General features: G+C 66.1%; 44 protein-coding genes, 1 tRNA gene and 3 pseudogenes (1 of these 48 running past the window's edge). 36 read left to right on the plus strand and 12 right to left on the minus strand.

Annotated features, from left to right (window positions below; genetic code table 11):
• Positions 1–1,324, minus strand: a 1,324-nt coding sequence (locus ACOQPP_RS00005) for a tyrosine-type recombinase/integrase (RefSeq protein ID WP_420635566.1), incomplete at its 3' end; no start/stop codon positions are given.
• An 848-nt stretch (positions 1,325–2,172) separates the two neighbouring features.
• Between ACOQPP_RS00005 and ACOQPP_RS00010 the strand changes: the two genes are divergently transcribed.
• From ACOQPP_RS00010 to ACOQPP_RS00035, 6 genes are all read left to right on the plus strand, one after another.
• On the plus strand, positions 2,173–3,726 hold the full coding sequence (locus ACOQPP_RS00010; protein ID WP_419167023.1) for an Ig-like domain-containing protein: 1,554 nt from the start codon (positions 2,173–2,175) through the stop codon (positions 3,724–3,726).
• The gene (locus tag ACOQPP_RS00015) at positions 3,723–5,831 is read left to right on the plus strand and encodes a leucine-rich repeat domain-containing protein (protein ID WP_419167024.1); all 2,109 of its coding nucleotides are present in this window, start codon (positions 3,723–3,725) and stop codon (positions 5,829–5,831) included. Before ACOQPP_RS00010 ends, ACOQPP_RS00015 begins: the two co-directional genes overlap by 4 nt.
• Positions 5,832–5,842: 11 nt before the next feature.
• Positions 5,843–6,433: a hypothetical protein gene (locus ACOQPP_RS00020; protein WP_420635567.1), complete on the plus strand. Its 591-nt coding sequence runs from the start codon at positions 5,843–5,845 to the stop codon at positions 6,431–6,433.
• Between the two features lie 83 nt (positions 6,434–6,516).
• Entirely contained in the window at positions 6,517–7,089 is a 573-nt protein-coding gene (locus ACOQPP_RS00025) for a hypothetical protein (protein WP_419167026.1), read from the plus strand.
• A 327-nt stretch (positions 7,090–7,416) separates the two neighbouring features.
• Positions 7,417–8,925, plus strand: coding sequence for a fibronectin type III domain-containing protein (locus ACOQPP_RS00030; protein WP_420635568.1), 1,509 nt, complete (start codon positions 7,417–7,419; stop codon positions 8,923–8,925).
• Between the two features lie 87 nt (positions 8,926–9,012).
• Positions 9,013–9,603, plus strand: coding sequence for a hypothetical protein (locus ACOQPP_RS00035; protein ID WP_420635569.1), 591 nt, complete (start codon positions 9,013–9,015; stop codon positions 9,601–9,603).
• Here ACOQPP_RS00035 and ACOQPP_RS00040 read toward each other — a convergent pair.
• Positions 9,570–10,184: a hypothetical protein gene (locus tag ACOQPP_RS00040; protein ID WP_420635570.1), complete on the minus strand. Its 615-nt coding sequence runs from the start codon at positions 10,182–10,184 to the stop codon at positions 9,570–9,572. The genes ACOQPP_RS00035 and ACOQPP_RS00040 overlap by 34 nt on opposite strands.
• A 672-nt stretch (positions 10,185–10,856) precedes the next feature.
• Positions 10,857–10,991, minus strand: coding sequence for a hypothetical protein (locus ACOQPP_RS00045; protein ID WP_419167030.1), 135 nt, complete (start codon positions 10,989–10,991; stop codon positions 10,857–10,859).
• A gap of 130 nt (positions 10,992–11,121) precedes the next feature.
• On the opposite strand from ACOQPP_RS00045, the gene ACOQPP_RS00050 reads away from it, so the two are divergent.
• From ACOQPP_RS00050 to ACOQPP_RS00075, 6 genes are all read left to right on the plus strand, one after another.
• Positions 11,122–15,804 (plus strand): Ig-like domain-containing protein, encoded by a 4,683-nt coding sequence (locus ACOQPP_RS00050; protein ID WP_420635571.1) that lies wholly within the window; start codon positions 11,122–11,124, stop codon positions 15,802–15,804.
• 783 nt (positions 15,805–16,587) lie between these two features.
• Positions 16,588–17,874 carry a group II intron reverse transcriptase/maturase gene (gene ltrA, locus ACOQPP_RS00055; RefSeq protein WP_420635572.1) on the plus strand — a complete coding sequence of 429 codons (1,287 nt, stop codon included), beginning with the start codon at positions 16,588–16,590 and terminating at the stop codon, positions 17,872–17,874.
• 219 nt (positions 17,875–18,093) lie between these two features.
• Positions 18,094–18,270 (plus strand): hypothetical protein, encoded by a 177-nt coding sequence (locus ACOQPP_RS00060; protein WP_419167035.1) that lies wholly within the window; start codon positions 18,094–18,096, stop codon positions 18,268–18,270.
• A 336-nt stretch (positions 18,271–18,606) separates the two neighbouring features.
• The gene (locus ACOQPP_RS00065) at positions 18,607–19,332 is read left to right on the plus strand and encodes a hypothetical protein (RefSeq protein WP_419167036.1); all 726 of its coding nucleotides are present in this window, start codon (positions 18,607–18,609) and stop codon (positions 19,330–19,332) included.
• Between the two features lie 189 nt (positions 19,333–19,521).
• A complete protein-coding gene (locus tag ACOQPP_RS00070; RefSeq protein WP_420635573.1) occupies positions 19,522–21,261 on the plus strand; it encodes a carboxypeptidase regulatory-like domain-containing protein in 1,740 nt (579 codons plus the stop codon).
• A 39-nt stretch (positions 21,262–21,300) separates the two neighbouring features.
• A tRNA-Gly gene (locus tag ACOQPP_RS00075) sits at positions 21,301–21,374 on the plus strand.
• Positions 21,375–21,763: 389 nt separating this feature from the next.
• Here ACOQPP_RS00075 and ACOQPP_RS00080 read toward each other — a convergent pair.
• Positions 21,764–22,138, minus strand: coding sequence for an ATP-binding cassette domain-containing protein (locus ACOQPP_RS00080; protein WP_419167038.1), 375 nt, complete (start codon positions 22,136–22,138; stop codon positions 21,764–21,766).
• A gap of 92 nt (positions 22,139–22,230) precedes the next feature.
• On the opposite strand from ACOQPP_RS00080, the gene ACOQPP_RS00085 reads away from it, so the two are divergent.
• The 12 genes and pseudogenes from ACOQPP_RS00085 to ACOQPP_RS00140 all read left to right on the plus strand — a co-directional run bounded on the left by ACOQPP_RS00085 (position 22,231) and on the right by ACOQPP_RS00140 (position 34,340).
• Positions 22,231–23,436: a 2,3-bisphosphoglycerate-independent phosphoglycerate mutase gene (locus tag ACOQPP_RS00085; RefSeq protein ID WP_419167039.1), complete on the plus strand. Its 1,206-nt coding sequence runs from the start codon at positions 22,231–22,233 to the stop codon at positions 23,434–23,436.
• Positions 23,437–23,591: 155 nt separating this feature from the next.
• The gene (locus ACOQPP_RS00090) at positions 23,592–24,362 is read left to right on the plus strand and encodes a helix-turn-helix domain-containing protein (RefSeq protein ID WP_419167040.1); all 771 of its coding nucleotides are present in this window, start codon (positions 23,592–23,594) and stop codon (positions 24,360–24,362) included.
• 69 nt (positions 24,363–24,431) lie between these two features.
• Positions 24,432–24,803, plus strand: a complete 372-nt coding sequence (locus ACOQPP_RS00095; RefSeq protein WP_419167041.1) for a hypothetical protein — start codon at positions 24,432–24,434, stop codon at positions 24,801–24,803.
• Between the two features lie 110 nt (positions 24,804–24,913).
• Complete coding sequence (locus ACOQPP_RS00100) at positions 24,914–26,431, plus strand: IS1380 family transposase (protein WP_420635961.1); 1,518 nt, start codon at positions 24,914–24,916, stop codon at positions 26,429–26,431.
• A gap of 968 nt (positions 26,432–27,399) precedes the next feature.
• Entirely contained in the window at positions 27,400–28,716 is a 1,317-nt protein-coding gene (locus tag ACOQPP_RS00105) for a hypothetical protein (RefSeq protein ID WP_420635574.1), read from the plus strand.
• A gap of 157 nt (positions 28,717–28,873) precedes the next feature.
• Positions 28,874–29,956: a hypothetical protein gene (locus tag ACOQPP_RS00110; RefSeq protein WP_419167044.1), complete on the plus strand. Its 1,083-nt coding sequence runs from the start codon at positions 28,874–28,876 to the stop codon at positions 29,954–29,956.
• Positions 29,957–29,973: 17 nt separating this feature from the next.
• Positions 29,974–30,528, plus strand: coding sequence for a carboxypeptidase-like regulatory domain-containing protein (locus ACOQPP_RS00115; RefSeq protein ID WP_419167045.1), 555 nt, complete (start codon positions 29,974–29,976; stop codon positions 30,526–30,528).
• A gap of 737 nt (positions 30,529–31,265) precedes the next feature.
• Positions 31,266–31,550: a hypothetical protein gene (locus ACOQPP_RS00120; protein ID WP_419167046.1), complete on the plus strand. Its 285-nt coding sequence runs from the start codon at positions 31,266–31,268 to the stop codon at positions 31,548–31,550.
• A gap of 164 nt (positions 31,551–31,714) precedes the next feature.
• Positions 31,715–32,035, plus strand: coding sequence for a hypothetical protein (locus tag ACOQPP_RS00125; protein WP_419167047.1), 321 nt, complete (start codon positions 31,715–31,717; stop codon positions 32,033–32,035).
• Positions 32,036–32,284: 249 nt separating this feature from the next.
• Positions 32,285–32,464: pseudogene (locus ACOQPP_RS00130) on the plus strand (carboxypeptidase regulatory-like domain-containing protein); the annotation flags it as partial.
• A 99-nt stretch (positions 32,465–32,563) separates the two neighbouring features.
• Positions 32,564–33,782 (plus strand): annotated as a pseudogene (locus ACOQPP_RS00135) (IS256 family transposase).
• A gap of 51 nt (positions 33,783–33,833) precedes the next feature.
• Entirely contained in the window at positions 33,834–34,340 is a 507-nt protein-coding gene (locus ACOQPP_RS00140; protein ID WP_419167048.1) for a hypothetical protein, read from the plus strand.
• 13 nt (positions 34,341–34,353) lie between these two features.
• On the opposite strand, the gene ACOQPP_RS00145 is transcribed toward ACOQPP_RS00140, so the two are convergent.
• From ACOQPP_RS00145 to ACOQPP_RS00155, 3 genes and pseudogenes are all read right to left on the minus strand, one after another.
• Positions 34,354–34,536, minus strand: a complete 183-nt coding sequence (locus ACOQPP_RS00145; protein ID WP_419167049.1) for a hypothetical protein — start codon at positions 34,534–34,536, stop codon at positions 34,354–34,356.
• A pseudogene (locus ACOQPP_RS00150) lies at positions 34,533–34,685 on the minus strand (integrase core domain-containing protein); the annotation flags it as partial. The gene ACOQPP_RS00145 and the pseudogene ACOQPP_RS00150, both read right to left, overlap by 4 nt.
• A gap of 114 nt (positions 34,686–34,799) precedes the next feature.
• On the minus strand, positions 34,800–35,405 hold the full coding sequence (locus ACOQPP_RS00155) for a hypothetical protein (protein ID WP_419167050.1): 606 nt from the start codon (positions 35,403–35,405) through the stop codon (positions 34,800–34,802).
• 330 nt (positions 35,406–35,735) lie between these two features.
• Here ACOQPP_RS00155 and ACOQPP_RS00160 point away from each other — a divergent pair, with 330 nt between their 5' ends.
• The 11 genes from ACOQPP_RS00160 (at position 35,736) to ACOQPP_RS00210 (ending at position 50,077) form a co-directional block, all read left to right on the plus strand.
• Positions 35,736–36,338, plus strand: coding sequence for a TlpA family protein disulfide reductase (locus tag ACOQPP_RS00160; RefSeq protein ID WP_419167175.1), 603 nt, complete (start codon positions 35,736–35,738; stop codon positions 36,336–36,338).
• A gap of 58 nt (positions 36,339–36,396) precedes the next feature.
• Positions 36,397–36,672, plus strand: coding sequence for a hypothetical protein (locus ACOQPP_RS00165; protein ID WP_419167051.1), 276 nt, complete (start codon positions 36,397–36,399; stop codon positions 36,670–36,672).
• Between the two features lie 509 nt (positions 36,673–37,181).
• Positions 37,182–38,480, plus strand: coding sequence for a hypothetical protein (locus ACOQPP_RS00170; protein ID WP_419167052.1), 1,299 nt, complete (start codon positions 37,182–37,184; stop codon positions 38,478–38,480).
• A 17-nt stretch (positions 38,481–38,497) separates the two neighbouring features.
• Positions 38,498–41,305 (plus strand): TonB-dependent receptor, encoded by a 2,808-nt coding sequence (locus ACOQPP_RS00175; protein ID WP_419167053.1) that lies wholly within the window; start codon positions 38,498–38,500, stop codon positions 41,303–41,305.
• A 3-nt stretch (positions 41,306–41,308) separates the two neighbouring features.
• Positions 41,309–42,976 carry a DUF6850 family outer membrane beta-barrel protein gene (locus ACOQPP_RS00180; RefSeq protein ID WP_419167054.1) on the plus strand — a complete coding sequence of 556 codons (1,668 nt, stop codon included), beginning with the start codon at positions 41,309–41,311 and terminating at the stop codon, positions 42,974–42,976.
• A 1,183-nt stretch (positions 42,977–44,159) separates the two neighbouring features.
• Positions 44,160–44,483 carry a hypothetical protein gene (locus tag ACOQPP_RS00185; RefSeq protein ID WP_419167055.1) on the plus strand — a complete coding sequence of 108 codons (324 nt, stop codon included), beginning with the start codon at positions 44,160–44,162 and terminating at the stop codon, positions 44,481–44,483.
• A 629-nt stretch (positions 44,484–45,112) separates the two neighbouring features.
• The gene (locus ACOQPP_RS00190) at positions 45,113–45,985 is read left to right on the plus strand and encodes a hypothetical protein (RefSeq protein ID WP_420635575.1); all 873 of its coding nucleotides are present in this window, start codon (positions 45,113–45,115) and stop codon (positions 45,983–45,985) included.
• Between the two features lie 93 nt (positions 45,986–46,078).
• Positions 46,079–46,357, plus strand: a complete 279-nt coding sequence (locus ACOQPP_RS00195; protein ID WP_420635576.1) for a transposase — start codon at positions 46,079–46,081, stop codon at positions 46,355–46,357.
• A gap of 2 nt (positions 46,358–46,359) precedes the next feature.
• Positions 46,360–47,223 carry an IS3 family transposase gene (locus ACOQPP_RS00200; RefSeq protein ID WP_420635577.1) on the plus strand — a complete coding sequence of 288 codons (864 nt, stop codon included), beginning with the start codon at positions 46,360–46,362 and terminating at the stop codon, positions 47,221–47,223.
• Between the two features lie 321 nt (positions 47,224–47,544).
• Positions 47,545–48,810: a carboxypeptidase-like regulatory domain-containing protein gene (locus ACOQPP_RS00205; protein ID WP_420635962.1), complete on the plus strand. Its 1,266-nt coding sequence runs from the start codon at positions 47,545–47,547 to the stop codon at positions 48,808–48,810.
• Between the two features lie 382 nt (positions 48,811–49,192).
• The gene (locus tag ACOQPP_RS00210; RefSeq protein WP_420635578.1) at positions 49,193–50,077 is read left to right on the plus strand and encodes a 6-bladed beta-propeller; all 885 of its coding nucleotides are present in this window, start codon (positions 49,193–49,195) and stop codon (positions 50,075–50,077) included.
• Positions 50,078–50,820: 743 nt separating this feature from the next.
• Here ACOQPP_RS00210 and ACOQPP_RS00215 read toward each other — a convergent pair.
• Positions 50,821–52,143 carry a flotillin family protein gene (locus tag ACOQPP_RS00215; RefSeq protein WP_420635579.1) on the minus strand — a complete coding sequence of 441 codons (1,323 nt, stop codon included), beginning with the start codon at positions 52,141–52,143 and terminating at the stop codon, positions 50,821–50,823.
• A 1-nt stretch (position 52,144) separates the two neighbouring features.
• Positions 52,145–52,312, minus strand: a complete 168-nt coding sequence (locus ACOQPP_RS00220; protein WP_419167059.1) for a hypothetical protein — start codon at positions 52,310–52,312, stop codon at positions 52,145–52,147.
• Between the two features lie 298 nt (positions 52,313–52,610).
• Here ACOQPP_RS00220 and ACOQPP_RS00225 point away from each other — a divergent pair, with 298 nt between their 5' ends.
• Complete coding sequence (locus ACOQPP_RS00225; RefSeq protein WP_420635580.1) at positions 52,611–53,762, plus strand: hypothetical protein; 1,152 nt, start codon at positions 52,611–52,613, stop codon at positions 53,760–53,762.
• Positions 53,763–53,796: 34 nt separating this feature from the next.
• Here ACOQPP_RS00225 and ACOQPP_RS00230 read toward each other — a convergent pair whose 3' ends face one another.
• The 3 genes from ACOQPP_RS00230 to ACOQPP_RS00240 all read right to left on the minus strand — a co-directional run.
• Positions 53,797–54,372 carry an NfeD family protein gene (locus ACOQPP_RS00230; RefSeq protein ID WP_420635581.1) on the minus strand — a complete coding sequence of 192 codons (576 nt, stop codon included), beginning with the start codon at positions 54,370–54,372 and terminating at the stop codon, positions 53,797–53,799.
• A 726-nt stretch (positions 54,373–55,098) separates the two neighbouring features.
• Positions 55,099–57,039, minus strand: coding sequence for a M15 family metallopeptidase (locus tag ACOQPP_RS00235; RefSeq protein WP_420635582.1), 1,941 nt, complete (start codon positions 57,037–57,039; stop codon positions 55,099–55,101).
• A gap of 109 nt (positions 57,040–57,148) precedes the next feature.
• On the minus strand, positions 57,149–57,671 hold the 3' portion of the coding sequence (locus ACOQPP_RS00240) for an ISL3 family transposase (protein WP_420635583.1). 698 nt of this gene lie beyond the right edge of the window; the window shows 523 of its 1,221 coding nt (coding positions 699–1,221); the start codon falls outside the window, past its right edge; its stop codon occupies positions 57,149–57,151.

Consider the following 57,671-nt stretch of genomic DNA (forward strand, 5'->3'; position numbering starts at 1 on the left):
TGCCGCGACAGCACAGCACCGGGGGCAAGCCGAGGCTGGGCAGAATATCGAAGATGGGCCAGCATTCACCATCGGGCGCGGATACTGTTGTGAGCGTTGACGTTATGGATTCCGCTGGTGCGATTCCCGCCAATCTGTTCCCGCCGATTGGGTTCAGGCCCGCCGCGGCCTGCGGCGGCTCCGGATTGCCTGCCTGAGTTGCGCCTCGTCTGGCTGCTGGTAGCAGCGCAGCACGGTCTTGGCCGCCTTCCAGCCTCCGAGTTCGCAGAGCACCTTGAGCGGCAGGTCCATCAGGTCGCTGGCAAACTTCCGTCTCAGCGAGTGCCAGCCCCTTCCGCGCTTCGGTTCGAGTCCCGCGAGCCGCTCCGCCTGCTTCCACCAGAAGCGGGCTTGCGGGAAGCCCAGGCACGCCGAGGGATTCATGGTCGCGGGCAGCACCGGCGCGTCCCCGCAGGCCGGGTTGCGCCTCCCCGCCTCTCGAACGACTTCGAAGACTTCGATTGGCTTCGGGGGTCAAGGGCGTCCGGTGCTCGTAGCCAGTCTTCTCGTGCTCGGCGCGCCACCGCACCGTTTCGCCCTCAAGGTCGATGTCAGCCCACCTGAGGTTGCGAATCGCGCCGATCCGGTGCCCTGTCTCGTGCGCGAGCACGAGGGCGACGTGAAACCGCCAATCGACCTGCCGCGAGACCTGGAGAAGGGCTTGGTATTCCTCCTCCGTGAGAACGACCCGGGTGGGGTTCTTCTCGATGGGCTTCCTGAGACCCTTCAGCGGGTTCCTGTCGAGGAGCAGGCGGCCCTCTTCGTCCCTCGACCTCGCGGCCCAGTTCAGCACGGCCATCAGGAACGTCAGGTCCCATTCGATCATCCGGTTGCCCACGGGCTTGCCACTGGGACCGACCGTGCCCGCCCGGCGCTCCCGGATGAACCGGTCCCAGTCCCGCTGTGACAAGGTTTCCGGCCTTCGGTCTCTGCCGAAGAACTTGAGGAACATCGCCATCGCGACCCTGTCCCGCGCCCGGGACGGACGCCTCTTGGTGGGCGTCACCTCTTCGCCGTAGATGTCAAAAAGCCGTTCCAGGGTGAGCGGCTCCGGCTCGGCTTCCGCCTTGCCGTTGGGCGCGTCGATGAACCCGGCGGCGAACTGATCCGCCTGGCTCTTCGCGCGCGCCCAGTCGCGGTGCTTGAGGGACCGGGTGAGCCTGCGCCCGTTCTCCCGCCACTCGATCTGGAAGATGTCGGTCTTTGGGTCGGGAAAGATCCTGACCCGGTTCCGGCCCCATTCGCCGGCGCCGTAGGAGCGCCGGCCTCGTTTCGTGCGTGCCATCGTTCGATACCTCCGATTGATGGACTGCACGATCTGCGCGTTTGAAACCTCGCGCCGGGCGGGCGCGTCGTCCAGAGTTGGCGGCCCGGTCCGCTTTCGCGCCGGGTGCGACTCGGGCCGTTCGTTTCTGCGGGTCTCCGTGGAGGCAGATGTGTTTTTGCATTACAAAAACCTCTGGCCGGGGGCTTCCCCCGGACCCCCGAACGACATCCGCGCGGCACAAGGAGGCCGCCCGGCATGGTCTGTCCCCGGAAGCGCGTCCGGAGCCGGGACTGCGTGGCTGCCGCCCGCGACCTCCGCGTCCCGTCCTTGCGCGGCGATGCCGAACAGCCCGGCGGCCAGGCTGGTCGGCGAACGGGTTCTCCGCCGCCTGAAAGCGGCGCTCGACACCCTTCCGGGACCCCGCCTCCGGGGACCGTCCGTAGAGTGTTCTTCGCGCCGCTGCTGCGGCGGCGATCTCCGGGGGTCAGGAGGGGGCACGGCCCCCCGCCAGCCTCCGCAGGGGACGCACGGAGTGTGGCCACGGGGGGTATGCTGGCTCCCCCTCATTAGAGGCGTCCGACAAGCCCGTCCGCCGCAGCCGCGGACGCTCCGGGGAAGGCCGTTCAGCCTGTGTCGCGAGGCACGGTCCGCCGGGCTTCATGGCGGCTTGGAGACCGCGGTACTCGTCAAGGATGCCCCTCGGCAGGTCATCCGCAGGTTTGGGGCCCCGTCATGGCGGCCTCGTTGGCTAAGCACAACTACGGCATAGACATAATAGGACTACAGTCATAGTCATGGCCTGCACCTGAGAGGTTAGAATTGTCGGTGGAGACGACGTGGGCGGCAATCCCAGCAGGGGCGGACTCATGGAACGTTTGGCCTGGGGTACACCTGTCGGGCGCGGCCTCCTCGTGGCGGCGTCGCTGTCGGCGACTCTTTGGGCGTACGCCTGCGGCGACGGGGCCACGGAACCCCCGACCCCGCCCCCCGACCCTCCGCGGCCGGCGACCGTGGCGGTGACGCCCGCGACCGCCCAGCTCGGCGCCTTGGGCGCCACCGTGCAGCTCACCGCCGAAGTGCGCGACCAGAACGGACAGGCGATGGCGGGTGCTGCAATGACCTGGTCGAGCGGCAGCGCCGCCGTGGCCACGGTCGGCGGATCCGGGCTGGTGACGGCGGCGGGCAACGGGACGGCGACGATCAGGGCGACGGCGGGCTCGGCAACGGGCACCGCGACGGTGACGGTGGCCCAGGAGGTAAGCGCGGTTGCGGTCTCTCCGGCGGCCGACACGCTGGTGACGGGCGACACGCTACGCCTGGCGGCCGAAGCGGCCGACGCGAACGGGCATCCCGTGCCGGAGGCGGAGTTCTCGTGGGCATCCAGCGACACGCTGGTCACCGTGGTGGACGACGCGGGTCTCCTGACCGGGGTCGGCGCGGGCGAGGTGGAGGTCACGGCCACTGCGGCGGGAGTCACGGGCCGCGCGGCACTCGCGGTGGTGGCTCCGGCGCCGACAACCGTAGCGGTTACCCCCGACACGCTGGCGTTGACGGCCCTGGGACAGACCGCGCAACTCACCGCCGAGGTGCGCGATCAGGCCGGGCGTGCGATGGGTGGCGTTCCGGTGTCCTGGTCGAGCGCCGACACGACCGTCGCAGCGGTGGACTCGGCCGGGTCGGTCACGGCGGCGGGCAGCGGCACGACGACGGTCACAGCGACGGCGGACTCAGCATCGGGCGAAGCCGTGGCGGCGGTGATGCAGGCGGCGGGTTCGGTCGTCGTGTCGCCACCGGCGGACACGGTCGCGCCGGGCGACACGCTCCGGCTGGCTGCGGAAGCGTTCGACGAGAACGGGCACCGGGTCGAGAGAGCGGAGTTCACCTGGTCGTCGAGCAATGCCTCGGTGGCGACCGTGGATGCGACGGGACTGGTCACGGGCGTCGCGGAGGGGACGGCCATGATCACGGCCACGACGGGAGACGCCTCGGGGACATCCGCGATCACCGTCGAGAACCCGGACCGGGCGGCGCTGGTGGCGCTCTACCACGCGACGGACGGACCGAACTGGGTCAACAACGAGAACTGGCTGACCGACGCGCCGCCCGGGGAATCGTACGGGGTGGATACGGATGCTTCCGGGCGGGTCGTACGGCTGGACCTGTCCGGGACATGGGCAAGGCCGGACACACCATGGCATCTCTGGCCCCATTCCGTCCGTGCTGGGCAACCTCACCTATCTGTCGCTCTGGATCAACGACCTCACCGGCCCGATCCCGCCCGAACTCGGCAACGACATCCTGCGGAAGCCCATCGTTGTCACCGACGTGAACGGCCGCGTCGTCGACGTGATCCCGCCGAGATGATCGCCCGGGCGGCACCAAGCATGCGACCACCAGCGTTACAGGATAACATTTCATGAGACTGCGCACGCTAATCCCTGCAATCCGAGCCCGCCTGTTCATCTGGATGGCCGCGGCGCTCGCTGCCGGTTGGTCGGCCTCGTGCGGCGACAAGGAACCGCCAACCGAACCGGAAGCGCCCAACCAGGCTCCGACGGCCGTGGGCGCCATCCCGGCGGTGACTCTGGCCGGCGGCGAGTCGGCGACCGTGAACGCCCAGTCCTATTTCACCGACCCGGACGGGGACGCGCTGGAGTACACGGCCACGACATCGAGCGCTGCGGTGGCCGCGGTTTCGGTGTCCGGGAGCACCATCACCGTCCGCGCGGTGGCAGAGGGAAGCGCGGCGATCACCATTACGGCGAGGGACCCGGGTGGTCTTGCGGCCTCACAGAACGTGGCGGTGACGGTGCAACGCTCCAACCGCGCCCCGCAGGCCGTGGGCACGATCCCCGCCCAGACCCTCCGGGCGGGCGAATCCACCGTCGTGAACCTGTCGTCCTACTTCGCCGACCCGGACGGCGACGCGCTCACCTACGACGCGTCGTCGAGCAACACGAGCGTGGTGACCGCGGACGCTTCCGGCAGCGCCCTGACGTTCTCCGGCATGGCCGAGGGGAATACGACGGTGACCGTCGCGGCGCGGGACCCCGGGGGCCTGTCGGCGATGCACAGCGTGAGCGTGACCGTGCGGGGCCGCAACCGGGCCCCGGAGGCCGTGGGCACTATCCCCGAGCAAACGGTGACGGCAGGTGAATCCACCATGGTGAACCTGTCGCGCTACTTCACCGACCCGGACGGCGACGCGCTCACCTACGACGCGTCGTCGAACAACACCAACGTGGTGACCACGAGCGTCTCCGGTGGTACACTGACGCTCTCCGGCGTGGCCGAGGGAAGGGCGAGGGTGACGGCCACCGCCACGGACGGCACGCTGTTGGCCCAGCAGCTCGTCCTCGCCTCGATCGAAGCCGCCGCCGCCGGCATCTGCGGCCGGACCGAACAGGTCGTGGCCGCCATCCTCTACGAGATCCGCAGTGTTTCCGACTGTGCGCTGGTCACCGACGATCATCTGGCGGCCATCGACGGCCGGCTCGACCTCACCAACGACGGAATCACCTCGCTCAAACCGGACGACTTCGCCGGGCTCTCTTCGCTGGAAGCGCTAACGGTCTCCGACAACAGCCTGGTTGTGCTCCCGGACGCTTTGTTCGCCGGACTTTCGTCGCTTGAGACGCTCCGGCTGTCCAACAATCGCCTGACCAGCCTGCCGAGGGCGGCGTTCTTCGAGCTTGCCGAACTGAGGGAACTCAATCTGACGAACAATCTGCTGACCAGCCTTGAGGAGGGGATGTTCGCCGGGTTGTCGAGGCTTGAGAGCCTGCATCTGAACGGGAATCGCTTGACCGGCCTCCCGGACCGCGTGTTTTCTGGGATGCCCCTGCTGAGAGCATTGCAACTGTCCCGCAATCAACTCCGCAGCCTTACCCGGGAGGCCTTTGCCGGGCTGCCCTTGCTGAGGCAGCTATGGCTCTACGAGAACGAGCTGGGCGTCGGCACTCTGCCGGATGGAGTCTTTTCCCAACTGACTTCACTGTGGGTTCTCGATCTAAACGACAATCGAATGCCCGACCTCTCGAGCGCGGCATTCTCCGGCCTCACTTCGTTGGGAAGCCTCGAGCTCGCCGACAACCTGTTGACCAGCCTGCCGGACGGCCTGTTTGCGGGGATGTCCCGGCTCTTTTCGGTGCACTTGCAGGATAATCCCACGGACCCCTTGCCGATAACCATATCCCTCGAACCGGCCGGAGAGGGACAGTTCAAGGCCAGGGCCCACGCAGGTGCGCCGTTCGACATCAACCTGCCCATAGGCGTCACGAACGGCGTGATGGACGGAGGGTCGACGGTTACGATTCCCATTGGAAGCGTGGAAAGCCGAGTTGTGACGGTGACGCGCGCGGCCGGCACGACGGGTCCCGTGACCGTGGATGTGGGAGAGCTTCCCGGCCTGCCCCCCGGACGATACGCCGACGACCGCGGCGCCTACCATCGGGGCTACGTGCTCTCCAGGTCGGGAGATCTGCCGCTGCAGGTGTTTCCGGCCGCGTCGGCCAACCAGAGGTAGCGGAGGAAGCAATGAAGTCATCACCTGCTGCTGCGGCGGCGTTCTCGACGGTTCTTCTGCTGCTTGTCACCTTCGATTCCGTCTTTGCCCAGAACGCGGGTGATCACGTCCGCGTGGTCATCGCCGGTGACACGGTGACGGGAGACGTCACCGACACAAGTGAGACGGGATTCACGGTGACTCTGTCGTCCGGCCTTTTGTCCGGGTTCACGCGAGAGCAGGAGGTCGAGTACGGGCAGGTCGAGAGCCTCGAAGTGAGAACCTGTTGCATGCGCGGCGCACGGTTGATCGCTGTCGGAGGCGGTCTGCTCCTGGGGTGGGGTCTAGGAGAGTTTACCAATGACAAGACCTGCTCGGAGGCCGTTATCCTCCTCCCGTTCCCCATTGTGTCCGAAACTTGCACCAGAACGGGCAATAACGAGCTGTGGGGAGGCCTCATCGGCGGAGCGGCCGGCCTGGCCGTGGCGCTGATGGTTCTCACCGACAGGTGGGAGGTCATCCCGCACGGGGATCTCGGCGGGGTATCGCTTGCTCCATTGGCGGGCCTGCGGCCCTGTTACGGAGGCACCACCATAATTCTGGGGACGCGGGTTCGCTTCTGAACCGGTCGCTCCCGTTTGCATCACGCCCCAGGGCAACGCCGAGCCTGTTCGCGTCGGTGAGTGCCACGGCCAGAAGGATGACCATGACATACCGGGATGCCGTCGGAACCGCCGCTGCAATCATCGCCAGCCTGTGCCTTTTCGCCTGTGGCTCACTGACAGCTCAGGACATTGGCAATCGTGTCCGTGTGACCATCGACGGAGACGTATTGACGGGGGACGTTGTCGAGACGAGGGACGCCGGGTTCACGCTGGAGCTTTCGCAGGAGGAACTCAAGGAAGTCTCCAACATGGAAGTCGACATGCTTGAGGTAAGGACCTGCTGTGTCGACTACGCCTGGGCCTATCCGACTTTGGGGGGAATACTGGTGGGAGGCCTAGTGGGGGCTTACGCGGCCGATGGCGTTGTCTGCAGGGAAACCACTCTGCTGTTGTTCAGCGACGACTCCTGTGAAATAACGGGCAACGCCTTCTGGTGGGGCATCCTCGGAGGGGGCGCGGCAGGCTTCGTCCTGGGACGAGTGTTATTCCAGGAGGAGTGGGAGACTATCCCGATCCCCGGCCGGAGCGATGCGACACTCAGTCCCCTGGTGCACATCGGACACGACCGCATTGGGAATGCCGCCATGATCCTGGGAGTGCGCACTCGTTTCTGAATCCCGGAAGCAGTGTTTGGCAGGGGTCGACACGTTTCGAAGTCATCGCGGACGGCTCGCCCGCGGGAGCGACGCCGCCCGCCATCGCCCCCGCCCCGCCGGGGCGGTGACTTCCTCTCCTTACGCCTATGCGGCCTCCGCCGCAGAGGCGGGCCCGGGCGCTCGCCGCCGCGGCGCTGCTGGCGCTCTCCAGCGCCCTCGCCGTGCCGGCGCAGGCCCAGACCTGCACGCTGGACACCGACGACGGCGACATCTGGTGCGGCGTGGTGACGGGTGGAGTCTGCAACGGTCGGCGGTCTTGTGGCAGGGTCCGGGTTCTATCAAACGTTGGACGTAGGCGACCTGTCCGACAAGACGTTCTCGGTGGGAACCAACGACTACACCATTGACGCCCTCTGGGTTCGGGAAGACGACGACGGCCCCGGGTGGTTGTACTTCGGTCTGGAAAGCGCACTCACCAGTGCCGACCGGGCAAAGCTGGTGCTGCATGTCGACAGCAGCGGCACGTTCGCGTTCACCGATGCGAAAGATACAAATCTGGATATTAGCTACTATTGGGAGGACGCCGGCCTCGACTGGTCCTCGGAGACGCCCGTGACGGTGCGGGTGCCCCTGCCGACGCTCAGCAGTGCGGAGGTCTCCGAAGACGGAAGCGAAATCGAACTCAAGTTCAGCGAGAAGCTCGGCCTTCCGGCGCAGCAATTGCCGACTGCAGCCGGCAACGCTTTCACGATCACCGTTGACGGCGAAGAGAAGCAGATTGATGCAGCCAGAGGGGCAGGGTCGGACAGCAAGAAGGTCTTCATCGACCCCACGGACGTAATCTACCGGGGCCAGGCCGTCGTCGTCCGCTACGACAAGTCGGTCGCCGGGAGCGACGCCATCGCCGACAACAACAACCTCGAGGTGGCCTCCTTCACCACCGGCGTGGGCCGCGTCCCGGCAGTCGTGAACAATTCCGAAGTCGATCCGCCCGCCGCACCCGTCCCGGCCAACCTGACCGCGACGCCCGGCGACGAGCGGGTGACGCTCGCGTGGGCCTTGCCGCCGCCGGACGCCGTGATTTCGCGCCACGAATACCGCTACAAGCGGAAGGCGGGAGACTACACCGGGTGGAAGGCGATTCCCGACAGCAGGCGGGGCGGGAGCAACGCCACGAGCTACACGGCGACCAAGCATGTCAACCTGATCGCCTACGTGTTCCGGGTGCGGGCGGTGAATGCCGGCGGCGCGAGCGGGCCGTCGAACGAGGCGGAGGCGACGCCGCTGCACCCGGACGCGCCGACGGCACTGACGGTGAGCGCGCCCTCGGGCACGGCGGGGCTGCTGGAGGCGAGCTGGACCACGCCGACCGGTTCCGGCTACCGGGTGCGGTACTGGCCGGCCGATGAAGACGGGAGCAAGTCGCGGTCCAGGCGGACGACGGACCAGCGCCTCTGGATCTGGCCCCTGGAGGCGAACACCGAGTACAAGGTTTCGGTGAAGGCGAATGGGGGCACGTGGTCGGCGCCGGCGACGGCGCGCACCGGGGAGAAGCAGTCGGGCCGGCCGGTGCTGAGCCTGCATCTGCTCGACGGGAGCGGCGACGAGATCGAGGAGGGCGCCATCACCGAGGGCGGGAGCATCCGCTACCGGATCAGGGCGACGAGCATCCGCAACTACCACGACTGGGGCAACCCCGCCATGCTGGGCAGATTCTGGCTCAACGCCCACGTGGAGAGAGACCGTCACTATCCGTCGCCGGGGCGTCAGTCGAGCCTGGACGGAACCACGAACGGGTCGCACATAAGTTGCGGGGACTTGCCGCTGATGCGCGAGGGCCTGTCGGACACGTAGCCCGACTTCAATCAGACGTCGGCGACCACGGGGTACTGGGACTTGGAGACGGAGCCGTTCCCCGTCGGTTACGCCGAGCACGGGCCGGTGACGCTGTCGATTCAGCGCACAAGCTGCAGCGTCGGCAGCCTATCCGGGACCGCTCACCCGGCGGACGACCGCGACCCGAATATCGGCAGCCCGAGTTCCGCGTGCGTGACGATCGCGGACGACGGGGCAGGCGACGACTACGACTACTTGCCAAGCAACACGCTGCAGGAGGAATTCGACGACAAGCCGACCTATCCGTGTACGGAGGCGGGGTCGACGGGCGCCCTGAGGGGTCGGTTCGTGTCGCCGCCGGAGCGGCACGACGGCAAGAAGGCGGTGGAGATGCAGGTGGCGTTCACCCGCTCGGTGTACGCGAGCGAGGAGAGGGTGGGCGAGCACGGCGTGCGCGTGAGGGGCGGCCGGGTGATCTCCTCGACGCGCGTCGGCCGGCAGCCGGTGGAGAGCTTGCCGCGGCCACACCAACAGCGACTATCGGAGTGTCGTCACGTGGAGCTATGCGCGCCTCCGCTTCCTGCCACGTCCCGGCGCGATCAACAGGTTCTCGTGTGCGCCGGAGCCGCCTTGGTTGAGACGGAGCGCCCGGAAGCTCTCCCCTATCGCCCGGTCCGCATCAGTTCGGGCTTGTAAGCGAAGCCAGAGTTCGCCTTGTACCACGTCCGGCGGTGCCACGGGTTGTCCGTCTCCGGCGCGCGATAGACGACCGCGATGGTCGGTACGGTGGACCCGGGAAGCGGCGTGGAATGCCAGAATCCAGGAGCATCGTAGAAGAAGCTGGGCTCAAGGTTACTCGTGCGGCGATGCAGGGTGTTCACACCGGCCATCTTAACTTGCGGGGACCTGACGAGGCCAAGTCCTGTGGCGCGCAGCTGGCGCGCCACGGCCTCCTCGCTCATCGACTGGCGGCGTCGGCACTCCGATATCGGCGGGAATCCGGATTCCGTGGCGGCCATGGCCTGCACAAGCGCCGCAGCAAGAAACACAGGCAAGGCCCCATCGTCCTCGGAATCTTTGACCGCAAGCGCTGCGCCCGTCCAGAGGCCTGCCATCGCCAAATCAACGGCCGGTATGAGGTAGCTGTACGTACAGGATCCCTCGGGTAACGGTCCGTCACCCGGCGGTGGATTGGTCACGAAGAAGGCAGAACAACCGCTGAAAAGCAGCGCCGAAAGAAGCAGGAGCGTCCCGCGCCTCATGTTCACCTTCCTCACGCGCGGGAGGTCCGGGTCAAGTGAAAGGTTCATCCGCTTCTGGCCTGTGGTAGGTATTTGCTCCCACGTTCCACGATTTCCTCCGTGCTGCATTGTCGCTGGCTTCGACTGTACCAACGAATGGAGACGCAGGGGGGCTTATTGGCAATACCCGCAGTTATTCTCTGCCTATGCCATATTCATGTTGACCCAAAGAGGCCGCTCGGGGGCGCCCGATGGCAGACCGGTCGGACAACGCCCCCCGCCGTCCCGGCCGCCGGTCCACTGGTGCTGCCGGAAGAGCGGCGGGCGGCGACGCGCGGGCCTCGAATCCCTTCGCCGGTGCGCCTCCCGCCGACGCCATAGCGTCGTGGCCGCCACCAGCGTCAACGCCCGCCGGAACACGCCGCGTAGCACAACGTGGCGCGGATGCGAGGGGTGGACGCGCGCCGGCACGGGCACGGTCCAGAGCGGAGCCGCCAAGCTGCACGCCCTCGGCAAGCTCGACCGGCACCAGCCTTCACGCTACGCGCACACGCACGCCGCAGCGAAGCGCGGCCGGCCCCAGGGGATCGAAGGGGCGGAGTCCCTCACCAGCCCGTTTGTTCCCACAAGGGGTATGCTGGCTTGACCGCCTCAGCGGCGTCCGACAACCCCGTCCGCCGCAGCCGCGGACGCTCCGGGGAAGGCCGTTCAGCCTGTGTCGCGAGGCACGGTCCGCCGAGCCTGCTTCTTCAGCGCCACGCCGCGCTTCATGGCGGCTTGGAGATCGCCGTACTCGTCAAGGATGCCCCTCGACAGGTCATCCGCAGGTTTGGGATCCGTCATGGCGGCCTCGTTGGCTAAGCACAACTACGGCATAGACATAATGAGATACAGTCATTGCCATAGCCTACACCCGAAAGGTTAGAATCGTTGGTAGAGACGAAGTGGGCGGCAATCCGGCAGGGACTGACTCATGGAACGTTTGGCTTGGGGTACACCTGTCGAGCGCGGCCTCCTCGTGGCAGCGGCGCTGTCGGCGACTCTTTGGGCGTACGCCTGCGGCGACGGGGCCACGGAACCTCCGGCCCCGCCCCCCGACCCTCCGCGGCCGGCGACCGTGATGGTGACGCCCGCGGCCGCCCAACTCGGCGCCTTGGGCGCCACCGCGCAGCTCACCGCCGAGGTGCGCGACCAGAACGGCCAGGCGATGGCGGGTGCCGCGGCGAGCTGGGCGAGCGACGCCACCGGCGCGGCCACGGTCGGCGGATCCGGGCTGGTGACGGCGGTGGGCAACGGGACGGCGACGATCACTGCGACGGCGGGCTCGGCATCGGGCACCGCGACGGTGACGGTGGCCCAGGAGGTGAGCGCGGTTACGGTCTCTCCGGCGGCCGACACGCTGGTCGTGGGCGACACCCTGCGCCTGGTGGCCGAAGCGGCCGACGCCAACGGCCATGCCGTGCCGGAGGCGGAGTTCTCGTGGGCATCGAGCGACACGCTGGTCGCCGTGGTGGACGACGCGGGTCTCTTGACCGGGGTCGGCGCGGGCGAGGTGGAGGTCACGGCCACCGCGGCGGGAGTCACGGGCCGCGCGGCACTCGCGGTGGTGGCTCCGGCGCCGACAACCGTAGCGGTGACCCCCGACACGCTGGCGTTGACGGCCCTGGGACAGACCGCGCAACTCACTGCCGAGGTGCGCGATCAGGCCGGACGTGTGATGGGTGGCGTTCCGGTGTCCTGGTCGAGCGCCGACACGACCGTCGCGGCGGTGGATTCGGCCGGGCTGGTGACATCCATCGGCGGAGGCGCGACAACGATCGCCGCCACGGTCGACGAGGTCTCCGGTGCGGCGCTGGTGACGGTCATGCAGTCGGTCGGTTCGGTCGTCGTGTCACCGGCCGCGGACACGGTCGCGCCCGGTGACACACTCCGGCTGGTGGCGGAGGCGTTCGACGAAAACGGGCACCGGGTCGAAGGCGCTCAGTTCACATGGTCGTCGAGCGATGCGTCACTGGCCCGGGTGGACGCGGCGGGACTGGTCACGGGCGTCACGGAGGGGACGGCCACGATCACGGCGGCGGCCGGGAATGCCTCAGGGACATCCGCGATCACCGTCGAGAACCCGGACCGGGCGGCGCTGGTGGCGCTCTACGACGCGACCGACGGCCCGAACTGGGTCAACAACGACAACTGGCTGACCGATGCCCCGCTGGGGGACTGGTACGGGGTGGAGGTGGACGGCGAGGGACGGGTCATCTCGCTGGTTCTCGCCGGTCGCTGGGACAACGATGCCGGCGAGCATTTGCGCTATGGCCTGAAGGGTTTGCTACCGACGGAACTCGCGGATCTTGCTAACCTGAAGGAGCTGCACCTTCAATTCAACGGTCTGACCGGTCCGATTCCTTCCGAACTCGGCGGCCTCGCCAAGCTGGAGCGATTAGACCTCGGCGGAAACAACCTTTCCGGCCCGATCCCGCCCGAACTCGGCGGCCTCGCCAAGCTGGAGCGATTAGGCCTCGGCGGAAACAACCTCACCGGCCCGATCCCGCCCGAACTCGGCGGCCTCGCCAAGCTGGAGCGATTAGGCCTCGGCGGAAACAACCTCACCGGCCCGATCCCGCCCGAACTCGGCGACCTCGCCAACCTGACCTGGCTGAACCTCAGACTGAACGATCTTCTTTCCGGCCCGATCCCGTCCGAACTCGGCGACCTCGCCAAGCTGACCCAGCTGTACCTCGGCTGGAACAACCTCACCGGCCCGATCCCACCCGAGATCGGCAACCTCACTGGGCTGCGGGTTCTGAATCTCGCTTTCAATGACCTGACCGGCACCATCCCCGAGAGCTTACTCAAGCTCGATGGGCTTGAATACTTCAGGTTTGGTGAGAACGCCGGTCTCTGCGCGCCGGGCACCTCTGCCTTCTTCTCATGGCTGGAAAGGATGGAGCATCGCGCCGACGGTCCCTACTGCAACGCGTCCGACGCGGATGTGCTCGAAACCCTCTACCAGACGTCCGGCGGACCGAACTGGGCGAACTCCGACGGCTGGCTCGGGACTCCGGCTCTGGAGGAATGGTACGGAGTGACCGCCGACTCCCTCGGTCGTGTCGTGACGCTCGACCTCACCGACAACGGGCTGACAGGTCGCCTGCGGGCCGATCTGGGCAAGCTGGCCCAGATGCGCCGTCTGCGTATCGGAGACAACGGGCTGTCCGGTCGCCTGCCGTTGTCTCTCACCCGCCTGTCGCTTGTCGAACTCCACTACACCGACACCGAGCTGTGCGCGCCATCCGACGCCTCCTTTCAGACGTGGTTGGCCGGAATACCGTCGCATGAGGGCACCGGCGAGGAGTGTGCCCCGCTAACGGACCGGGAGATCCTTGAGATCTTCTACTTTGCGACCGGCGGACCGAATTGGACCAATAACGACAACTGGCTCAGCGATGCACCGCTCCGAGAGTGGTCCGGCGTCTCGACGGACAGCGATGGACGGGTTAGGTACTTAGACCTGTTCGAGAACGGCTTGACCGGCGCCCTGCCGCCGGAACTCGGTGGTCTTACACGCCTGGAAGTTCTATCGTTCCTGCAGAATTGGGAGTTGTCTGGCCGGATTCCCCCTGAGCTCGGAAATCTTGCACGACTTGAGCAACTACTCCTTTCGTTTACGGCTTTGACGGGGCCCATTCCTCCGGAACTTGGCCGGCTCTCCAAGCTGACGCGGTTTTACGTTTGGCGCACCGGCCTATCCGGCCCCATCCCGCCCGAACTCGGAAATCTGGCCAATCTGACCAGTATTGCGCTCGGCGAAAACGAATTGACCGGCCCGATCCCTCGGGAACTCGGCAACCTCACCAAGCTGGAAGAACTCCTTTTGGTCAGGAATGCGCTGACCGGTTCCGTTCCACCCGAACTCGGCAAGCTCTCCAGTCTGGAACAGCTCTGGCTCGATCAGAACGACTTGACGGGCTCGATTCCTTCAGAACTGGGACAGCTAACCAGGCTCCGGGAACTCGGAGTCACGAACAACGCAACGATGTCGGGCGTTCTTCCGCCAAGCCTGACCGCTCTTCGGGAACTCGACGAGTTTACGGCTGCAGGCACGGGCCTGTGCGCGCCTTCGAACCCCGCGTTCGAGGCTTGGCTGGCAGGGATCCGGAAGCGGCGCATCGCCAGTTGCAACGCCGGAGATGCCGCCGCCGCGTACCTGGTCCAAGCAGTGCAGTCGCGCGATTTTCCTGTCCCACTGGTTGCCGGCGAGCGGGCGCTGCTGCGCGTGTTTCCAACAGCCCAGCGCGCGACAAGCGCCGGCATTCCGGCGGTCCGGGCCCGGTTTTACCTTGACGGCCGGGAGGTGCACGTGGAGAACATCCCGGCAGCAACCACGCCCATCCCGACGGACGTCTACGAGGGCGATCTCTCGAAATCCGCCAACGCCGAGATTCCCGGTCATATCGTACAGCCAGGACTCGAGATGGTCATCGAGGTCGACCCTGACGGGACGCTGGACTCGGCGCTGGGGGTGGCGAAGCGGATTCCGGGCACGGGCCGTGCGACCGTTGAAGTGCAGGCAATGCCCACACTCGATCTGACGCTGGTCCCGTTCTTGTGGGCCGCCAACCCGGACTCCTCGATTCTGCACCTCGCCAGCGGCATGGCGGCGGATCCGGAGAACCACGAGATGCTCAGGGATACCCGGACGCTGCTGCCGGTTGGCGTCTTGGACGTGGAGGCGCACGAGCCCGTCCTGACGGACCACAACAAGGGCGTGAGCCTGGGCACATTGGAAGCCATCCGCCTGATGGAAGGCGGCAGCGGCCACTACATGGCCTTCGTGTCGCCAAGGAGAGATCTGGGATTGGCTGGCTATGCGCGCGGCAATCGGCTAAGCGCATCAATGCCTTTTCCTGCAACCATAGCTCACGAGCTCGGGCACAACATGAGTCTCAACCATGCTCCATGTGGCGGTGCCGCAGGACTCGATAGCGGTTATCCCTATTCCGACGGATCGAGCGGAAGCTGGGGGTATGATCATGAAGGCGGCTGGGTGTTGGTGCATCCATCGCGGCCAGATCTTATGTCGTATTGTGGGCCGGAGTGGGTCAGCGACTATCACTTCACGAACGCGCTTCGTTATCGGTTGGTGGACGAGGTGCCTCGGGCGGCTGTGGCAGCTGCGAACGTCACCCGCGGGCTCCTGCTGTGGGGCGGAATTGACGCTGACACGGTGCCATACCTGGAACCGGCGTTCGTCGTTGACGCGCGCCCGGCCCTGCCGTCCTCTGCCGGCGCGTACACCGTGACCGGCCGGACCGGCGGCGGGACCGAACTCTTCTCGCTCAGCTTCGCCATGCCCGAGACGGCCGATGGCGACGGGAGTTCATCCTTCGCCTTCGTGCTTCCGGTGCAGGCCGGGTGGGAAGGCAGCCTGGCCAGCATCACCCTCACGGGCCCCTCGGGGTACGCCACACTGGATGGAGAGAGCAACCTTGGGATGGCGATCCTGCGCAATCCGCGAACGCGGCAGGTGCGGGGGATACTGCGGGACTTGCCGGCTCCGATCCAGGCCGCCATGGACGCGGCCGGGCGCGCCGGCCGGGCGGGGCTGGAGGTGCTGTTCAGCCGCGGGATACCGGGAGCGGAGGGGTGGCGGCGATGACGAAACGTTCCGGCAAGGGATTCGCCGCAGGGGGGAGCGAGGTGACATGGATTCCCGCCAATCGGTTCCGTCTTTCCCGCTGTCGCGACATGATCGAGTCAGTGACGGCCCAACGGCAAGAAACGCAGATCGTGCAGTCCTGTATGAATTTAGACGAGTTCTTGCGTGCGCCGTGGAAAGGCGCGCCTTCCTTGCGGGTGCAAATCCCGCCCGGCAACTGTCGCTCCAGCCGGTAGCAACCGGAGCGGCTCATGGAGGTAACGACATGGGTTGAAGCACTTCGGTACGGGCCGCGCACGATACGCGACACCCTACACGGGCACGAAGTCGGAAACGGTGGAGACGGCCAAGGGAGGAGCTAAGTCGGAAGGCGGTTCAGCGACCACGCGGGCCGAAACGCGAGTGAACGCCGAGCAGGCCTCGAAACATCAAACGCGGGAGCCGACCCTCCGCAAGAAAGGGGAAGGCCGCCGACTGGCCGGGAAAAGAAGAGCGACGGGACAATCGGCTGGTTTCCGCCGGGGTAGTGGCGTCGGCACGTGTGGAAGATGGAGAGTGTGGCAACACGGGAAGCCCCGCCGGTGCCGTGGCACGCGGCAACCGGAACCCCGCGAGGGGCAGGCCGGGCCGGCAGGGTGGCGGATGGGCCCGTAGTACCGGGGACGCGGGGTAATGCCCGTCGAGGGAAGGGGCCCTGAGTTGGGAGCGGTACGGAAAGGAGGCAGGGACATGACCACTGGCGCGAGCCTAACAGGGTCGGTGAGCGTTCGGAGACTCCAGACCGTGCTACATGCGAAAGCGAAGGAAGAACCCGGACGGCGCTTTCACGCCCTTGTCGACAAGGTATGGCGGGAGGACTTCCTGCTGGCGGCATGGGGGATGGTCCGGCGCACCGGCGGAGCGGCTGGCGTCGATGGTGTGACGGTCGCGGACATCGGGGCGCACGGAGTGGAGAGCTGGATCGGGGAACTGTCGCGGGACCTGAAGGATGGCACCTACAAGCCGAACCCGGTGAGACAGGTGCTCATTCCGAAGAAGCAGCCGGGGAAGTTCCGTCCCCTGGGCATCCCCTGCCTGAGGGACCGGGTTGCGCAGACGTCGGCGATGCTGGTGCTGTCGCCGATCTTCGAGGCGGACCTGGAGCCGGAGCAGTACGGATACCGGCCGGGACGAAGCGCCAAGGACGCGGTCAGGCGGGTCCACCGCCTGCTGCGCGGGGGCCGCAACGAAGTGGTCGATGCGGACCTCTCGAACTACTTCGGCGAGATACCGCACGCCGAATTGATGAAGAGTGTTGCCCGGCGCGTGAGCGACGGGCGGATGCTCGGACTCATCAAGGCGTGGCTGGAGATGCCGGTGGTCGAGGAGGACGGGGAGGGCGGCACACGCCGCACGAACCGGGCGCGGAAGGAGAGAAAGGGGACTCCGCAAGGGGCTCCGATCTCGCCGCTGTTGAGCAACATCTACATGCGGCGGTTCATCCTTGGCTGGAAGGCGCTGGGTCATGCCCGGCGCTTCGGTGCGGAGATCGTGAACTATGCGGATGACTTCTGCGTGCTCGGAAGGGCCCCGGCGGCGGAGATGCTGGCGGCGGTCAACCGGCTCATGGAACGACTGAAGCTACCGGTCAACGCCCGGAAGACCCGATGCCTCCGATGCCCCGAGGAGCCGATCGAGTTCCTTGGATACCGCATCGGCTGGAACTATCGCCCGACGGACGGAAGCCGGTACATCGGCACCAGGCCCAGCAAGGCGAGCATTCAAAGCATACGCCGCAGGATCAGGGCGCAAACGGAGCCACGTTACGAGGGCTGTCCAGCAGAGGAGGTTGTAGGGCGCCTCAATCGGATGCTGTCCGGATGGGCAAACTACTTCACACTCGGCCAGGTCAGTCCGGCCTACGCGGCTGTGGATGCGTACGCGGCCCTGCGGCTGCGACAGTGGTTCTGCCGGAAGCACAAGGTGAAATCAGGAAAATACGTGCGATTTTCCAACCGACGGCTGTGGGAGGAATGCGGCCTCACGCGCCTTGCGCTGACGACACGACACCTTCCGTGGGCGAAGGCATGATCCCGACTGAGAGCCGGATGCGGGAGATCCGCACGTCCGGTTCGATGAGCGGGGGCTGGAAACGTGACTACGGGAGCCGGTCTGCGGCCCGGAGCGAAAGCGACGGAATAGCCACCGGACCCTACGGCCGGCGCGCCAGCCCTCGACTCTACCGGGATTCAGGCCTCTGGCGATCCGCTGGGCCAGCGCGATCTCAGGCGGCTCCTGATCATAGGAGCCATGACGGTTGTCCAGCACGCGATCCGGCGCGGCGAGATCACGGATCCGTGGCTGGCCGGGATGCTGGCACGCAAGCCGAAGATGCTGGTTGCGGTCGCACTCGCCAACAGGACGGCGCGGATGGTCTGGGCGCTGAGCACGAAGAAGGAGATCTATCAGGTTCGCGCTGCCGCCTGAGCGGGCGGCGAAAGGAGAGAAGCTAAAGCAGAGAAACTGCCGGCAGATGTGGGCAGGACGCGAGAACAGGTAAGGGCAAACGGTCTGGAAGACGGGATCGGAAAAACCAGAAAGCGCTACAGGGCCTTCGAGCCCGCTTCATCGATTTGGATCCGATCTCACGAACACCATACGGGCCCGCGGCCAACGAGGGCTGCATCAAGAGGCCGGACATACGACAGTACCTGACCAGGCTGCCACCGACTCGATTCTGAAGCCGGCTTGCCCACCAGGGGGCGTCCACATACGAGGACTTCTACCGCGAGGGTTGAGCAGCACAATAAACCCGGAGATCGGGTGTCCAACTTTTGGGGGTCACTTCAGGTTGTGACGGATGAGGGTCAGTTCACGGATCCCGAGGGCCACGACGAATGCCTGATCGCGGGTTGCCGGCATCCGATACCACCGGAGAAGCTCGAACTCTTGCGGAAGGTCGAACGTAAGGTGCCTTGGCTTCCCACCATCCTCGTGACGGACTCCGATCTCGAGGTCGCTCGCCAGTTGCGCGACACGCGAGTGTCGGAACTCCTTTGGTTCGATGAGTTGATGGAACTCCCAGCCCGGATCGACGCGGCACTTCGAACCGTCCCCCTGTTCCGGCTGGCTGACCAGGTTCTGGAATCGAAGCTGCCGGCCGCCCTCCGTTCAGCGTTGCAGCACAGCCTGCGTGCGGCAACCGACGTACCGTTTCGCAGCGTGAAGGATCTGGCAGGGGCCGTTTCCTACTCCCCCGCCGCGCTGTCTCGGCAGTTCCGGGAGAGTGTCGCTACGCGAGCGACATTGAGCCAGCTCCTGAGCGCCCTCGTGATCGTGAGGGCCCACGAGTTGCGCGCCTCCGGCCTCGGCTGGAAGGCCGTGAGTCAGCGCTTGGGATTCGTGCGCCAGACGCTGCACCGCAAGTCGAGGCGGTGGCCGGGAAGCACGCTCACGCAACTCCAACGGATACCCCGCGCTCAACTTATGGCACGGTTCGTTGCCGATCTCGTTCGGCCGCTGCTGAGCGGATGTATGGGGCAAGGTTGATCGATTCTGCGACAAATCTGCTCGATTCCGACCTGTTCCGCTGAATCAGCTGTTGGGGCGATGCAATTCCCTCACTGCTGGCGGTGAGCGATGTGTACGCGGTGTCCTACAGGAACGATCCCTATCCGCGGGTCCAGGTGGCGCGCATCCCGAGGTAGCGAAGGGGTCGCCGGGCAGGTCCTCCGTACCTTGGCCGGCGCCGCGCACTTCCTTGCGGCCATCGCCACGCCGGTCGGGGCCGTGACGCCGCTGCCGCAGCAGGCGACGGATGTCGTGGGGCGCCTCGTGGACGCGAGCACCGGCGTGCCGGTCGAGGGGGCGCTCGTGGCCATCCCAGCGGTCGGCGCATCCACCCTTTCCGATGCAGACGGCGCCTTTCGTCTCGCTGGTGTCCTCGACGGAGCCCACACGTTCGAAGTCCGGCACATCGCGTACGGGACGAGGACGGGCGAGGTGCAGGTGCGGGGCGGTGGGACGCTGTCGCTGGAGCTGCGGCTGGAACCCGTCGTCCTCGGCGTCGAACCACTGGAAGTCGAGATCGAGTGGAGACCCGCCTACCTGGAGCGGGTGGGGTTCTACGACCGGCAGGCGGAGGGCATCGGCGAGTTCTACGATCCCGCCTTTGTGCAGCGGTGGGGCGTCGGCACATGGGCGGCTGCCCCCAACCTCATCCGGGAAATCATCCTCGCTCGAGGTCGCGGCGGAGGGAGCCTGGCATGCGGTGGTCCCCAGGTCATCATCGACGGCCGTCTGGATCGGAGCGGCCTCATCACCACGTTGTCGGCGACCGGGATCGGGGCCGTCGAGGTCTACAACGGAGCGTACAAGGTTCCGGATGTGGTGAAGGAGGCCCGGCCCGACCCGTTCTGCACGACCGTCATCATCTGGACGCGGCAGTGGCTGAACGAATACGAACTGGAGCGGCGGCGCATCGTCCTCTGCGAGCCGGAGGAGGTGGCGGGGCCGCCTCCGCTCGTCGTCGAAGGCACGGTGATGGACTCCCTCACCGAGGTGATCCTGCCCCGATCAACCGTCACCGCTTGGATCACCGAACCCGGCGGCACCAGGCGGGAGCAGACGACGACCGCTGACGATAACGGCCGATATCGGTTTTGCGAGCTCGATCCACGGGGAGATGTCAACGTATGGGCCAGCTTCGCCGGGCTGAGCGGCGGGCTCGCTCCCGTGGTCCCGGCCGATACGACGATCGTCGTGCGTGACCTGACGATCCCGATCTCGCGCCCTGGCCACCTCGTCGGCCGGGCCACCGGTCGGGCGCGGGGTCGGTCCGTCGTCGCCGCTGAGATCAGACTCGAAGGGACCGATTACACCCTAACAACGACCGACGAACACGGATTCTTCGAGATTCGGGAGTTGAGTCCCGGCGACTACCGACTCCTGATCACACACCCCGAGACCGGCTCCGCAGGGGATTCCATCTTCATTGTCTCCGGTTCCACGACCGATGTCCGCGCCGAACTGAGTTCTGATCCGGAGGCGCCATCTCGGATCCTTGTGTCACGGCGGGATCCGCGTCTCGAGAGCATCGGCTTCTACGCGCGCAGGGCCGAGAGCACGCGCCTCGGACAGGGATACTTCTTGACGCGTGAGGAGATAGAGGAGATGGATTCCGAACGCGTCACGGATCTCCTGGAGGGGGTTTCCGCGGTGCGGGAGATTTGCGTCGGACGCGGGTGCAGGATCGTCTCGTCACAGACTATCAGTTGTCCTAGAGTTCCGATCTATCTCGACGGGGCATTGCGCGTCGACAGCCGCGGAGCCGACCGGGAGGAAGAGGACGTGGATCGCCTCGTTACGCCGGCCGAACTGGTGGCACTGGAAGTTTACGCTCGGCCCGTCTCTCTGTCCGGCCGCTTCGCCCCTCCGTCCCACCGTTGCGGCGCCATCGTCCTCTGGAGCGGCGGCTGAGCCGGGACGCCCGGCACAATCCGCTCGTCGTGTCTTTCGGAGGGCCGTAGCTCAGTCTGGGAGAGCGCAACCTTGCCAAGGTTGAGGTCCCCGGTTCAAATTCGGGCGCCCCGATTGGTCCGCTTGGTCATGTTGGCCGAGCGTACTGTTAAGACCCCTGGTCCGCCAAGTCGCCCCCCGGATTAGGCGGGCCGCCGAAGGCGGTCGTAGCCAAATCCGGGCGCCTCCGGCCCGGTCAACGTGCCGCAGTTTGGCATGCCCCTTCGCTGACCGCGCCAGCGGTCGCGGATCCACATGCCGCGCGGGAACATTCCCGCGGTTTTCTGGACCCGATCTTCGTTTCTTGCGTATACTCTGACCCGATGCTGCGGTATTCTCAGCAAACGTAACGTGCAAACATGAAGCGAGCGTGAGTCTGGAAACGCCGGAACGCGAGGAACAACGGCCGACCCGCGAAGGGGCGGAGTATCGGTTCACGATCGACGCGTTCACGCCGCATACGCTACCGATGGCGCGTCTCGCCCAGTACCTGGCGAGGTTGGCGGATGTCCTCGGAGAGCGGAACCATGTCCATCTGGTGGGCATTGAGGAGGGTAGCACCGCGCTGGTGCATGAGATCGAGCCAAAGGCCGTGCGGAACGTCCGTTCCCGTGTGCAAGCCATCGGCCGTGGCCGGGGCGTGACCGAGGATCTCGATCCGGCCCGCCGTCGGCTTGAGCAGCGTCGAGATCACACGGAGCAGGGTCGTCTTGCCCGTCCCGTTCGCGCCGAGCAGTGCGACGACCGCGCCGCGGGGCACGGCGAGATCGACCCCGCGCAGCGCCCAGCGCCGCCCGAAGCGCCGAGTGACGCCCTCCGCCGCGACCGCGAGGCTCACAGGGCCGCCCGCCGGCCGCGTGCCGCCAGACCAGGCGCCGCCCACCCGCGCGCTGTTGGCCGACTGCGGGGGGCGCTCATACGTTCCGCCGCATGGAACTCGACCGGATCTCCCGTCTCGCCGGAGGCGGGGGCGGCAAGGTGCTGCTCTACGTGCTCGACGGGCTGGGCGGGCTGCCGCGCGAGCCCGGGGGGCCGACCGAACTCGAGGCCGCCCGCACGCCACACCTCGACGAACTCGCCCGCGCCGGGACGTGCGGCCTCCACGACCCCGTTGCGCCGGGCATCACGCCGGGCAGCGGCCCCGGCCACCTGGCGCTGTTCGGCTACGACCCCCTCGTGTACGAGACCGGCTGCGGTGTGCTCGAAGCCCTCGGCATCGATTTCCCGCTCGGACCGGGCGACATCGCCGTGCGCGCCAACTTCTGCACCCTCGACGCCCGGGGCCGGGTGACCGACCGCCGCGCGGGCCGCATCTCGAGCGAGGAAGCCGCCCCCCTGGCCGCTCGGCTCAACGGCATCGAACTGGACGGCGCCCAATGTTCCGTCCGTCACGTGAAGGAGCACCGTTTCGTCCTCGTGCTCCACCCCGAAGTCGCTTCGAGCGACGCCGTGGACGACACCGACTCGGGGCAGACGGGCCAGCCTCCCCGCGCCCCCATGGCGCTCAACGCCGAGTCCGAGCCTACGGCGCGGCTCCTGGAGGCGTGGATCGCGGCCGCCGCCGAGCGGCTCGCGGGCCAGCCGCAGGCGAACATGGCGCTCCTGCGCGGCGTCTCTAGCCAGCCCGACTGGCCGCTGTTCGAGAACGTGTTCGGGATGCGGGCCGCCGCCGCCGCCGCGTACTCCAGGTACTGCGGCGTCGCGCGCCTCGTCGGCATGGACGCGTGGACGGCCCCTGCCGGCGCGCCCCCGCTCGTCGACGCGCTGCGGGCGCGGCTCGCCGAGCACGATTTCTTCTTCCTCCACTTCAAGCCTCCCGACAAGGCCGGAGAAGACGGCGACTTCGACCGCAAGGTAGCCGCCATCGAGGAGGCCGACGCCATCGTGCCGGATCTCGTGGACGCCGGGCCCGACGTCATCCTCGTGACCGGGGACCACTCCACCCCGTCGATCATGCGCAGCCATAGCTGGCACCCCGTTCCCTTCCTCATCCATGGCGACCCGGCCCGCAGCGACGCCGCCACCTCATTCGGCGAGACCGCCTGCCGCACCGGTGCCCACGGCCGCGTCCGCGGCTGCGACCTCATGCGCCTCGCCGCCGCCAGCGCCGGTCGCCTCGCGAAGTTCGGAGCCTAGCCCGAACGCCCGAATCCGTACAGCCCGAGCGGGTTCTCGGCGATTCCGACGCCGTCCTTCGGTCCCACCGCCCATCGAGTCCGAACGAAGTTTGATGCTCGGGCGGGCTATAAAGGGTAGGGAGGTGCATCAAGGACGGTTGGCGGAGGCTCCGGATGATCAAGATTCTTGCAGATTCACCGGACGACGCGAGGCGGATCGCGGCAGCAGTCGACGGCAAAGCGAAAACCGCGCAGGGTGCCGACGAGTTCACGAATGGCGATGGACACGCTGAGTGTCTGATTCTGGGTTGCCGCCAGCCCATTCCGACGAGGAAGATCGGACTCCTGCGGGAGATCGGACGGAAAACGCTTGGGGTTCCCGTCATCCTCGTCACGGATCCCGATCCCGAGGTCGCCCGCCAGTTGCGCGACACGCGAGTGTCGGACCTCCTTTGGTTCGATGAGTTGATCGAACTCCCAGCCCGGATCGACGCGGCGCTCCGAACCGTCCCCCTGTTCCGGCTGGCTGACCAAGTTCAGGAATCGAAGCTGCCTGCCGCCCTCCGTTCAGCGTTGCCGCACAGCCTGCGTGCGGCAACCGACGTACCGTTTTGCAGCGTGAAGGATCTGGCAGGGGCCGTTTCCTACTCCCCCGCCACGCTGTCTCGGCAGTTCCGGGAGAGTGTCGCTACGCGAGCGACATTGAGCCAGCTCCTGAGCGCCCTCGTGATCGTGAGGGCCCACGAGTTGCGCACCTCCGGCCTCGGCTGGGAGGCCGTGAGTCAGCGCTTGGGATTCGTGCGCCAGACGCTGCACCGCAAGTCGAGGCGGTGGCCCGGAAGCACGCTTCAGCAACTCCAACAGGTACCCCGCGCTCAACTTATGGCACGCTTCGTTGCCGATCTCGTTCGGCCGCTGCTGAGCGCATGTATGGGACAAGGTTGAGCGATTCTGCGACAAATCTGCTCGATTCCGACCTGTGCCGCTGCATCAGCAGTGTTTCAATTGGAGGGTATGAACGAGACCCGTCACACTCGGTGGATCCAAGCGGTCCTGATGATTACGGTCGTCATATCTGTCGGGCTGCTCGTGCGCGTCGCCCAAGGCAAGCAGGCGGCCGAGGAGCGAGAGCAACGACTCTTTGACCGGACGCAGAATCCTCGCGCTGGCATCCACGTCCCGATCTACGAGGCCACCTCCAGTGCGGGGGAAGCCGTGCGCTTGGGGCAGCCCGAACCGGGCACGAGACAGGTGCTGCTCTTCTTCAATACGACGTGTCCGTACTGTCTCAACTCCGTCCCCACGTGGAATGCGCTCACCGATCTCGCGGATTCCCGGGACGATGTCACGGCCATCGGGGTCGCACTAGACCCAAGACAAGCGTGATTCGTCGCGGACCCCTGTTAAAGAATACCGGAAAGACGTATCCTGATTGTAGTTAGCGGATTCGGGCGCGGACGCCCGGTCCCAACCAGGAGGCCTTTCCGGTGAAGAGAATGTCGCACGGCCAGAGCCGCGGGAACAGTGCCCGGCGGAAGCGGAAGGTGAAGGCGCGGCACTGTAAGGCGGGACGCCGGCGGGCGCGGGCGAAGCCCGTGTTCTCGGCGGGCGCGGTCCACTACGAGATCGGGGCGCGGACGAGCGCGATGAGCTACGGCGGCATCGGCGCGGTGCGGCGCCTGGTGTCGAAGCTGGGGCTGGCGCGGGAGATGGACCGGCACCTGGAGCTTCTGAAGCGGCACCTGCCGTACCACGAGTCCGACCACGTGCTGAACATCGCCTACAACCTGCTGTGCGGGGGCGCGCGGCTGGAGGACCTGGGCGGCCTGCGCCACGACGCGGCCTACATGGATGCGCTGGGCGCGGAGTTGATCCCGAGCCCGACGGCGGCGGGCGACTTCACGCGGCGCTTCTCCGAGTCCGGCGTGATCGAGCTCATGGAGTGCGTCAACGCGGCCGGGCCCAAGCTATGGCGGGGCCGGGGCCGGGATCTGCTGGGGCCGGTGGCTTACGTGGACGTGGACGGGACGCTGGCGCCCACGCTGGGGAAGAAGAAGGCGGGCATGGACCAGTCCTACAAGGGGGTGTGGGGCTACCACCCGCTGGTCGTGTCGCTGGCCAACACGGGCGAGGTGCTCTACTTGGTGAACCGGCCGGGCAACGCGGTGAGCCACCGGGGCGCGGCGGCGTGGATCGACAAGGCCCTCGCCCTCGTCTCGCCGCATGTTCCCAGGGTGTGCGTGCGCGGGGACACGGACTTCTCGCTGACCGTCAACTTCGACCGCTGGAGCGAGCGGGCGGACTTCATCTTCGGCTATGACGCGCAGCCAGCGATCATCGAGCGGGCCGAGGCGCTGGAAGAGGAGGACTGGAAGCCTCTGAAGCGCAAGCCGCGCCACACGTCCCGGACGGGGAAGACGCGGAGCAAGCGGGAGGACGTGAAGGGACGGATCGTGCGCGAGCGCGGTTACGTGAACAAGCGGCTCAACTTCGAGGACGTGGCCGAGTACGACTACCGGCCGGCCAAGTGCCGCGGGACGTACCGGATGGTGGTCGTGCGCAAGAACACCGGCAAGATGAAGGGCGAGCTCGCCCTGGTCGACGAGATCCGCTACTTCTTCCACATCACCACCCGGAGGGACCTGGGCGCGGCGGAGGTCGTCCGGCTGGCCAACGCCCGCTGCGACCGGGAGAACGTGATCGAGCAGCTCAAGAACGGGGTGAACGCGCTCCGGGTGCCGGTCTACGACCTGGTGAGCAACTGGGCCTACATGGTGATGGCGGCGCTGGCGTGGAACCTGAAGAGCTTCCTGGCCATGATGATGCACCTGAAGGCCGACCGCCGGAGGTACGTCGCCATGGAGTTCAGGCGCTTCGTCCGCGAGATGATCCTCGTGCCCTGCCAGGTCATCCGCCGGGCCCGGCGGACCACGCTCCGGATCATCGGCTGGCAGCCCACCACCGACCGCCTGTTCAGCGTCTGGCGCACGATCGAGAGGACCGGCTTCGGCTGACGCCACCCCCGGCTCTCACACTCCTTCGCTCTTCCGAGGACAACGCCGGGACCGGTGTCTCCCGGCGCCAAATCACGCCCCCTCAAGCCCCGCCCGCCGAGCGAAGAACCCCGCATCCCCGCCTCGGCCCCACCCAAAAACGGCTTCCCGGCAGACTCTTCGGCCCATAATCCGCCACCCAACGTCATAATGATGCCTCGCCAGCGCTACTCGCTTGTTTTAGGATTAGACTCGACGCACCTCGTAGCGGCGTACCGGAGTGACCATGACCTGAAGTACCCGGTGGTCGAACTACACGACCCCCGGTTCGTGAGGCTATTCCGCATAACGACAGTCCCGCTCACGATGGTCATCGAGCCCGACGGCAGGGTGGCCTACGCGCGCAGGGGCCAGTTTGCCAGCCAGACGTTCGTGGACTCGGTCCGAGCCGTGCTGGACCGGCCTGTCCTCGAGTCGCCGGGGCAACCGTTCGAAGTCCCCAGCGTTGGTGCAGTGCCTGCGGCCAGATAGCCGCAGGCGGTATGATTTCCTCACACTCCAGGGAGGTAAAAAAATGTCTCGACTAGCCCGCCGCTGTCTTACCGCGCTCTTCGTACTCTTCGTCGTGGGCGGGATCGGCTTCGGAGCCAGCGAGGCGTTCGGGTCGGCCCGCGTTTCCGTTTACTGCGGCGAATTGGAGGAGGATCTCGGTTGTTGCCCTCCCATTAGCGACGGCTACTGCTATTGGACTTGCTGGCAACTCGGTTATGCCCTCGGCGGCTATTGCTTGCGCTGGGACCCAGTGAACCGATACGATTGCCAAGAAGAGTGCTGCACGTGCATCGACAGGTGACGACGGCTGGTGAGCAAAGCCCCACGTGAACCTTTGCGGTGGGGGCTTGTTCTCATCGCGCCGGGGGGGGATTGCTGCCTGCGGCATCCCGCATTGGGCCTAGAGGTGAAGTGGATTCTGCGTGCGGCCATTGATTATGACAGAGGACGAGTGGATCGCGGGCAGGTCCCACGCCCACCTGAGCGTTTCGGTGGGACTTGCTCTAATCATGCTCGGTCTGGCGGCCTGCGGGACCGAGCGGGGCATCACCGGGAGAGAGCCGGACCAGCCGGGGATCCCCTTGGCGGTCTTGACCGTTCATGTGCGCCTTCAGCCGTCCGACACGGCGCTTGCCTCAGCACTGGACTGGGAGAGCGGCGTGCCGGGCGCGGAGGTGAATCTTCTCAGGAATGGGACCGAAGACTGGATTCGCCTGAGGACGGACCGGACCGGTCGAGCGCGAGCGGTCGATCTGCTGTCCGGGCTGTATCTGGTGTACGCGGGCCGGATCCTGACGCAGGCGGAGGCATCGGCCGCCGAGCTTCCGATCCGGAGCTTCGGCGACGGGATCACCACCGAGCTCGCGGACAGAGGCGAACAATCGCTGGAGTTCGAGTTGTCGTCGGATGTGCCCGGCTCGCTGGTCATCAGCGAGATAAGCGGCTGGGGCCCGCCGTCTTGGGAAGTGGGGGGGTCCTACACCGACCACCATTACTTCGAAGTCTACAACAACTCCGCCCGCACCCTGTTCCTGGACGGAATGGTCTTCGGCGCGACGGTAAGAGGCGATGACAACATCTTCGGACACTGTGCACACAGTCAGGCCGTGCGCTCCGATTCGCTGGGGGTATACTCGCTAGCGCTACTCCAGTGGCCGGGAGCGGGCGGCGAGTACCCGATCGGACCCGGGGAGAGCAGACTGGTCGCCATGTCGGCGATCGATCATACGGCGGTCCACCCCGAGCTCCCCGATCTTTCCCACGCGGATTTCGAGATCCGCGGGGCGCGGGCTGCGGACAATCCCGCGGTGCCGGACATGATCGATGTGGGGCTGCGGCCCTTCGTAACGCGGCTAGGGGGCGCTGCGCTCAGCGATCTGCTTGCGGGGAATGTCGGTTTTTTCGTTGCCCGGCCCCTGGATCCTGGCGAGCTTCCCATCATGTACCGGGACTTCGCGGGCCAAAGTTACCAGCGGATCCCCCGCGACCTGCTGCTGGACGTGGTCGGTCGAGCCCAGGTACTAGCAGACCTCCAACGCGAGAGCCCGCCCTGCGTGCCGCTGCTACATCCGGATTTCGATCGCTACCCGGGCGGATTCTACACGATTGCCCTGGGAGCGGAGGACCGGCGCCTGTCCTTTCAGCGGCGGGTACTCCGAAGCGAAGGGGGGCGGGACATCCTGAGCAACTCGAACACGAGCGCCGTGGACTTCGTGCTGGCCGATCTGACGCCGGGGGTTCCACTATGGCCGTAGTCGCTCGCGCCCTCACGGTGCGGCCTGCGGCACCGAGCGGGACGTCACCGGGCGAGAGCCGGGAGAGCCGGGGATCCCTCTGGCGTCGCTCACCATCCAAGTACGCCTACAGCCGTCCGACGCGTCGCTCGCGTCGGCACTCGGCTGGGAGAGCGGGGTGCCGGGCACCGAGGTAAGCCTGCTAAGGAGCGGGACGGCGGACTGGGTCCGCCGCAGGACGGACGCGAGCGGTCAGGCTCGGGTCGTAGATCTGCTCCCGGGGCTGTATCGGGTGTACGCGGGTCGATTCATGACCGCGGGGGAGGCATCGGCCACGGAGCTTCCGATCCGGAGCTTCGGCGACGGGATCACGACCGAGATCGGGGGGAGGGGCGAGCAGTCGCTCGAACTCGAGTTGTCGTCGGATGTGCCCGGCTCGCTCGTGATCAGCGAAATAAGCAACTGGAGCCCGCCGTCGTGGGAGGTGGGCGGCACCTACAGCGACGCCGACTACTTCGAGGTGTACAACAACTCCGACCGCACCCTGTTCCTGGACGGAATGGTCTTCGGCGCGACGGTGAGCGGCCAGGACAACATCCACGGGCATTGCGCGCACAGCCAGGACGTGCGGACCGATCCGCTGGGGGTCTACTCGTTGGCGATGCTCGCGTTTCCGGGAGCGGGAGGCGAGTACCCGATCGGGCCCGGGGAGACCAGACTCGTCGCCATGTCGGCGATCGATCATACGCCGGTCCACCCCGATCTCCCGGACCTGTCCGGCGCGGACTTCGAGATCCGTGCCATACGGGCGGCGGACAATCCCGCAGTTCCCAATATGATCGATGTCGGGTTGTCGTCGCACATGACGCCGTTTGGATCCATAATCCTCACGCCGTGGAAGATCGGGTCCTTCCTCGCCGAACCATTCGATCCTCGCGAGCTTCCCGTCATGTACCGGGACCTGGGTAGCCGGGATTACGTGCGGGTACCCCGCGACCTGATACTGGACGTGGTGGGCCGGGCCTCCGTGTACCCGGACCTGGAACGTAGACGCCCCGTCTGCGTGCCGCTGATACACCCGGACTTCGAACGCTACGAAGGCGGATTCCACACGATCGGACTGGGGTTGGAGGAAGCACGCCTGTCCTTTCAGCGGCAGGGGCTCCGGAGCGAGGGAGGACGGGACATCCTGAGCAATTCGAACACGAGCGCCGTGGACTTCGTCCTGGCCGATCTGACTCCGGGGTTCGTCCACTGGTAGTTCGACGCTGGTCGATCATGGCAGCGGGGTTGCTCGCGATTCTGCTTGGTCTGCTGCCTTTCTCGACCGCGCTGCACGCACAAGACGGGACCATTTCGGGCCGCGTTCTGGAATCCTCGACAGGCCGACCGGTCGACGGCGCCATTGTGAGTATCGAGGGGTCCGATCTCGCCACCCTCAGCGATTCCACCGGCGCCTATCGGCTCGTCGACATCCCGCCGGGCCCGCAGGTCGTACGCGTCCGCAGGATCGGATTCGCGGACCTGCGCGTCCCACTCACCTTCGCGCCGGGTGCAGTTCTCTTCCGGGACCTGGAGGTGGCGACGCGGGCCATCGAACTGGAGGGCCTCTCGGTGACCGTGGACCCCGTAGGCCGGGCTCGCGGAGAACTGGCCACGGCCAGCGTCATCGATCTGGAGGCGATCCAGAATCAGACCGCCACTTCGCTGGCCGGGATCCTCTCTGGCATACAGCCTTCGCTCGGCGACCAGCCTGCCAATTCGCAGCGTGACACAGTTGGCCGCCGTCCTTTGACGCTCCCCCGTCACGCTTTCGCAGGAATTCCGCGCTAGTGTCACGGGCGAATTCAACCTCCGCCCGTTCCTGGATGCCCTCGTGATCCTGCGGGCTCACCAGCTTCGGGCCTCCGGCCGCCCCTGGGAAGCTGTGGGTCGGCGTCTGGGGTTCACACGAACGACCCTGCACCGCAAATCGAAGAAATGGCCTGGCGTCACTCTCAAGGAACTTGCAGAAACCCCTCACGAGGAACTCCTGGCGAGGTTCGTTTCCGACTTTGAACGGCCGCTCCTCAACGGTCCCGACAGCCGAGCATAAGACCGCGAGGCGACGGCGTGTCCCCGATTTGCGCCGAGCCGGTGCCACTCATCGATATCGTAACAGAACTCATCGGTATTGCGCCTAGCCCCGCGCGGTACAGCGTCCTTATTCTTTAAGGGCAGCGTCGAAAGAAAAGTAAGAGTCGCAGCCCCATGAATCTTGGCACGTTGGAGAGACATGAGCGGAACCAGTCGGACTCGGTGGATCCAAGCGGTCTTGATGTTTACGATCGTCGTATCTGTCGGGCTGCTCGTGCGCGTCGCCCAAGGCAAGCAGGCGGCCGAGGCGCGAGAGCAACGACTCTTTGACCGGACGCAGAATCCTCGCGCTGGCATCCACGTCCCGATCTACGAGGCCACCTCCAGTGCGGGGGAAGCCGTGCGCCTCGGGCAGCCTGATGCTGGCACGAGACAGGTGTTGTTGTTCTTCAATACGACGTGCCCGTACTGCGTCAACTATGTCTCGAGACTACGTGCGGGTCCCCCGCGAGTTGCTTCTGGATGTGGTCGGTCGTGCCTCCGTGAACCCAGACCTGGAACGCGAACGCCCAGCCTGTGTGCCGCTGCTACACCGGGACTTCGAGCGCTATGAAGGCGGGTTCTACGGGCTCGCCATCGGCTTGGACGAATCACGGTTGTCCTTTCAGCGCCGCGTACTCCGGGGGGAGGGAGGGCGGGACATCCTGAGCAATTCAAACACGAGTGCGGTGGACTTCGTGCTGGCCGACCTGACGCCGGGAATGGCGCTCTGGCGGTAGTTCATACTCCCGCCGTTGAGCAAGGCTGGAGGCATCCCGGGCTCGCGAGAACGACGGGTGAGGTTGCCCAATGTTGATGCGCTGTCGACGGCCGGGTGGCACAGGGGTGTTGTCCGCCGCCACAGGCGGCATGATTGATCTGAACACCACAAGGAGGACACAAGATGTCTCGACGAATCCAGCGTTGCCTGATCGTCCTTTTCGTACTGTTTGTCGTGGTCGGGATCGGCTTCGGAGCAAGCCAGGCGTCCGGGTCGGTGCGTCTCACTGACGACTACTGCGGCGCGTACGAGAGTGATCTCGGCTGTTGCCCTCCGCATACCGGATACTCTTGCTTCGAGAGTTGCGTGGACCTTGGCTACTGGGGCGGCGCATGCATGCCGTTCGATCCAATCGACGATGACAATGATGACGACGATGACGACGATGACGACGATGAGAATAAACCGCCCCCGTGCGAATACTGCTGCACCTGCCTCTTCTGAATGGTAACGTATAAGGTCACTCGCGCCCTCGGAGAGCGGCTTCATCCCAGGCCAACTTTGAACCCAAGCACGGTGGACTTCCCGATTTCCGATCCGATGCGGGGGCTGGTCCTCTGGTTGTAGTGCGGCACTCGCGGCTCGCGGGGGTCACTCCGCTGGTGCTTCTGCTTGACCTGATGTTGCTGTCGACCGCATTACACGCACAGAACGGGACCATCTCGGGCCGCGTGCTGGAAGTCCTCTACAGGGCGGCCGGTCGACGGCGCCATTGTGAGTATCGAGGGGTCCGATCTCGCCACCCTCAGCGATTCCACCGGCGCCTATCGGCTCGTCGACATCCCGCCGGGCCCGCAGGTCATACGCGTCCGCCGAATCGGATTCGCGGACCTGCGCGTCTCACTCACCTTCACCCCGGACGAGGTTTTCTAGAGGTAGGAACAAAAGGTGTGTAAAAAGCGAGGCGACGTACCTTTCAGCTGACCTATCACAGCGGATCCGGGGTGAGACCCGGAGAAAGGACGTCGCCTCATGGGGCACGATACGCGGGAGAGGCCGGAGAAGTCCAGCGGGCCGGTGTGGGAGATGCCGGGGTGTGGGTTCGGGAGGAGATGCGCGGTCTGATCCAGGCGGCGCCGGGGAGGAGGTGACGGAGCTCTTGGGCCGGGTGAAGTCGGAGCGGCGTGCGGCGGTGGACGCGCCTCCGGGCTACCGGAACGGGTACGGGAAGCCGCGGCGTCCGGCCACGAGTTCGGGGACGATCGAGGTCAGGCGGCCTCGGGTCAGGGGCTTGGAGGAACGGTTCGAGAGCCGGGTGCTGCCGTTGTTCGCGCGCCGGACGCGGGAGGTGGGCGAGCTGATCCCGGAGCTGTACCCGCACGGGCTGGCCGAGGGCGACTTCGAGTTGGCCTTGCGGGGGCTGTTGGGCGACGGGGCGCCGCTGTCGAAGTCCTCGGTGAGGCGGCTCGGGGCGAGGTGGACGGCGGAGCACGAGGCGTGGAGCCGGCGGCCTCTGGGAGACCGTGAGCTGGTGTACGCGTGGGCGGACGGGATCTACGTGAAGGCGGGCCTGGAGCGGGACAAGGCGGCGCTGTTGGTGGTGATCGGCGCCATGAGCGACGGGACGAAGGAGGTGCTGGCGGTCACGCCGGGCTACCGCGAGTCGGTCGAGTCGTGGGCGGCGGTGCTGAGGGACCTCAAGGCGCGGGGGCTCGGGACTCCGAAGCTCCTGGTGGCCGACGGGAACCTGGGCATCCGGGGCGCGGCGCGGGAGGTGTGGCCTCTGGCGGCCGAGCAGCGGTGCTGGAACCACAAGACGTTGGGCGTGCCGGACCGGCTGCCGAAGCGTGAGCAGGCCGCGGCGAGGGAGATGCTGCGGGCGGCGGCGAAGGAGGCTCGCGACGCGTTCGCCGACCGCTACGCGGATGCGCAGTCCAAGGCGGTGGCCGTGCTCGAGGACGACTGGGACCGGATGACGGCCTTCTACGACTTTCCGGAGAAGCACTGGCGGCACCTGAGGACGACCAACGTCGTGGAGAGCCCGTTCGCCTCGGTCCGGCTCCGCACGACGGCCGCGAAGCGGTTCAAGCGGGGCGACAACGCCACGGCGCTGATCTGGCTGCTGCTGCTGGTGGCCGAGAAGCGGTCCGGGAAGCTCACCGCTCCCCACTTGCTGGGGGAGGTGTACGAGGGGAGGAGGTTCGAGGACGGAAAGCCCGTCCCCGAAGGTCGGGAGAGGATCGCCGCCTGATGACGTTTACACACCTATTGACCCGACCTCGTTTTCTATCGGGACCTGGAGATGGCGACGCGGGCCATCGAACTGGAGGGCCTCTCGGTGACCGTGGATCCGGTAAGCCGGGCCCGCGGAGAGCTGGCCATGGCCAGCGTCATCGATCTGGAGGCGATCCAGAATCAGACCGCCACTTCGCTGGCCGGGATCCTCTCTGGCGTACGGCCTTCGCTCAGCGACCAGCCTGCCAGTTCGAAGCGTGACGGAGTTGGCCGCGGCCCTTCGACGCTCCCCCGTCACGCTTTCGCAGGAATTCCGGGCGAGTATCACCAAGTGAAGGTCGACCTCCGGCTGTTTCTGGGTACCCTCGTGATCTTGCGAGCTCATCAGCTGCGAACCTCCGCCCGCCCCTGGGAAGCTGTGGGCCGGCGTCTGGGATTCACACGAACGACCCTGCACCGCAAATCGAAGAAATGGTCCGGAAGCACGCTAAAGGAACTTGCGGAGACCCCTCATGGGGAACTCCTGGCGAGGTTCATGTCTGATTTTGAGGGCGGAACCTGCCAACGAATTTGAGACATGTGACGTTTCAGTTTAGTGAGGCCTCCTTTCCCCAGTCTGCGGGCTCCGGTTCACCGGCTTCCCTGACGGGGATCGTGCGGTTGATCCACACCTCGGCCGGGAGTTCCAGGGCGCTCGGCGGGCCGCCGACGAAGCGGTCGGGGCGGGCGGCGTAGGCTGCGGCGAGGACGTTCCGGCGGTGCTCGATCACTCCGGCGCGCGGCCGAGGTGGACCTGTTCGGGCGTGAGCAGGCCGATGCCGCCGTGCCGGTGCTCGGTGTTGTACCACTGGAAAAACGTGCGGCAGAAGTCCTTCGCCTCCTCGATGCAGCCGAACCGGCCCGGGAAACCGGGGTGGTACTTGACGGTCTTGAACTGCGCCTCCGAGTACGGGTTTGTCGTTCGAGATCCTGGGGCGGCCCAGCGACTGCGTGACGCCCAGGTCGGTCAGCAGCTGCGCCGTGCACTTGGCCGTCATGGGAGCGCCCCTGTCCGAGTGCAGCGTGAGCACCCGGGGCCGCCCCCTGCTTGGGCACGTCTCTGCTTGGGCACGTCTCTGCGAGCAGGTGCCCGGCCAAGCCCGCGGTCTCCCGCTCCGCCACCATCCAGCCCGTGACGTAGCGGCTGAAGATGTCCAGGATCACGTACAGGTAGAAGTAACGCCCACTTCTCCGGCCCGAGGAGCCGCGTGATGTCCCAGGACCACACCTCGTTGCGCGCACGCGCCACCACCTCGGGCTTCGGGTGGTTCGGATGGCTGCGCTGCGCCCGGCGCTCCCGGACCGCCCGGTTCTCGGCCAGGATCCGGTACATCGTCCGCTCCGAGCAGAGGTAGACGCCTTCGTCCAGCAGCGTCGCGTAGACTTCCGCGGGAGCGCGGTCGGCGAAGCGCGGCGAGCACGGCACGCGGAAGAGCTCCGCCCGCTCCGCCGCGTCCAGGGCCCGGGCGGGAGCCGGCCGGGGCCGCCGCTGACCGGTCTCCGGCCTCCGGCGATGGTAGAACGTGGCGCGCGCGACCCCGAGGGCCTCGCACGCCGCGCGTACGCCCACATGCCCGGCCAGATCCCCGGCCGCGCTCAAGAGCGCTTCCCGCCCTACTCTAATCTCTTTCTCCTCTCGTGTCTCGCGCGTGTTGGCAGAGAGGGGGGGGGGCGGCCGCTCCTCAACGGTCCCGACAGCCGAGCATGAGACCGCGAGGCGACGGCGTGTCCCCGATTTGCGCCGAGCCGGTGCCACTCATCGATATCGTAACAGAACTCATCGGTATTGCGTCTAGCCCCGCGCGGTACAGCGTCCTTATTCTTTAAGGGCAGCGTCGAAAGAAAAGTAAGAGTCGCAGCCCCATGAATCTTGGCACGTTGGAGAGACATGAGCGGAACCAGTCGGACTCGGTGGATCCAAGCGGTCTTGATGTTGACGATCGTCGTATCTGTCGGGTTGCTCGTGCGCGTCGCCCAGGGCAAGCAGGCGGCCGAGGAGCGAGAGCGACGGCTCTTCGACCGGGCACGGAATCCTCGCGCTGGACTCTACGTCCCGATCTACGAGACCGTCTCAAGTGCCGGGGAAGCCGTCCGCCTCGGGCAGCCTGATGCTGGCACGAGACAGGTGTTGTTGTTCTTCAATACGACGTGCCCGTACTGCGTCAACTCTGTCCCCACGTGGAACGCTCTCACCGATCTCGCGGATTCCCGGGACGATGTCACAGCCGTCGGCGTCGCGCTGGATTCGACGCACCTCGTAACGGCGTACCGCAGCGACCACGACCTGAGATATCCGGTGGTCGAATTGGACGACCCCCGGTTCGTGCGACTGTTCCGTGTGACGACGGTCCCGCTCACGATGGTCATCGAGCCGGACGGCAGGGTGGCTTACGTGCGCAGGGGCCAGTTTGCCAGCCAGGTGTTTGTCGACTCGGTTCGTGCCGTGCTGGATCAGCCCATCCTCGAGTCGCCGGAAAGACCCTTGGAAGTCCCAAGCGTTGGTGAAGTTGGTGAAGTGCCTGCGGCCAGGTAGCACAGCGGACGTTAGCCGCAGGCGGTATGGTATTCCTCACACCCCAAGGAGGTTCACAATGTCTCGACTAGTTCAGCGCTGTCTCACCGCTCTCCTCGTGCTCTTCGTCGTGGGCGGGATCGGCTTCGGAGCCAGCCAGGCGTTCGGGTCGACCCGTGTTTCTGGCGACTACTGCGGCGCGTACGACGAGGATCTCGGCTGTTGTCCTTCGTATATCAACACCACGTGCTGGGAGGAATGCACAGACCTCGGCTACTACTTCGGCGGCGGTTGCCTCAACATGGGCGCGAAGGACAAGAACGGGTGCCAACACTGCTGCAGCTGCCTTTGGTGATCCGAGGGCCAGCTCGGGTTTGGCTGTTCGCAGAGAGGTAACAACCGTGTGGTGCTGGTGACCGGAGCGTGACACTAGAAGCGGGAACATTGCGATCAGGCCCCGCTTAAGCCTCATGGCGGGGTTTGATCTCATCATGCCATTGCTGGGAGTCGAAGCCTGCGGCACAGAACATGAAGGACCCGTAGCGTGACCACCGCTAGTAGTTCCGGGTGGCCAACATCACGTACGTGCTCAACGCCTGGGGCCGCTGCGTCGTCGGCTGGGCCATGGCGACGCACTATGCGGATCGGCGCTGGTTGAGGCCGCGCCGGCGATGGCCCCTCGCTGGCCGCCGTCCCGACGGGCGCGCGTGCTCCATTCCGATCAAGGCTCGCAGTACACCTCGTTCGCCTTCGGGGAGGTGCTGCCGCGAGTCGGGGCATCGCGCAGTCCATGGGTCCGGTGGGCGACGCCTACGACCGCGCCATATGTTGAGGCCATGGTTCTGCGCGGCTAAGGAGACCAACATGCCCGTTGAAGAGGGAATCACGAAGGGGCCCCGCCCAAGCCGTGCCCTGGTGCTTGTACTCGTCACGATCGCGCTCGCGGCCTGCGGCACCGAGCGGGACATCACCGGGAGAGAGCCGGAACAGCCGGGGATCCCCTTGGCGGTCTTGACCGTGCACGTGCGTCTTCAGCCGTCTGATGCGTCGCTCGCGTCGGCCCTGGGATGGGGGCGCGGCGTGCCGGGTGCTGAAGTCAATCTCCTCCGGAGCGGGACCGCGGACTGGGTCCGCCTCCGGACGGATGCGAGCGGTCAGGCGCGGATCGCGGATCTGCTCCCGGGGCTGTATCGGGTGTACGCGGGCCGATTCATGACCGCGGGGGAGGCATCGGCCGCGGAGCTTCCGATCCGGAGTTTCGGCGACGGGATCACGACCGAGATCGGGGGGAGGGGCGAGCAGTCGCTCGAACTCGAGTTGTCGTCGGATGTGCCCGGCTCGCTCGTGATCAGCGAAATAAGCAACTGGAGCCCGCCGTCCTGGGAGGTGGGCGGCAGCTACAGCGACGCCGACTACTTCGAGGTGTACAACAACTCCGACCGCACCCTGTTCCTGGACGGAATGGTCTTCGGCGCGACGGTGAGCGGCCAGGACAACATCCACGGGCATTGCGCGCACAGCCAGGACGTGCGGACCGATCCGCTGGGGGTCTACTCGTTGGCGATGCTCGCGTTTCCGGGAGCGGGAGGCGAGTACCCGATCGGGCCCGGGGAGACCAGACTCGTCGCCATGTCGGCGATCGATCATACGCCGGTCCACCCCGATCTCCCGGACCTGTCCGGCGCGGACTTCGAGATCCGTGCCATACGGGCGGCGGACAATCCCGCAGTTCCCAATATGATAGATGTCGGGTTGACGTCGCATGTGACGCTGTTTGGATCCATAATCCTCACGCCGTGGAAGATCGGGTCCTTCCTCGCCGAACCATTCGATCCTCGCGAGCTTCCCGTCATGTACCGGGACCTGGGTAGCCGGGATTACGTGCGGGTACCCCGCGACCTGATACTGGACGTTGTGGGCCGGGCCTCCGTGTACCCGGACCTGGAACGTAGACGCCCCGTCTGCGTGCCGCTGATACACCCGGACTTCGAACGCTACGAAGGCGGATTCCACACGATCGGACTGGGGTTGGAGGAAGCACGCCTGTCCTTTCAGCGGCAGGGGCTCCGGAGCGAGGGAGGACGGGACATCCTGAGCAATTCGAACACGAGCGCCGTGGACTTCGTGCTGGCCGATCTGACACCGGGGTTCGTCCACTGGTAGTTCGACGCTGGTCGATCATGGCAGCGGGGTCGCTCGCGATTCTGCTTGGTCTGCTGCCTTTCTCGACCGCGCTGCACGCACAGAACGGGACCATTTCGGGCCGCGTGCTGGAGTCCTCGACAGGGCGGCCGGTCGACGGCGCCATTGTGAGTATCGAGGGATCCGATCTCGCCACTCTCAGCGATTCCACCGGCGCCTATCGGCTCGTCGACATCCCGCCGGGCCCGCAGGTCGTACGCGTCCGCCGAATCGGATTTGCGGACCTGCGTGTCCCACTCACCTTCGCACCGGGCGCAGTTCTCTTCCGGGACCTTGAGGTGGCGACGCGGGCCATCGAACTGGAGGGCCTCTCGGTGACCGTGGATCCGGTAAGCCGGGCTCGCGGAGAACTGGCCACGGCCAGCGTCATCGATCTGGAGGCGATCCAGAATCAGACCGCCACTTCGCTGGCCGGGATCCTCGAACTCCTCCCGGGCGTGCCGCTCGAACCGCCGGGGCTCGGAGGCGTTCAGCAATTCGCCCTGCGTTCCGCGGCGACCTCGGGGTCCGGGGGCATTGGCTCCAACGATCTCGCGAGTTTCGGCACGGTGATCATCCTGGACGGCATCCCCGTCTCCAACAACGCGAACCTGCAATCGCTGGGGTCCGGAGCCGGAGTCGGTTTCACGACATCCGCAGGGGGCGGGATCGATCTGCGCAAGATTCCGGCGAACACGCTCGAGCGCGTGGAGGTCATCCGCGGACTCCCCTCGGTCCGCTACGGAGACCTGACGCAGGGGGCCGTCGTGGTCGACACGCGTGCGGGCGAGGTGCCGCCGGAGATCGCCGGACAGTTCGATGCCGAGACGCTCGAGGGGACGTTCCTGTGGGGAACCGGGTTCGGTAGTGAACGACAGAACTTCACCCTTGCGCTCGACATGGCGCGCACGAGAAGCCGGCCCGGGATCGCCGATGACGAGGCGGTCCGGGTGGCGGGCCAGCTCTCCCACAGGCTCGCCTTCGGAGGCCCGAGATCGCCGGACGCGACGGGACTCGGGCAGCAGAAACTGACGTTCGACACGCGACTGGACGTCTTTCAGCTCTTTGACGACCGGCCCGAGGACCCGAATATCCGCAACGACGCCAGCTCGAAAGTCCGGGATCGGGGGATCCGGGCATCCGAGCGGGCGAGGCTCTGGCTCGGAGAGGATACGCGCCTCTCGTTCACCGGGTCCATCACGGTATTCGAGCAGGATTCCGAAGCCCACAACGAGTTGGTGCGCGGGGCGCTGCCGGTTACGACTCGGCTCACGGAGGGCCGGCAGGAGGGGTCCTTCGTTCTGGGTCCCTACGTCGCGGATGTGGAGGTCGACGGTGGACCTCGTCTCTTCTTCGGGCGGCTCGAACTGGAGACCCGGAGCGATCTGTTCTCTACCGACCACCGGATCCGCGTGGGCGTCGAACCCCGCCGGGAATGGAACTCGGGGCGAGGCAGGTTCTTCGACATCACCCGTCCGCCGTACATGACCTTCACCGGCGTCCGCGGCTGGACTCGGCCCCGCAGTTACGAGGACATAGGCGACCTGGTCATGAGCGGCTGGTACGTGGACGACCGCGTCACCGTGGGGCTCGGTGGCCAGAGCACGGTCCAGCTTCAGGGCGGGCTCAGGCTGGACCTCCTTCACGAGGGCGCGACGTGGTTCGACGGCGTTCGCGACGCGTTCCTCCAGCCCCGGATGACGGTCGAACTCGCTCCCGTTCCGTGGCTGCGGCTCAAGGGAAACTGGGGCCGCGTGGCCAAGGCCCCCACCCTCAGCCGTCTCTTCCCCGGACCGAAGTACTACGATCTCATCAACGTCAATCAGTTCACGAACGACCCTGCCGAGCGTCTGGCCGTGCTCACGACGTTCATCCGCCACCCGACCGGCGCCGATCTGGGCTGGGTCCGGGCCACGAAGGCCGAGGCCGGTTTCGAACTGAGCGTCGGCGGAGCCGAGATCTCCCTGGTGGCCTTCCGCGACCGTATCCGGGGCGGGGTCGGGAGCGTCCCGGAGACCGACATCCTGCTCCGCGAGTCGTTTGCGCTCACCGACTCGATCATCGGCAACGGGATCAAGCCGGGGATCATCGAACCCGCGACCCACGCGGACACGATACCGATCCTCATCCATCATCCCCGGAACATCGTCGAGCAGACGAACCGTGGGATCGAACTGATCGCGGCGCTCCCCGAGCTTCGAGCGCTTCGCACCCGGGCGCTGGTCACGGGCGCGCTGGTGGAGACCGAGCAGATCAAGAACGCGCTCGATTTCGGAGGGGGGTTCGGAGCGTTTCAGATCCATGAACGGGACGAGCGGCATCCGTTCTTCGATCCCGCGCTCGAGTTCGGGAAGCGGGCGATGGTCACGTACCGGATGATCCACCATCAGCCGGAGCTGGGCCTGGTTCTCACTGCGACGATTCAACACAACATCACCGATGAGTTCGTTGACGAGGCCGCACACGACAGTCTGGCTTTCGCCGGCTACATCACGCGACGGGGCGAACTGGTGCGGGTCCCGGTGGCGGACCGCGGTCTGCCGGAGTATCAGGATCTGCGGGTCCCGAGGGCGGGGAGGGCCTGGAGGCTGCGGGCCAGCCCGGCCGATTGGATGCTGAGCTTTCAGGTCTCCAAGACTCTGCCCCTCAATGGACAGGTCAACCTCTGGTTCTTCAACGCGTTCGACCGCCGTGGGGCCGTGGGCTCGCCGGACGTGCGCCCACGGCCGTATCCGGACGTACAGTTCGGACTCGAGGTGCTGCTTCCTCTCCATGGCGTCTTTCCGGCTCTGGGCGGAGGCGGATAGCCGGTGATACGGTTCAGAGGCGTTACGCGGTCCGGTTGGGGCGACATCGCTGTCGTGAGCGTCCTCGCCACGCTCGGCATGGCCGCGACGGGGCCCGCGCCGGTGGCGGGCCAGGCCACCGAAGCAGCGGCCACGACCCCACGCGCGGAACAGCCCTGGCTCGCGCGGTGGCGGCCGTTGGAGGTCCTCGGAGACCTGCCCCGGACGTTGCCCGGCTCCGAGAGCCCGTTCCCGGCCCTGCTGGCGTTTCCGGCTCCCCGGGTCGGCACATTGTGGACGGTCGGCAATCCGGCCGCCCTGCCGTTCGAACTGGAGGACCGGCGCACCGATTTCTCGATCTCGCGCGAGGCTCGGTCCGGGCGCTACCGGCGTCCTCTCGACCCCACGGAGGTCACGAACGTCACCCTCACCGGTTCGGGGTGGCGGCCGCTCTCCGAGCGCGCGGCGGTCATCGGGCGCCTGGTCGTTCAGCGGACCGGCCTCGGCGACGGCTCCTTCTCCGACCAGCTCATGCCCTACGCAACGAGCCCCTTCGCCGTGTTCGACACGACCGGCGAGGCTCAGACCCGCACGCTGGTCCGCGTTGAAGGAGCCAGCGGATGGCGATTCGGACGTCTCGCCCTGGGACTCGCCCTCGGATACGAGTCCCAGCGGACGTTCACCGATGATGCCAGAGTGCCGCGCCTGAACCGGACCGCGACTCCCGGCGCGACCGTGGGTCTCGCATGGGTGTCTTCCTCCGGCGGCCTCACCATCGGTGTTCTCGGCGGCCTGCAGGAGACCGCCCAAACCTCAACCATCTACTCAAGGGCTGCCGCATCCCGCGCCTACACGCCCGAGGGATATGGGCCGCTTGTTGCGTTCGACCTCCTCGCGGCCGGTCTTCGACGCCGGTTCGAGCGCGACGCGAAGGGACTCACCGTCTCGGCGAGCGGGCGCGCGGGAGCGGTGAAGTGGGTCGTCTACGGCCGACGCGAAGCGCTTACCGAAAGCCGCTTCACGACGTTTATTTTTCGGGAGCTCGCCGACGACTGGGATACGCGCGGCTGGACGCTCGGTGGAGCGGGCTCGCTCTCCTCCGGCTCCCTCGACCTCGCCCTCGATGCCCGGTTCACGACGCTGGTCGGCAGGGGCTTTCGGGGCGATCTCGATCTCGAACACTTCGAGTCCACGGATCGGAGGCTCCGGATCGAGGCCGATGGAAGGTGGAAGCCCGTGGGCGGATGGGAGGCGGGCGCCCGTCTCATCCTGACGAGGAACACGAGCGACCGCTGGGACCGCCTCAGCCGGACGGGCTCGGAGTTCTCGTCATGGTCCCCCGCGCTCGGGATCGAACTTGCGCGGCGCCTGTCCGGGCATGTGGCGGTGTCGCTGGGGAGTGTGGTGTCGACGTACGGCGTATCCTCAACTACGCCCCCGCCCGGCCAATTCGGTTCCGCGTGGGAGAAGTGGATCGCCCCGGAACTCGGGCTCATGGCCACGGGAGCCACCGGCTGGGCGGCGCAGGCCACGCTCCTCATCGGGTCGAACGACAGCAGGACGGTCTGGCTCCGCGCCCAGTACGGGCGTGGCCAACCGGCGACACCCGCGGAACTGCAGTCGGACACGCCCACCGGATCGAGAGACCGGTTCGAGCTTACAATCGGTGTGGTACTCCCGCGGCACCCGTAACTATCGGGAAGACGGGGTCTCGAGAACGGTGGCGCGCGATGCGTCGGCGGAGCGTGCCTTGGTTTCTCGCATCGATTCGCCCGACAGCCTAAACCGAACGCCGCAAGGCGACGAGTGTCCCCGGTTAAGCCGCTGCCCGACACTTGGTTCGACTAATCGATGTCGTAACAAGATTCATCGGTATTGCGTCTAGCTCAGAACCCCACAGTGCGCTCCATTCCTTGAACAATGATCGACATAGCCATCAATCGTCCGCGAAAGCGGGATAGCTCCAGGCCCGTGATCACGGCGGCGCGGTTGGGGGGGGGCGATCACCATCAGGTTCTTGATGGTGATGATGGCCACGTCGTGACGGGGGCGGCCAGGGAATTCATCAACTTCCCCTTTGGCTGCCTCGCGGCCGACCACTCCGGCGGAAGGTCGGGCGAGACCTTTCCGTCGCCCGATGACCACGCCCTCACGCCCCCGCGTCGGCCCCGCGCGTCGCAACGGAGAGCCGCCCATCGCATCCGGACGTAGCCTCGTGCCAGGATCTCGTTGAGGGCTGCTGCCCTGAGCCTTTCCGCCGTGACTCACTCGAGTTCGTGACCCGAGCGGAGTAGCGTCCGGTCGACCCGGAGGTCGATCGTCCAGCCCCTCTGCGTCGGTGGGAACCAGGGTGGCGAAACCAGCCGTCGGCGGCGGGTGCCGTGGTCTCACGGATGGGATTCTCCGGAGCGCCCGCGCCCCTACTGGATTGGCAAAACTACACTTACCGAGTAGGGCACTCTCGCCAAGAGCTGCCCCCTTCCATGAAGGCCCGACGGACCCGAAGCAAGTCTTGCCCACGGGCGGGATATAGGATGTAGAGACGAAGATCCAATCCGGGACGACGGGTTGCGGGGGGGTGGCCGTTTCGGGCCGCGAGGCCGTGCCCGAGCTCCGGAGCGAGAGACCGACAACAAGAAAGCGATTCTCCCCGTGCAGAGAATCACGAGAGTACGCCTCGCCGTCCTGATCGCGTGCACCTGTGCGCTCGGTCTGGGCGGCAGTTCGTCCGGGTGCGCGTCGCTCGGAGGCGTGACCGGCGGATGCTGCAGGGTGTGCCAGGTGGGCTGAAAACTAGGGCGTTTCTCATGAACGGTCCCGAACTGGAGGTACGAGTTGTGGTCAAGGACTGGCGATGCTGTTGACGCGTAGGAGTGTGAGCACGGGTTTCATAGGGGTTGTGGTCGGCCTCGCGCTGGTGTCGCTGATCCAAGTGTTTCACGGGGACCAGTCGGATGCGAGCCGCGTTAACAACGAAGTGACGCCCCCGAAGAGCGAGACGCGCCTATCGCTGATATATGTCGGCAGCCCGGATTGTTCGTGGTCCACTCGACCCGATGTGATGGACGCGGTGAATATCATCAAGCAGCGTCTTCGGAATTACGCACTTGAGAACGACATGGGATTTGCTGCTCTCGGCGTCGCCACTACCGCCAATTCCCGCGCAGGGCTTCGGCATTTGAATGCCCTGACTCAGTAGATTCTTGTCTTGCAGCGAGAGATCACTTGGGCTGACCGGGGTGCCTTACCGGGCGAGTTCGCGGGTTCGGTCGTGCGTCGCCTCGGGCGCGCGAGCGGTGCCTCGGCGCTGATGGAATGGGCCTCTTCGAGCAGGATACTACCCCCATCAAGCACCGTCGTGAACCCATCTTCGTTCTGAAGTACAAGTAGGCAACTCCAACACAGGAGGAAGAGGAATGCGAAAGCAGAGCAGACGTTTCGTAACGCTGTTGTGTGGCTTGCTATTGGGTGGCGCCGTGGCCGTACTATGGCAGCCGAAGGCCGCGTCGGCCGGGGACTGCTTGGCAAAGCACAAGTGCGTTGTTCATCCCGGCGGGGAGGACACAGCCGACACTTGCGAGCCGACATGGCAATCGGGGAGAACCTGCCGGATGGGTATCGAGATCTGCTGGGCGGGGTGTGATGTTGTCTACTAGAATCTGAGCGAAGCTCGAAGCAGCGATGCCTCGGAGCAGGAGGGCTGGCCCGGATCGGCGGTTTGGAGCGGTGTTATCACTGTATCTGTTCGGTCTGGCTGGTTGTGACGGTGAGCGGCTTACGGTCCATCCGTTGCCCGAACTGTTGATCCGACCAGGTGCACCGGCGGCCGTGATCGAATCGTCGGCCGGGGCCGTGCCCCCAGCGGCAGCTTTCGTCGTTGAACTGCGGGAAGGAGACAACACTATATCCATTGGGGTGTTGGACGAGCCGTCTCCGTTGCAATTTGGTTCCGTCGCAGGTGCTGAGTTCGGTCCCGGCGGAACTCTCTTGGTGCTTGACGGGCAGGCGTCCGACTTGCGGGTGTTTGCATTGGGGGCGGGTCCCCCGGAAGCGATCGCCGCCGGTGTTCAGATCGTTGGTGGCGCTGGGACCGGGCCCGGAGAATTCCAGCGGCCGACGGCGCTTTCGGTTGGTCGCGCGGGGCTCTTGGGGGTGTTCGAGTCGACGGGCCGGGTGCATCTTTTCGGGTGGAACGAGGAAGGGGCGCTAGAGCATCGGACGACCTTCCAGCTCAGAATGGATGTCGAAGACGGGTGCGTCCTCGGAGACCACCTGGTAACCACCGGACTGCACTCGGAACACTCCGGCGCGGTCCATCTGTTCTCCACGTCGGGTGAGTGGGTTCGGTCATTCGGGAGGTTCTACGACACCGACAACCCTTGGGTCTCCGAGACGATTCACCGGTCCCTGGTCACATGCCTGGAAGGCTCGAACGAGATTCTGGTTGCGCCATTGTTTCTTCCAGAGGCGAGAAAATACGACGCGCTCGGCAATCTCCTGTGGTGGACGGAGTTCGACGGGTTGAGGCCAGTATACTTGGCGGAGACCGTCGATGGCATGGTGGGGGTCGGGACCCCCGAAGACGGGTACCATGGAACGATTGGTGTCACGGGAGATGTAGGCAGAGGAGTAGCGATTCTTCAGGTCGGTCTTGTCACCCGCGAGCGCCGCGAAAGGGGTAGCGATCAGGAGAGGATATGACCCCCAGATCCTGGACACCCCACCATTGTGACGATTGACCTCCGGGCGTGGTGCTGCTCAGGGTAGAACCTGGCAGACCGGAGGGAGGTTGTCATGGCACGGCGGCGGTACACGCCCAAGCTGAAGGCGCAGGTGGTGCTGGAGGTCTTGGGGGGCGAGAAGACGCCTGGGCAGGTGGCCAAGGCGTATGGGGTGCACCCGAACTCGGTACAGCTCTGGAGGCGGCGGTTCGTGGACCGGGCGCCGGAGGTCTTCGCCGAGGAGACGACGGTGAAGGAGTACGAGCGCCGGATCCGGGATCTGGAGCAGCTGTTGGGCAAGAAGGAGGTCGAGATCGCGCTGCTAAAAAATTTCTTGGGCCGGAGCGGCTGAGCGTGGCTGAGAAGGTGGCGCTCGTCTCCGGCACGCGCGAGGCGTACGGCCTGGCGCCATCGCTGCGGGCGGTGGGGTTGGCGCGCTCGACGTGGTACCACCACACGCGGACGAGGGTCGCCTACGCACGGAAGTACGCGCACCTGGAGGCGCCGCTCAAGGCGATCGCCGAGGCGCACCCGGAGTATGGGTACCGGCGGACCACCGCCGAACTCCGGGAGACATACGGATACCGGGTGAACCGGAAGGTCGTGGCGCGGCTGCACCGGCTGTGGGATCTGTCCTTGAGGCGCACGGTCACGCGGCCGAAGCCGAGCGCGGTCCGGCGGGCCATCGACGCGGCGGGTCCGCGCGCCAACCTGTTGTCGGGACGGCCGAAGGCGGAGATCGGAGCGCTGGAGGTCTTCTACACGGACTTCACCGAACTCCTCTACGCCGGCGGGACCCGGAAGGCGTGGCTGATCCCCATCCTCGATCACCGGGCGAAGTACGTGCCGGGCTTCGCCGTTGGAGCGTCGGCCAACTCCGATCTGGCGCTCTCGGCCTGGACGGCGGCGGAGCGGGCCCTGGCCCGCCTCCGGAACTCGCTGGACGGGATCATCGTCCACCAGGACCGGGACCCCGTGTTCACCGGCTACGCATGGACCGGCCGGCTGCTGGCGGCGGGTGCGCGGCTCTCCTACGCACTCCGCGGACCGAGGGACAACCCGGAGATGGAGAGCTTCTTCGGACGGTTCAAGGTGGAGAACCGGTCGCTGATCCTCGACGCCGGCTCGCTCGAGGAGCTCGCGGCCGTCGTGCGGGATCGGATCAACTACTACATCGGGTGCGCCGTCACTCCTCCCTTGGAGACCGGCCACCCATGACCATCATCGAGGACTTCTACCGCGAGGGCTGAGCAGCACAATAAACCCGGAGGTCGGGTGTCCAACTTTTGGGGGTCACTTCAAGATCTCCACGTATGTGCTCGCTCCAGATACGGGTGAGGGTGCGCTGCTTGGCCGCGACATCCGCCGAATTCGCGATATCGACGCAGCGGGTGCCGTGCTTTCAAGTGGCCTTCCGTTCCCCACCCTGCGTGTGATCCCTTGGCCTTCGGACGTGAGCCAGCGTTGAGGTCAGGACGGCCTCTCGTCCCGCTGCTGCTGTGGGCCGGCACGATCACACCGGCGCTGTCCCCGCCGGCAATGCACGCACAGCAACCGACCCGGCTGACGGGCACAGTTCAGGAGGTGGGCGGAGGCCGTCCGGTCGAGGCGGCAACGGTTCGGCTAACGAGCTCTTCCGGTTTGACCGCCGAGGCTCTCACGGATCCCGACGGGGTGTTCTCCTTTGAGGCGATCGTTCCCGGGGAGTATGTGCTTCTCGTTCGTCGTTTGGGGTATGCGGAACTGAGCATTCCGCTGACCGTAGAGGAGGAGCAGGCAGTAGAGTTGTCGGTGCGGCTGACGCCAGCCGCAATCCGTGTGGCGCCCCTGGAAGTTGGCATCCGGGGCCGTCCCGCCCGGTTGGCGGAAGCGGGGTACTACGATCGGATGGCGCGGGGTTGGGGGACGTTTACCGACCCGGCTTCCATGACTGTGCTAAGGAAGGGGTCTATCAGGTTGCCTCAGCTTGTCCAGATCCTTCAGGACCGTGCCCCCATCAAGGCTGCTATCTGCGGCCGGAGAAACACGGTGTTCCTCGATGGCCGTCCCCTGGATCCTGAATTTGCACGCGAGATGTCCGCTTGGGAGCTTGGGGCGGCGGAGGTGTACGCGGATGGGGCGGGGTTACCCGTCTTCGCCATGACGCCGTTAACCCTTAGGTGCGGTGCGACGCTGCTCTGGTCAACCGTGACCACCGTAGGAGCGGGTAACCCGATGCCGCAAATCACCGTCCAACTCTGCGAACCTGTCGGAGGTCCGGGGAACGTCACGCTTGAGGGAATCGTGGCGGATCAGGTCACGGGCGTAAGGCTGCCGGCCGCGCGTGTGCGGGGTTCGTACACCATCGGTGAAGGGGCGCAACGACAGATCGACGTGCGGACAGATTCGCTGGGGCGCTACCGGCTTTGCGACATACCGCGGGAGGCGGAGGTCTCGTTAGTAGCTTCGTACAACCGCATCACAGGGGTCCCGACCGTGGTTGATGCACGACCCGAGGCCGATGCGGGGCTCAAGATACAAGTCACCGCCCCGGGCATGATCGTCGGCGACGTGATTCACGCGAGCACTGGGCAGGGGTTGAGGTCCGTACGCATCATGGTTGCTGGCACGGATCACACTGCCACCTCGGGCAGGTCCGGTGTCTTCTCGGTCGGGCCTCTCCCACCAGGCTCGTACACGATCCAAACCCTGTGCGGCGGCTTCAGCTTGGCAACGGCACAGGTGCAGGTGGAAGAGGGACAAGAGGCCCGCGTGCAGTTGGTTCTGAAGCCTCTGGGCGGGGATCGCTATAGATGCCGCAACTGAGGTCCATGTGACTGCAGTTATTCGATTGCTTCCCCGCAGCTGGCCGGGTGCTAGCCGAGCTGATAAGCCGGCTTTAGTTCGGCAACCGTACAAGTACACGCTAGCGAGGGACAGGAGGTCCGCGTCCAGGGTGTCGCAACTGAGGCCTCTGTTGCGGACACCTAACTCATTTTCTGGAAAGGTGGCATAGTCCGTGTCTCAACTCCGCCGCAAGCCTCGCACAACCGTAGGTGCGCCCCTGGCCCTGTTCTTTGGTTTCTGTATTGGGTGCTCTCTGTCTTCTTCCCAACTCATAGCGCAACAGTTCCAATTCGACCTCGGATTCCCGCTGGTCCTGGAGGACGTTTCGATACGGGGGGCCGAGGAAGACCTCGGTGTTCTCATGGATTCCGCGTTGGGCCCCGACGGCTTCGTTTATGTTGCCGATGTGTCCAGTATGCAAATCATCGCCTTCGATCCAAATGGCGATGTTGCTTGGAAGTCAGGTCGGCAGGGGGAAGGGCCCGGTGAGTTTCGCGGCCTCTACCGCATCACCGTAGGTGCCGATGGTACGATTCACGCGTTTGATCGAGCCACGAGTTCCATCTCACGCCTCACATCCGACGGGTCTTTCGTTGACCGGCGAAGACTCGAGTTCGCGTTTCCAGCGATGAACGACTTGGTCGCTACCGCAGATGGGAGGGTCGCGGTTTCCGGGATCACGAGCTATGGATTCCCGACTGACTCCGCCGTGCATGTCTTCGACAGTGAGTTAGCGTACGTGCGTTCCTTTGCACCGGCACCAACTGCAGAAAACAGTCTTGCACTCACTTACTCCGGTGCCGGCACCGTAGCTCTGACTCCCGCCGGCGACGTACTATTCGTCCGTCGGATACCGTACGAAGTCTACCACTACTCACTCGCCGGGGCACGTTTGAACGGCGTGATCGAGGCGCCCTTCGAGTACGATTTTACAGCGGATGACGTCGTTACGATCGAGGAGCGGGCGGGTCGCATTGAAATCAGTCGCCCCCAGACCGAGTTTCCGTTTTTCAGCGCGGCTGTAGCCCTGACGGACTCAACCTTTCTGGTGCCGCGACGTCAAGGGGAGTCTCGGCACTGGGATTTCTTCACAACTACCGGGCGCTATCTGGGCAGTACGTCCATCCCAAGTGATTGGGGTGTGCTGATCGGTTACGATTCAGAGCGGCGTGTTCTGTGGGCCAGGGGCGAGCAAAAACTGGAGCCGGTTCTTCGACGGCTCGAAGTCGAACTGAGGGGTCGATAGGGCTCCTTCACCGTGAAACGGAGGAATTAGCACATGACACTCAAGCGAATGGTTCCCTCTGTGGTTTTGGGATTGATCTGGCTCGCTGCGCCGACCGGTGCAGAGGCTCAGTTGTGTAGCGAGTTGTGTGTCGAGAACGTGGATGAAGACGGCAAATTCAAGGGTTTCGGTTGCACCAACGACGGGGGATACCTGGACAATTGCGAAGCGACAACAGAGACGTGTTCTCTAGTCTAGACGCTTGTGGCCTTGGTAGCATCGTAAGCGATGATGGTGCGGTGTTGGTTGTGGCACCGCTGTGCAGGTGGCGTGAGTTTCTTGACGAGACTGCGGAGCACGTTGCTGACGGGCCGACGGATGAGGAGTACGCGGTAATTTCGGAACGGTAGCACCACGCTGTTGCTTTGAGAGATGTGGTTGGGGTCAGTCCGCTCGCCCTTGGCTCACAACCAACGCCCGGGAATAATGTGCCCTCCGTCCCCCTTCCTTTGAGGGCAGCTATCAGGTGATTGCCGTTCTGGAAACACCCGGTTAGTCGCCATGCTCCTCTCCGGGCACTTGGCGAAGAACCGGCAGCACCGTGTTGCGATCAGACGAGTGCCCGCCGCTGGTGCGGTGGAGCTCTGAGCGCCACACTTTCGTTCCACGCTCAGCCGCTCCACCGCAGGAAGTTCTCTTGGAAACGCCCGTGGCTAACCTCGCTCCCGGCCAGCCAGAGTGAGGCGGGACGTTACCCCAAGTGACTACGCGGGGGGAAGTTTCGCCGCACCCTGCCCCCCGTCCTCGTCGCCCGACCCCACGGCGCGCCGCAGGACCTCCTGGATGTCGAGGCCCAGCACCGACGCCAGCCCCTCCATCGTCCCGTAGGCGCCCCGCACGCGCTGGTTGAGCGCGTTGGACACGCCCTCGCCCTGGCCTCCGTCCATCACGACCACGCGGTCGATGTCCACGCCCTCCACCGCGCCGACGGCGATCTCGAGCAGTTCCGGGAGCTTCTCGGCCATGAACACGGCGAACGCCGCGTCTCCGCCCGTCTGGACCTCCGCGTAGAGCCGCCTCAGCACCTCGACCTGGGCCTTTCCGCGCTCCAGGATCGGCGCCGCCTCGGCCTCGGCGCGGGCGAACGCCGCCAGCTTCTCCGCCTTGGCGGGCTCGATCACGTCGGCGCGCAGGCGCTGCTCCTCGCGCTCGACGCGCTTCATCTCGAGGATCTTCTCGGCCTCGACCTCGGCCTCCTGCGCCCTCACGCGTGCGATCTTCTCGGCCGTCTCACCCTCTCGGCCCAGCTCGGCCCTGCGCACCCGCAGTTCGTTCTGGGCTTCGGCGACCTTGATCGAGGCCCCGGCCTCCCGCACCTCCGCGCGCCGTCTCGCCTCGGCCTGGGCCTCGCGCGTGTCCGCCTCCGCCTGGGCCTCCGCGATCTCGGCGGCCCGGATCGCCTCGGCCGACTTCTCGCGCCCGATCGCCTCGAGGTAGCCGCGCTCGTCGCTCACGTTCTGGATCTTGAGCACGTCGAGGTGGAAGCCGAGCGACGCCAGGTCCTCTCCCGCGTCGTCCGCCAGCGCCTTGGCGAACCCGAGCCGGTCCTCGTTCACGGCTTCCGGCGTGAGCGTGGCGAGGACGCCGCGCAGGTTGCCGGTGAGGGTGTCCTGGGCCAGTTCACGGACTTCCGTCTCCGTCTTCCCCAGCAGGCGCTCCACCGCGTTGTTGAACACCCACTCGGGCTCCGAGGCGATCTTCACGTTCGCGATCGCCTCGACGTTGAGCGGGATGTTCCCCTTCGAGAAGGCGTTGGTGACGGCGACCTCGATGGGGATGGTCTCGAGGTTCATGTGCTGGACGGTTTCGATGATGGGGATCCGGAGGGTGCGCCCGCCCGACATCGAGCGGTAGCCGACGGCCTGGCCGTCGGTCAGCATGCGGTTCCGGCCCGTGATCACGGCGGCGCGGTTGGGGGGGACGATCACCATCAGGTTCTTGATGGTGATGATCGCCACGAGCACGACGACGATGAAGACGGCCGCCATCGTGACGGGGGCGGCCAGGGAACTCAGGAACTCACCCATCTCAACCTCTTTTCTCGAGCAGCTTCATGTCCACGGGCACGACGGTCGCGATGCCGTCCGCCATGCCGACCACGACGACCGACTGGCCAGCGTGCAGCGGCTGGTCCGTCCGGGCGAGTCGCGTCGAGGCGGGCCCGGACGCTGTACCGGCGCTCGCCCCGCAACACATTCACCTTACCCGCGCTGTCCGCGTGGTATTTCCGGTTGTCAGAAGATTGCCGCAAGGCGCGCGCGCCTCCGCTCCACGCCGAGCAACCTACTCCGCCCGCCCGAAGCCCACCAAACCGTGGTGTCCGACGGTGCTCCATCGGCAATAACTCCTTCAGGGATCGCCGCCTCTCCGCCCGACGCACTTTTTCGCCAACGGGCGTCCACGACGCCAGTTGGCAGGTGGGGAGGGGAACTCTACCTTTCATGTGTGATGTTTCCACGTCCGTTTGCTCTCCTGCCAGGAGGCTACTTCACTCATGATTTACCGCACACCTGCTCGTAAGTCGATGCAATTCCCTGTGGTATTTCCGGTCGCGGTCGCGGCGAGTGTGTTCGGTGCGAGTGGATGCCAACAAGAAGATCGACAGGAACCGGAGCCACTGCCGCAAGCCAATGTCGCCGGCGTTGCCGTTGCTAGGGGTGACCATTCACTACGGACGGAAGCCCTGCTTGCCGCGCCGGATACAACGGCCGACAGCGATTGGCTAAGCGTTACCACCGACATGAGATATGATGTCGATCTCGATGTGCTGTTCTTGATGGATATGTTCAACGCTTCTCTGGTAGAAATAGATACTTTGGGCTCACTCCTCAGCATGTATGGCGGCACGAAGGGTCGAGGCCCGGCGGAAATCGGCGAGCTTGTTGATTTCGCCTTTTCATCCGAGTGGGTCCTGCTGCTGGATCGTCCTAACCGGAAAGTGATGGTGTATCCAAGACGAAAGCCCATGCTGGACGTGTTCCCACTGTCGAGTGTGTATCGAAGTATCGCTCTCAGGGAAGACGGGATCATCCTGTTGGCACCGGGCGCGGACTCCTCTGCCGTGGATCTATATACGTTTGCGGGTGAACGTGTGGGCGGCATCGGCAGGACCGAGGACCTACCCGTCCGCTGTCAATCCACGGATGGCTGTGTTCGCGATAGACGTCTATGCATGGGCTGTAAGGTGCGGGAAGCAGGGGGAGTTGTCTACATCCACAACGAGGAAGACAACATGGCCTCGATACTGGACGGCGTTGGCGGAGCGGAGTTGATCGATCTGCAGGAACGGATCCCGCAACTCGGCCAGTGGGTACTGATGGATGAGCCTTACATGAGGGCAGCACAGGACGCCGCCCGTGAACGCAGTTCAGCCCGAGTGGTGGTAGTTGCATTCAAACGATATCTTACCAATGTCCATGCGCTGGCGGATGGTCGAGTGGCGTTCTCGGTGAACCCCGCAAGGCCGATCTACAGCCGCACGGGCTACCAGTATTGGCTGGTCGATCTGGAAACATTCGAGGTCGAAACGATTATGTTTACGAATCCCGCGCAGGGACGGCTCGCTACCGGCTGGCCGACGGTCTATGCGGTGAATCGTGACGACTACGGTATCTACCGGCTGGTATCCTGCGGGAACGGGCGGTGATGCCTTCGAGCTGTGGGGGGACGGCGCTGGAGGGTCATTCCTCGAGCAGCTTCAGGTCCACGGGCACGACGGTGGCGATGCCGTCCGCCATGCCGACCACGACGACCGACTGGCCGGGGCCCAGCGGCCCGTCGTCCGGACCCGCGGAATCCAGGCGGGCCCGGACGCTGTACCGGCGGTCGCCCCGCAACACGTTCACCGTACCCGCGCTGTCCGGCGCTATTTCCATCGACACCTCGCCCGTCAGCCCGACGAGCGACCGCTCGCCGAGCGGGGTGCCCGCTCCCGAGCGCTTGAGATAGCGGAACACGGTGCTGATGAGGGCCCCGGAGGCGAGGCCCGTGACGCCGGCCAGGACGGCCGTCAGCCCGGCACTCGCGCCCCCCCAGATGGCGTGCAGGAGAGCGCCCGTCGCCCCGAAGCCGAACATCGCGTACACGATCGTGCGGAGGGAGAGGAGCCTCGCCACGTCGGCCCCGCCCCCCGCGTCGATCTCCCCGTCGACATCGACATCCACGTCGATGTTCATGCCGTCCAGGAAGTCACCGAACACGGACAGCGCGAGGAAGCCGCCGCCCACCAGAAGACAGAAGAGGTATGCCGTGAGCATGAGCCGATCTCCGTTCAGCAGGATCCGGTGAGTCGAAACCTACCGGCCCGCGGGAAGCCGGCAAACCGACGCCCTCCGCCCCTCCGCTACCCGCGGCCCGGCCGCTTCATGCCTCCGGAATCGCGGCAGCCGAAGAGGCCCTGCGCGCCTGTCACCGAAATCGCCTGGAATCAAGCGCCCCGGGACGCCTGCCGGACCCGACTCTCCGAAGTTCGTAACCCCTTACGGTAGTGCACATTGCTGCCGACAGGCACGAAGGCCTCCGACGAGGAGCGCGAGGCCTGGGGATCGCCTCACGTAATGTCTCGCCGATTCGAGACATCTAACTGAAAGGCAGTTCGCGATCCGGCCGCGGCGCAGTCCTGCCCGGCAACTGAGGGGAGCCCAACATGAGTGAGATCACGGTGACGGACCTCGCACTCGACGATCTTCATCTCAAGGACGTGCGACTGGAACTGAGAAATCCCGTCATGCAGGGACCGTACCTGACCATGGAGTTCGCGCTGGGGGTACACGACAAAGATGATTTCCTCGTGGCACTGGATGCACATGTGCGACGCGAGCGATTCACGGACATCAAGGTGGACCTGAACCAGAGGATGATCGCGATCGGCAGTGAGCGCTGCGGCGTCGAGGAGGGAACGCTCAGGCACTTCCAGGAGATCGCGTACAACCTGCTGCAGCGGTTCAATTCAAACCCTAGCGCGCTCTCGCCGCGAGCCGCCGTCAGCGCCGCAGTTCATCGAAGGTCGCGTTCTGGATCGCGTAGGAGCGCCAGTCCTCGTGGTCGAAGTGCCACCACTCGGCCTCGTAGACCGTAAACCCCTCGGCCTCCATCGCCCGCCGCAGCAGTTCCCGAAGCCAGCGCTGCCGGGAGGTCCCGCCCGGATAGTCGGGGAACGAGCGCGGGGAGAACTCGTCGTACGTACCCACCATGTCGACGGGCTCGCCGGTCGCGAGGTCGAACAGGTTGAGGTCGATCGCCGAGCCGCGGTTGTGCCGTGAACCGCTGGCGGGGTCCGCCACGAAGATCTTGTCGGACTCGGGCGTCGCGTCCCAGAACATCTTCGTCACGTACCAGGGCCGGTACCCGTCGTGGAGGAGGAGTCCGTACCCGTGCGCGGCGAGCGCGCGGTGCGCCCGGGCGACGGCCTCGGCGGCGGGGCGCTGCAGGAAGACGCGCGGTTCGTCGTAGAACACGGACGACATGAAGTTGTTCGTCGTCGCGTAGCGGACATCCAGACGGATCCCCGGTTCGATCGACGTGACCTCGACGAGTTCCGATTCCCGGAACGAGCCGGTTTCGGTGGGCGGTGAAGCGGCCGGCGCTTCGGCCCGCAGATCCTCGACGGGACGCACGGGATCGATCCGGAAGGTGCCCCCCGCCTCGGTCCCCACCTCCCGGCGGCCGAACCGGACGGAGGCGGCCTCGACTGCGGTGGCCCGGCCCTCGGCGCCCCGCGTGAAGACGAGTCGTTCCCCGTGGTACAGGCCCCGGTCGGGGAAGGCGAACGCGTCTCTCGACACCTCTTCGAGCGGATAGAGGAAGAACCACTCGATGAGCGCGTGGAGGCGACCCTCGCGCTCGAGGATGTAGAGCACGTTGTGGTCCCACCCGTACTCCCCGATGAGTCCGGCCCAGCGCGCCGGGATCTGGGGAGGAGGGCCGGCCTCGGGCCGCCGCGCGAGCCGCCGTGGCTCGGCTTCCGGCGCGTTTGCCGGCGCATCCCCCAGGGCGAGCAGGTCGTCGCCCTCCCGCAGGTAGCGCGCGCCGAAGGCGAGGCGATCGTCGACGATGAGGGTGTCGCCCCGGGTGCGGACATTGAGAGTCGCGCCGCCCCGGAGCGGGGTGAGCGCGAGCCGGCTGCCGCGCGCGTCGAGTTCCACGGCTTCCTCGCCCGTCCCGTACACGCCTTCCAGCACGAGGGCGAGCGCCGGATCGATCGGATCGGTGCCGAGGAGCGGTGCCTCGGGGAGCGGCGCGCCCGCGCGTGCGGCCAGCATCAACTCCAGGGCGGCGTCCGCCACACGTCCCGTCACCGTGTTCGTTCCGTCGACCGCCGAGACCGCCACGACCCCGATCCCGGATTCCGGCAGGAAAGCGAGTTGGGTCGAGAAGCCGTAGATCGCCCCGCCGTGGCCGAGCCAGCGCTGCCCGAAGCGCTCCTCGACCGCGAACCCGAGGCCGTAGCCGCTCGCCGCTCCCTCCGCCGCGAACTGCGGCTCCCACATGGACTCGAGCGTCTCGGGCTGGAGGATCCGGCCGCTCGCGTTCTCCGGCGCGAAACCCGGCAGGTATTGCCGTACCGGCGCGTCGAGATCGAGTTCGCCCCGCTCGACGAGCTGCATGACCGCGATGTCGGTGAAGAGCTTGGACACGGAGCCCACCCGGTACACGGTCTCCGCCGAGGCGGGAATGCCGCGCTCGGGATCCTGCGCCCCGAAGCCGGCCGCCCACACGATGTCGTCCTCGTCCACGAGCGCGATGGAGAACGCCTCGAGCCCCTTCTGGTCGCGCTCCCGCTCGATCATCGAGGTGAGCGCCGCGGCGACTTCGGCGTAGTCCGCCCGCGGTGCGACGCCGGCGCCGGGGTCCGCGGTGCCGGGTGTCCCGGCATCGGGTGCGCACGCGGCGGCAGCGGTGAGCAGGGCTGCGGACAGGGCCACGAGGAGGCCTCGGTGCAGGCGGGCGCCGTCCCTCGACGATGCGCCGAACGCTGACCGGACCGGCGGCTCGCGGCCGATGAGAAGACCAAAAAAATGGTTCCTCGCTGTTTCAAGTGGGTAGGTTGAAGTTGAGTTTGCCGCACACGAGATAGGCGATGGTGATGAAGTTCTCGGTGGTCCGGTAGCCGCGGGCCCTGGCCTTGGCGGCCTGGACGAGAGAGTTGATGCCCTCGATCATGCCGTTGCCGATCCTCGAGCGGAACCAGAGGAGGATGCCGTCCCAGTGCTTCCCGATCGTCTTCGCCGCGTCGATGACGGGCTGGAGGCCGCTTTCGGCGGCCCACGAACACCACTTCTCGAGGTAGGTCGCCGCCAGCCGGGGCGGGAGATCCCGGAACACCTCGAAGGCGAGCTTGATCCGGTAGGCGAGGGCCGTCTTCAGTCCCCGCCGCGACGGATCGAGCAGTTCGCCGAGCCACCGCCGCTGGGAGGCGGTGAGCTTGCCGCGTCTCTTGAGCCACAGATAGCGGGTGCGGTTCAGCTCGGGGCGCTCCTTGCGCTCGGCGCGCCTCACCTCATCCACCGCCCGGTTCATGAGCCGCTGGACGTGGAAGCGGTCGAAGGTGACGCCG

The sequence above is a fragment of the Candidatus Palauibacter sp. genome (assembly GCF_965222475.1).
Lineage (GTDB): Bacteria > Gemmatimonadota > Gemmatimonadetes > Palauibacterales > Palauibacteraceae > Palauibacter.

What these genes read in the sequence shown, in the direction of transcription:
- ACOQPP_RS00015 (WP_419167024.1), top strand. Translation starts at nt 3,723, where the DNA reads ATGAGACTGCGCACGCTAATCCCTGCAATCCGAGCCCGCCTGTTCATC.
- ACOQPP_RS00060 (WP_419167035.1), top strand. Translation starts at nt 18,094, where the DNA reads ATGACGGTTGTCCAGCACGCGATCCGGCGCGGCGAGATCACGGATCCG.
- ACOQPP_RS00045 (WP_419167030.1), bottom strand. Translation starts at nt 10,991, where the DNA reads ATGACGGATCCCAAACCTGCGGATGACCTGTCGAGGGGCATCCTTGAC.
- ACOQPP_RS00125 (WP_419167047.1), top strand. Translation starts at nt 31,715, where the DNA reads ATGTCTCGACGAATCCAGCGTTGCCTGATCGTCCTTTTCGTACTGTTT.
- ACOQPP_RS00085 (WP_419167039.1), top strand. Translation starts at nt 22,231, where the DNA reads ATGGAACTCGACCGGATCTCCCGTCTCGCCGGAGGCGGGGGCGGCAAG.
- ACOQPP_RS00010 (WP_419167023.1), top strand. Translation starts at nt 2,173, where the DNA reads ATGGAACGTTTGGCCTGGGGTACACCTGTCGGGCGCGGCCTCCTCGTG.
- ACOQPP_RS00165 (WP_419167051.1), top strand. Translation starts at nt 36,397, where the DNA reads ATGTCTCGACTAGTTCAGCGCTGTCTCACCGCTCTCCTCGTGCTCTTC.
- ACOQPP_RS00090 (WP_419167040.1), top strand. Translation starts at nt 23,592, where the DNA reads ATGATCAAGATTCTTGCAGATTCACCGGACGACGCGAGGCGGATCGCG.
- ACOQPP_RS00215 (WP_420635579.1), bottom strand. Translation starts at nt 52,143, where the DNA reads ATGGGTGAGTTCCTGAGTTCCCTGGCCGCCCCCGTCACGATGGCGGCC.
- ACOQPP_RS00225 (WP_420635580.1), top strand. Translation starts at nt 52,611, where the DNA reads ATGATTTACCGCACACCTGCTCGTAAGTCGATGCAATTCCCTGTGGTA.
- ACOQPP_RS00220 (WP_419167059.1), bottom strand. Translation starts at nt 52,312, where the DNA reads ATGTGTTGCGGGGCGAGCGCCGGTACAGCGTCCGGGCCCGCCTCGACG.
- ACOQPP_RS00115 (WP_419167045.1), top strand. Translation starts at nt 29,974, where the DNA reads ATGGCAGCGGGGTTGCTCGCGATTCTGCTTGGTCTGCTGCCTTTCTCG.
- ACOQPP_RS00205 (WP_420635962.1), top strand. Translation starts at nt 47,545, where the DNA reads ATGCACGCACAGCAACCGACCCGGCTGACGGGCACAGTTCAGGAGGTG.
- ACOQPP_RS00140 (WP_419167048.1), top strand. Translation starts at nt 33,834, where the DNA reads ATGGCGACGCGGGCCATCGAACTGGAGGGCCTCTCGGTGACCGTGGAT.
- ACOQPP_RS00020 (WP_420635567.1), top strand. Translation starts at nt 5,843, where the DNA reads ATGAAGTCATCACCTGCTGCTGCGGCGGCGTTCTCGACGGTTCTTCTG.
- ACOQPP_RS00170 (WP_419167052.1), top strand. Translation starts at nt 37,182, where the DNA reads ATGCCCGTTGAAGAGGGAATCACGAAGGGGCCCCGCCCAAGCCGTGCC.
- ACOQPP_RS00100 (WP_420635961.1), top strand. Translation starts at nt 24,914, where the DNA reads ATGTCGCACGGCCAGAGCCGCGGGAACAGTGCCCGGCGGAAGCGGAAG.
- ACOQPP_RS00025 (WP_419167026.1), top strand. Translation starts at nt 6,517, where the DNA reads ATGACATACCGGGATGCCGTCGGAACCGCCGCTGCAATCATCGCCAGC.
- ACOQPP_RS00160 (WP_419167175.1), top strand. Translation starts at nt 35,736, where the DNA reads ATGTTGACGATCGTCGTATCTGTCGGGTTGCTCGTGCGCGTCGCCCAG.
- ACOQPP_RS00095 (WP_419167041.1), top strand. Translation starts at nt 24,432, where the DNA reads ATGAACGAGACCCGTCACACTCGGTGGATCCAAGCGGTCCTGATGATT.
- ACOQPP_RS00105 (WP_420635574.1), top strand. Translation starts at nt 27,400, where the DNA reads ATGACAGAGGACGAGTGGATCGCGGGCAGGTCCCACGCCCACCTGAGC.
- ACOQPP_RS00175 (WP_419167053.1), top strand. Translation starts at nt 38,498, where the DNA reads ATGGCAGCGGGGTCGCTCGCGATTCTGCTTGGTCTGCTGCCTTTCTCG.
- ACOQPP_RS00230 (WP_420635581.1), bottom strand. Translation starts at nt 54,372, where the DNA reads ATGCTCACGGCATACCTCTTCTGTCTTCTGGTGGGCGGCGGCTTCCTC.
- ACOQPP_RS00195 (WP_420635576.1), top strand. Translation starts at nt 46,079, where the DNA reads ATGGCACGGCGGCGGTACACGCCCAAGCTGAAGGCGCAGGTGGTGCTG.
- ACOQPP_RS00050 (WP_420635571.1), top strand. Translation starts at nt 11,122, where the DNA reads ATGGAACGTTTGGCTTGGGGTACACCTGTCGAGCGCGGCCTCCTCGTG.
- ACOQPP_RS00210 (WP_420635578.1), top strand. Translation starts at nt 49,193, where the DNA reads ATGGATTCCGCGTTGGGCCCCGACGGCTTCGTTTATGTTGCCGATGTG.